This is a genomic window from Variovorax sp. GW460-12-1-14-LB1, from assembly GCF_059423605.1.
The window spans coordinates 1-53568 of the sequence record NZ_JBWKYF010000003.1; the positions used below are offsets into that span (position 1 = coordinate 1).

A 53568-nucleotide genomic window follows, 5' to 3' on the forward strand; every position below is an offset into this window, starting at 1 on the left:
GGCAGCTCGACGCCCGCGCCGAGGCGGTAGCCGACGCCGGCCTCGCCCTCGATCGGCACGCCCTGGTGCTGCAGGTCCGCCCCGTCGTATTCCTCTTCCTGCGACAGCCGCAGCCCCATGGTCGCCTTGAGCACGCCGTACACCACCGCACCGCCGATCAGCGCCCAGACCACGCCGAGCAAGGTGCCGATGAGCTGCGCCCACAGGTTCACGCCGCCGATGCCGCCCAGCGCCTGGGTGCCGAAGATACCGGCCGCGATGCCGCCCCAGGTGCCGCAAAGGCCGTGCAGCGGCCACACGCCGAGCACGTCGTCGATCTTCCATTTGTTCTGGGTGCGCGTGAACATGAAGACGAAGATGGCGCCGGCCACGCCGCCCGCCACGAGCGCGCCCAGCGGGTGCATGAGGTCGGAGCCGGCGCACACGGCCACGAGGCCGGCGAGCGGGCCGTTGTAGACGAAGCCGGGGTCGTTCTTGCCCATGGCCAGCGCCACCAGCGTGCCGCCGACCATGGCCATCAGCGAGTTGACGGCGACGAGGCCCGAGATCTTGTCGATGCTCTGCGCGCTCATCACGTTGAAGCCGAACCAGCCCACGCACAGCACCCACGCGCCCAGCGCCAGGAACGGGATGTTCGACGGCGGGTGTGCGCTGAGCGAGCCGTCGCCGCGGTAGCGGTTGCGGCGCGCGCCCAGCAGCAGCACGGCCGGCAACGCGAGCCAGCCGCCCACGGCGTGCACGACGACCGAACCGGCGAAGTCATGGAACTCGTGGCCGGTGACCGAGGCGATCCAGCCCTGGATGCCGAAGGCCTTGTTCCAGGCGATGCCCTCGTACAGCGGGTAGACGAAACCGACGATCACCGCGGTGGCGATCAATTGCGGCCAGAACTTGGCGCGCTCGGCGATGCCGCCCGAGATGATGGCCGGGATGGCCGCCGCGAAGGTCAGCAGGAAGAAGAACTTCACCAGCTCGTAGCCGCTTCTTGCCGACAGTTCGGTGGCGCTGACGAAGAAATGGGTGCCGTAGGCCACGCCGTAGCCCACCAGGAAGTACACGATGGTCGACACCGAGAAGTCGACCAGGATCTTGACCAGCGCATTGACCTGGTTCTTCTTGCGCACGGTGCCCAGTTCCAGGAAGGCAAAGCCGGCATGCATGGCCAGGACCATGATGGCGCCGAGAAGGATGAACAGCGCGTCAGCGCCCTGTTTGAGTGCGTCCATGAGAGCTTCTTGCAGGTTTTTGGTTTGATTTGGTGCGTCGCACCCGAACGGCTCGGGGCGCCGGCGCAGGAAAGCAAAAATGGTGCCCGAAGGCTCTTTGATGGTGCGAAACGACCCAAGAGTGGGCTGATTTCGCGGGGCACGCACCGGATCGGAACGCGCCGCCGAAGCGTTGCTCGGCCCGCTCAGCCCGCGCCGCCGCGCAGCGCGTCGCGGTACCGCCGGCTGCAGGGCACGCTCGTGCCGTCGTGCATGTGCAGCCGGGCGTCGCCGCCGTCCAGCGGCTCGATCTCCTTGATGCGGCCCAGGTTCACCGCGTGGCTGCGGTGCACGCGCACGAAGGTGGCGGGGTCGAGCTGGGTCAGGAAGTCGGTGAGCGTGGCGCGCAGCAGGTAGTCGTGGCCGTTGACGTGCAGGCCGACGTAGTTGCCCTCGGCCTGCAGCCAGTCGATGTCGGTGGCGGCGATGAGGAATTCGCGGCGCAACTTGCGCACGAGGAAGCGTTCGGGGCGGGCCGGCGGCGGCGCTGCCGGCGTTGGCAGTTCCTGTACCGAGGGCTCGACTCCCTCCCTCTCCTCCAAAGCCTCGGGCACCGGCGCCACGCCCTCTTCCGGCGGATCGAGCACGCGCGCCTCGCCCTGCAGCCGCAGCATGAAGAGCCGGTAGGCCCACACGCCGAAGACCATCGTGGCGTAGACGCGCACGTCCTTCAGGTACTCGTAGCCCCATCGCCCCATGGCGCCGCCGAAGTCGTAGGGCTCGCCGGCCGCCGCGTACACCGCGGCGCGCAGCCCGAACATCGCCGCGACGTGCGCCAGGCTCAGGAGCACGCTGGCCACCAGGTGCCCCGCAAGAAAGCGCACCCAGTGGTCGCGCGCCAGCGGCGACAGCCGGCGCTCCACGGCCACCAGCACCGGCACCAGGGCCAGCAGCGCGATGTGGCTCGACACCTCCCAGGTAATGACCTCCCAGTTCGCGCGCGGCACGGCGCGGCTGCGGGCGTCGATGAGCGCGACCACGGTGCTGATCGCGGCGTGCACCGTCATCAGCACGATCCAGAAGCCGACCTCGACGTACCGCCGGATCGGTTCGTAGCGCTCGTACAGGTTCTTGTGCGGCTCGCTCATGCGGGGATTCTCGCGAACCGGGGGCCGAATTTCGTCCCTGGGGGCCACCGTTCGTCACAAATCCGGGCCGATCCGTCCCGGCGATGGCCCCGGGGGCGGGCGCGGGGGCCACGATGGCCGCCGTTTCCTCGTTCCAGGAGCCCGCCATGCCCTCCGATCCCGTTTCAGCCCTCGCACCGCAGCGCCGCCACGACATCGACGCCCTGCGCGCCCTCGCCTTCCTGCTCGTCATCCTCTACCACGTGGGCATGTACTACGTGGCCGACTGGCCTTGGCACCTCAAGAGCCCGCACGCGGCCGAGTGGCTGCCGTGGCCGATGCGGGTGCTGAACCTGTGGCGCATGGACCTGGTCTTCCTGATCTCGGGCGTGTCGCTCGGCTTCCTGAGCCGGGGCCAAGGCACCTGGGGCCTGTTGCGCAGCCGGGGTCTGCGGCTGATGCTGCCGCTGGCCTTCGGCATGGCGGTGGTCGTGCCCTACCAGGCCTATGCCGAGGGTGTGGCGCGCGGGCTGGTGGCGCCGGGCTTCGGCACCTTCCTGCTGCGCTACCTGTCGATGGGCGCGCCGTGGCCCAAGGGCGCGTTCGCGGGGGCGGAGTTCGGCATCACCTGGAACCACCTCTGGTACCTGCCCTACCTGTTCCTCTACACGGCGCTGGTCGCGCTGACGCTGCCGCTGTGGCGCTCGGCGGCCGGCCAGTGGGTGCGTCACCGCTTCAACGGGCTGCGCGGCTGGCAGCTGCTGGTGCTGCCGGCACTGCCGCTGCTGGCGTGGACGGTGCTGCTGGCGCGGCACTTTCCGGCCACGCACAACCTGGTGTGGGACTTCCACCTGCACAGCATCTACTTCACCGTCTTCCTCTACGGCTACTGGATGGGCGTGGACACGGGTATCTGGCGCGAGCTCGAACGGCTGCGCCGCGTGTCGCTGCTGCTGGCGGTGATGGCGATCGGCGCGCTCATCGTGCTGCGCGTCGGGGCCCTTGTTGCACCCCAGGGCCTGCTGATGGACGTGCTGCGCACGGCCTACCTGTGGCTCGCGGTCGCCACGATCCTGGGCCATGGCCACCGCCACCTGAACCGCCCCTGGCCGTGGCTGCGCTGGGCCAACGAGTCGGTCTACCCCTGGTACATGCTGCACCAGACACTGATCGTCGCCGGGGTGGCGCTGCTGGTGCCGCTGGCGCTGGGCCCGGTGTGGGAGCCCGTGGCGCTGGTCGCCGTGACCATTGCCGGCTGCTGGCTGCTGACCGACAGGCTGATCCGCCGCATCGGCTGGCTGCGCCCGCTGTTCGGGCTGAAGCGCAAGCCCGAGGCCGAGCCTGCGGTGGTGCTTACGCCGCCTGCTTCGGCTTCGGCTTCGGCGTCGTCGACGCCTCGTCCACCGGCACCAGGATGGCGTTCGCCGTCGCCACGAGCTTGAGCTTGTCTTCGCCTTGACCTTCAGGCTGCGCGAACAGCTCGGCCCCGACGAAGACCTGCTTGCGCCCCGCCTTCACCACGCGCCCGCGCGCCACGAAGGCCTCGCCAATGGCGGGCGAGATGCAGTTGATGGAGAAATGCGAGGCCAGCACGCGGCCCGCCACGGTGGCGGCCGCGAAGCCGCTCACGGTGTCGAGCAGCGCGGCAATCATCCCCGCGTGCAGGAAGCCGGTGTACTGGCCCATGTCTTCCTCGCGCCATTTCATGCGCAGTTCGGCCTGCCCGTCGGCGGCCTGTGTGACGTCGAAGCCAGCCCAGCGGTTGAAGGCGGCCGAACGGTTGATGGCCTGGATCGTGTCGAGCATGGGGGTGTCCTTTCAGGGTGAATCAATGGAGGGAAGGCGAGACCCACTCTAGGAAGCGGAGCCGCCGCGCACCGTCTCTTGGGTGACCGGTTCGCCGCCGGCAGATGCCTGCGCGACAGCAACGCGCCCGCGTCACATCGGCGTCATGAAAAAAACTTCGCGACGCCTTAACCCCGTTCGCCCGCCCCGTCCGTAGAAGCGGAGATTCGTCACCGACTTTCTTCCGGAAGGCTTTCCATGCACACACCGTTCTCCGCCCGTCCCCTCCTGCGCGCCACCGCCCTCGCCGCCCTCTGGCTGGCCGCGGGCGCGGGCGCCCATGCACAGCTGCAGGCCGATGCCTCGCGCATCACCCAGGTCAAGGTCTACCCCGGCAGCGCCACGGTGGAGCGCGTGGCGCGCGTCGCGGCGGGCAGCCGCTCGGTCACTTTTGCCTGCCTGCCGGCCGGGCTCGACGTGCAGAGCCTGCAAGTGTCGGCCGGCGCGGCGGTGCGCGTGGGCGAGACCTCGGTGCTCAGCGAGGCGCGCGAGCTCTCCGCCAACTGCGCCACCAGCGCGCTCGACGGCCGCATCCGCGAACTCGAAGACCGCAAGGCCGCACTGCAGGCCGAGACCGACGCGCTGGGCATGGTCACGGGTTATCTCAAGGGGCTTTCGGGCGGCGAGTCGGGCCCCGGCGCACGCGCGCCGATGGACGCGCGCAACCTCGCGGCCATGACCGAGGCGATGCGCCGCTCGGGCCAGGACGCGCTGCTCAAGCAGCACCAGATCCAGCGCCAGCAGACCGACCTCGACCGCCAGCTCAAGCCGCTGCTGGCTGAGCGCGGCCGCACGCAGGGCCAGGGCGCGCAGGTGACGGCCGTCACCGTCACGCTGGCCGCCAGTGCCGACGCCGACGTGAAGCTCAGCTACCAGGTCAACGGCCCCGGCTGGACGCCCAGCTACCGCGCGCTGCTCGACACCACGACGCGCAAGGTGCGCATCGAGCGCCAGGCGCTGGTGGCGCAGGCCACGGGCGAGGACTGGCGCGGCGTGAAGCTGGTGCTGTCCACCGGCCAGCCGCGCCGCGAGACCACGGGGCGCACGCCGGGCGCGTGGCGCATCGGCATCGAGCCGCCGCCGCGCGCGAATGCCGAGGCGGCGTACATGGCCGCGCCGATGGCCGCCGCCCCCTCGCCCATTGCCGCCGACCGCAAGATGGCCATGGAGCGCGCACGCGAGCCGCTGTTCGACGTGAGCGTGTTCGACAACAGCTTCGCCACTGAGTTCGCCGTGCCGCAGAGCATCGACGTGCCCTCCAACGGCCAGCGCGTGACCCTGGCGCTGGGCCAGCATGAAGACACGGCGCAGCTCGCCGCGCGCACCAGCCCGCGCGTGGACCCGAGTGCCTTCCTGGTCGCCGAGATGGCGCAGCCCTCGGGCGTGTGGCCGGCCGGTCCGATGCAGCTGTACCGCGACGGCAACTTCGTCGGCCAGGGCCGCTGGAACGCGCCGAGCGATGCGAAGCTCACGCTCTCGTTCGGTCGTGACGAACTGGTGCGCGTGCAGGTCGAGCCCGAGCGCGACAACCAGGGCTCGGGCGGCTTCGTCGGCTCGCGCGCCGAGCGCCAGGTACAGCGCGCCTACGTGGTCGAAAACCGCCACCGCACGCCGATCGCGGTGCAGGTGCTGGAGGCCGCGCCGGTGTCGGTCGACGAGCAGGTGCGCGTGACCACGCGCTTTGCGCCGCAGCCCGCTGATCAGGCGTGGAACAAGCAGCCGGGGTTGGCGATGTGGCGCTTCGACCTGGACGCGGGGCAGACGGCGCGCGTGTCGGCGGACTACACGATCGGGTATCCGAAGGATGCGCGACTGCAGATGCGCTGAAGCGGGGGTTGTTCAGGGCGTGTGCACAGGCCACCGGGTACTTCCCTCCGCGAATGTCCCCCGGCCTGCGGCCTCCTCCTTGATTTCGCTGCGGGAAGCACCCAGTGCCCTGCGCACAGGGCACGCTGCTGGTTCGCCCCAGCGCACAGGGCTCAGAAGTCGAACTTCGCCGACACCTCGAAGGTCCGCCGCGGCGCCAGCAGCACCTGGCTCGCGGCGCGGCCGGTCCAGGTCGCGTAGAGCCGGTCCGTCAGGTTGCGCACGCGGAAACTCAGCAGCGCATTCTTCAGGCGGTAACTCACGGCCGCATCGACCGTCGTGAAGCCGTTGATGCGGATCTGGTTGGCGTTGTCGGTGTACATCGGCCCCGTGTGGTTCAGCGATGCGAAGTACTCGAACTTCGAGCCGTCGGGCCGGTAGGTGGCGAAGACATTGGCCATGCGCTCGGGCACGTTCGGCGGGGTCTTGCCCACGCGCGAGACGTTGCCGGCTTCGACCAGCGTGTCGAAGCGCGCATCGAGCGCCGCCAGGTTGCCCGCCAGCGTCCATTCGCGCGTGGGCTTCCACACGGCCGACAGCTCGAGGCCGCGCGACGACTGGCGGCCGTTGTTCACGGTGGTGGCGGCGTTGTTCGGGTCGCGCGAGAGCACGTTGTCGAGTTCGATCTTGTACAGCGCCGCGGTCCACTCCAGGTTCGCTGCAGGCAGGCTCTGCTTGAAGCCCACCTCGGCCTGCTTGCCGCGTGACATCGGGAACGCCGCATTCGAGGCCGACAGCAGGAACAGCGATCCCACCGGCAGCGTGGCGTTGGTGTACTGCGCGTACAGGCTCGACTGCGGCGACAGGTCGTACACCGCGCCGAGGCGCCCCGAGGTGGCGCGGTAGCTCGCGCCGAAGCGCGTGACGCTGCCCGCGTTCAGGTCCCAGATGCGGCGGTCGACCTCGGTGCGGTCGTGGCGCAGGCCGCCGACCAGCGTGAGGTCGCGCATCGGCTTGAGCGCGTCTTCCACGAAGACCGACGCGACCTTCACGCGCGAGAAGGTGTCGGCGCGGTTGCCCGCGCCGGTGGTCAGCGCGGGGTTGTCGTCGAAGTAGCCGGTGTACGGGTCGAACACCGGCACGCGCAGCTGCGCGGCGGTGGCGGGGTTGCTGTTCGAAAAACGGCGCTGGCTGCCGAAGCGGGTTTCGCTGTACTCGCCGCCGACGACGAAGCGGTTGTCCAGGCCGGCGATCTTTCCCTTGTGCGTGGCGTCGAAGCGGTCGAGCCAGAAGTCCTGGTCGTGCGTGATGAGCGTCTGGTCGCGCGCGATGCTGGCGGGCGGCACGAAGGTCGCGCTTTCGGAGTTGCGGAACATGCGCTTCGATTGGTTGGCCGAGAACTCGTTGCGCCACGACCAGCCGCCGTCCAGTTGCCCCGTGAGGCGCGCGCGCAGCCAGTAGGTTTCCGACGAATTCTCGTCATCGCGCACGTTGTAGTTGGTGCGCGCCATGCGCCGGTCGATCACGCGGCCATCGGGCGTGCTGACGACGTTCGTCGGCTGCGTGGCGAAGCTGCGCGGCACCAGCGGCGTGCCCCAGTAGGCGTCGTTGTCGTCGCGCAGGTAGTCGAACGAGAGGTCCAGCTTCACCGAGCCGCCCAGGTCCACCAAGAGGCCGCTCGTGAAGTGGTCGATGCGCTCGCCGTTGCGGTCGATGGTGCCCACCTTGGTGTCGTTGCGGCTGTAGTCGAGCCGGTAGGCGCTGGCCTCGCCCAGCGCGCCGCCGAAGCCGAAGGCCGCGCGCGTGGAGCCATAACTGCCGTACGAGAGCAGCGCTTCCTTGTGCGGGTTGCTGCGGTCGGGCCGCTTGGTCACGAAGTTGACGATGCCGCCGATGGCGCCCTCGCCGTCGAGCACCGAGGCCGGGCCCTTGAGCACTTCGATGCGCTCGTAGTTCCAGGTGTCCTGCACGCGGTTGGTGACGCCCGCGCCCGAGCTGCGCACGCCGTCGTAGAGGTACATGAGGCTGGTGAAGCCGCGCAGCGACAGCGTGGTCGGCGACGACGGGGGGCCGCCGCCCGAGAGGCCCGCCATGCCACGCAGCGCCTCGCTGAAGGTGCGCGCGCCCCGCTGCTGGATCGCGTCCTGCGACAGGATCTCGACCGAGGCCGGCGTCTCGCGCACCGACAGGCCCAGGCGCGAGGCCGTGCCGCTCGAATCATCGAGGTGCAGGCTGTTCGCGTCGCGGCTGCCTTCGATGGTGACGGTGCCGAGTTCGGCGTTGTTGCTGCTGTCTTGTGCAGAGGCGACTTGCAAGGCGGTGAAGGCGGCCAGCGCGACGGTGGTGCGGGTGAACGGGGTCATGGTGCGTAGAAGAAATGAAGAAAGCGTCAGGCCACCGAGAAGCGCCGCAGCCGCCAGGCCGCGAGGCCGAACAGCAGCAGGCTCGGCACCAGCAGTTGCAGCACGGCCAGCGCAGCCTGCCCGCGCACGAGCTCGGCGGGCTCCTCGTGCCAGGCGAAGGTGGGCATGCGGTCGAAGTCGGCCGGGGCGAGCGCATCGCGCGCGTCGATGCGCGGGAAGAAGAAGGCCTTCCAGGCTTCGTGGTGCGCCACGGTCTGGGCGTCGAAGCGCGCATGGCGGCGGGCGCCATTGCCGGCCAGCGCGGTCATGCCTTCGTAGGCCACGGCCGCCGGCGACACGGCGCCGAAGCGGCCCACCAGCGCCTGCTGTGTCGCCTGCTGCGCGTCGAAGCGCGCGAGCGCGGGGCGGATCGCTTCGTCGACCTCGCGCTGGATGCGGTAGTTGGCCAGCGAGCGGCCGGCGATCTCGATCTTGCCGTCGCGCGGCACGAGGATGGCGCCCTGCCCCACGTGCTGGTACTCGGTGCCCAGCAGGTCCTGGTAGCGCTTCATCGCCTCGGCCGTGACCACGCGCTGGCGCGTGGCCAGCTCGGTGCGCGACGGCGCGGGCGCGGCATGCGTGACGGCCAGGTTCAGCAGCACCGGCGCCACGAGCACCAGCACCACCCAGGCGATGACGAGCACCATCGCGTTGGTCGCCGACGAGGCGCCGAAGGCATTCACCGCCACCACCAGCGCGAACCAGAACAGCGCGTAGGCACCCACCAGCAACGCCCACCACAGCGTGGCGCTGCCCGCGCCGCCCGCCGTGAGCCCCGCATGGCGCGCGATCCACAGCACCGCCACCGGCAGCAGCACGGCCGGCCCCAGCAGCACGGCCGCGCGCACCGTGAGCTTGCCCGCGAGCAGCGTGCGCAGCCGCAGTGGTTGCGACAGCAGCAGGCGCAAGGTTCCGTTCTCGCGCTCCGCCGACAGCAGGTTGTAGCTGAGTGCGAAGATGAGCAGCGGCAGCAGGTAGACGATGACGAAGGCCAGGTCGAAATGCCCGCTCAGCAGGTGCCACGGGTTCTCGATGTCGCTGGGGTTCATGAACACCACGCGGCTCTGGTTCGTGACCTGGTACTGGCTCGGGAACAGGTCGCTCTGCCCCAGCGCCACCGGGCCCAGCGGCGCGGTCGGCAGCAGCACGTGCTGACCGCCGTAGCCGCTCGCCATGCGCGAGGGGTCAGCCGGGTTCTCGAAGGGCGTGGGCTGCGCGGTGCCGGCCAGGATGGCTTCGAGCAAGGTGCGCTGCGCGGTGCGGGTGTCGCGGTCGGCCTGCGCCACCGCGGCCTGCGCGCGGTCGCGCTGGGCGGTCTGCAGCAGGCCGTTGCCCAGTGCATAGGCCACGAGCAAGAGGAACAGCGCGCCGACGACCCACAGGCCGCGCTCGGCGAGCATCAGGCGCACCTCCTGGCGCATCACGGCCAGCAGACGCCGGCCTTGGGGAGGATGGAGGGACGACATGGGTGGTATCCCCTCTCAGAGCGCGCGCTGACGCAAGGTGGCAAAGGCCGCGAAGGCCGCCGCGAGCAGCAGGCCGACGCACAGCACGAGGAAGCTGCGCGCCTGGTGTCGCAGCGCCCACCCTGCGCCCGGCGGGTGGTAGTCGAAGGGCGGCACGGTGGCCCAGAGCTCGGGCGTGGCCTGGTAGGAGAAGTGGCGGTCGCCGAGCGGATCGGCATGCGCCACGAGGTCCTTGCTCATCAGGTCCTGGATGTTGCGGCGGTGCAGTTCGGCCGCCGTGGTGAAGCGCCGGTGGTGCGAGAAGTCGGTGCCCGCCATGCCCATCGAGAAGCTGCGCACCGCGAGCAGCGGCAGCAGCAGGCCGCTCCACTCCTGCACTTTCTGCTGCTGTTCCCAGGTGTCCCACAGGCGGCCGTAGTGGCGGTCGTACACGGGGTACGAGGCCTGGTCGTCCAGGCGCAGCGCGATGCCCCACTTGCTCAGCGGCACGTCGCGCCCCCAGCGCTCGGTGGTGCCGAAGTTCTGCTGCCAGACCTGGTTCGACACGGCCTTGAGTTCCACGCCCAGCGCCTGGTTGAACTCGAGCCGCGTCGGGCTCGGGAACCAGGTGCGCGAGAGCTCGGAGAGCACGCGCGGCGCCATCACGGCCTGCCCGATCCACAGCGCGAGCAGCACGGTGATCGCCATGCGCGAGGTCGACGACAGCGCCGACACGCCCAGCACCAGGCACACGAAGATGCCGAGGTAGACCGCGTAGCCCAGCGACCACGCGCCCAGCCGCAGCAGCGCATCGATGCGCCCGCCCGGCTCCGCGCCCACCGCCACTGCAATGGCGGCGACAAGGGCTGCAGGCACCAGCAGCACCGCGAGCAGCGCCGACAGCGCGAGCGCCTTGCCGGCCAGCAGCCGCAGCGGCGCCACGCCCAGGCTCAGCGTCTGGCGCAGGATGCCCTGCTCGCGCTCGCCCGCGAAGGCGTTGAAGCCCAGCACGATCACCAGCAGCGGGCCGAGCACCTGCAGGATCCAGCCCACCGACAGGTTGCCGAAGCGCTGCAGGCCGGTCGCGTCCTGCGCGGCGTTGAACTTGACCTCGCTCTGGCGGTGTGCCTGCAGCCACACGGTGCTGCCGATGTAGGGGTTGATGCCCGCGTCGACCATCGACAGCGGCGGCTCGGGCTTGAAGGCATGCATGCCCTGGTGCGCGGCGTCATGCGGATGGCGCTTGTCCTGGTGCAGCCAGTCGCGGTAGTCCATGGCCTGCGCGGCCACCTGCTCGGCATGCGCGCCGCGCTGGTGCGCCCAGCCGACGGCCAGCGCGGTGAAGAGCAGCACGGCCACGAGACCGCCCGCCCAGTACAGGCGGCCGTCGCGCAGGCGTTCGGTGAATTCGCGTCGGGCGATCCAGCGCATCGTCATCGGGTCAGGCCCTCATGTGTTGCAGGTAGAGGGACTGCAGGTCGGTCTGGCCGATCTGCGCGCCGTCGAGGCTTTCGACCAGCCGGCCGCGCTTCATGATCCCGACGCGCGTGGCGGTCTGCTGCGCGTGGAACAAGTCGTGCGTGGTGGTGAGCACGGCCACGCCGCGGTCGGCCGCACGACGCAGCAGGTCGGAGAACTCGGCCGCGGCGTGCGGGTCGAGCCCCGAGGTGGGCTCGTCGAGCAGCAGCGCCTTGGCCTCTTTGGCCAGCGCCACCGCGATCCACACCTTCTGGCGCATGCCCTTCGAATACATGCTGACGCGCTTGTCGGCGGCGGCGTGGTCGAGCCCCACCTCGGTCATCAGCGCGAGCAGGCGCTCGCGCGGCAGTTCGTGGCCCAGCGCCAGGCCGGCGAAGAAGCGCAGGTTTTCCAGGCCCGAGAGCGTGCCGTACAGCGTGACCTGCTCGGGGATGTACGCCACGTCCTGCTTGGTCGCGACCGGGTGGAGCGTGACGTCGGTGCCGTTGATCTGCACCGTGCCGTCGGTCGGCGCGATGAAGTTCAGGAACAGGTTGATGGTGGTCGTCTTCCCCGCGCCGTTGGCGCCCAGCAGGCAGTAGATGTCGCCGCCGCGGATGTCGAGGTCGAGACGGTCGAGCGCGGTGTGCGCGCCGTAGCGTTTGGTGAGGCCGGAGGCTCGGAGCATGGCGGAGGGGTTCCGATGGAAGGAAGAAAGGAAAGACGCGCGCAGGCACGCCCCCGGCGTGGGCACGCCGATGCGGTCATCGAGGGGGAATGAAGGCGACGGCGGCAGAGCCGCCGAATGCTCAGCGCTTGTTCTTGTTTTTCGCGCCGCCTTGCCGCGCCTTGAAGCGCGGGTTGGACTTGCAGATGACGTAGGTGCGGCCGCGCCGCGTCACCACCTGGCAATCGCGGTGACGCTTCTTGGCTTCCTTGAGCGAGGACAGGACTTGCATGTGCGTGGCCGGGGAGTTCGTTCGGACACGCGAATATACGTTATTGCGAATTCATTCTCAATAACTTTGTTAACCTTCCCCGGCATCCGGGGCCCCGCCGTCGTCAGTGTGGCGGGTGCGCCTTCGGCGCTTTCGCGCCGGCGTCGACGCAGGCCGCGCACAGGCCATGCAGCGTGACCTCGTGGTGCGTCACCTGGAAGCCCTTGGGGGCGAGGTCGTGCATCGGCCCCGGGCAGGCGTGCAGCAGGAACACCTGCCCGCAGTGCAAGCAATGAAAGTAGTGATGGTGGTGATGCCCCGCGTCGCCGCCCTCGCCTGCGCCGTGCGAATGGTGGTCGTGCGGGTCGGCCTTACAGGCCACTTCATAGCGCGCCGGCTCTCCCGGCAGCTCGACCTTGGCGATCTCGCCGTCGGCCAGCAGCAGCGCGACCTGGCGGTACACCGTCGACAGGCTGATCTCGGGCACGATGGCCCGTGCGTGCTCGAGGATTTCGGGGGCGGTCAGCACGCGACCGGCGTCGCTGAAGGCGGAGAAAACGGCGTTGCGCTGGCGCGTGAGACGTTGCATGTCTCGATGATAGGGGCGGCCCGCGCGGCGTTCAGCGTGCCGCGCGCAAGACCTTCACTCGTCCGCCGTGCGACTGCCGTCCGCGGGCGCGGCTTCAGGCTTCTGCTTGCCCTTCTTGCCACGCGCCGCCTTCTTCGCGGCACGCTCAGCATCGGCGCGCTGGCCGGCGGCCAGCCACTGCGCGAATTCTTCGGGCGTCTCGAGCGTGATGCGCCCCAGGTTGCCGGCGCGGAACTCGTGCATCACGATCTCGGCGGCCTTCTGCAGGTTGACCTTGCCCTTGCCCAGCAGCGCGCCGCGCTTGCGGCCGATGGTGTCGAGCACGTCCTCGTCCTTCATGCCGGCCAGGGTGGCGGTGTCGAGTTCGGTGAGCTTGAAGCGCGCGACAAGACCGTCGGTGTAGTTCGCCTTGAGGTAGTCGAGCAGCTCCAGCGCCACTTCTTCTTCGTCGAACGCATTGCGCCCCACCGCGCCGCTGGCCGCGAGGTTGTAGCCGCTCTTGGGCACGATGATGCGCGGCCACAGCATGCCGGGCGTGTCCCACAGGTAGAAGTCGTCGGCCAGCGTGATGCGCTGCTCGAGCTTGGTGATGCCGGCCTCGTCGCCGGTCTTGGCCTTGCGCCCGCCGGTGAGCGTGTTGATGAGGGTCGACTTGCCCACGTTGGGAATGCCGCAGATCAGCACGCGCATCGGCTTGGCCATGCCGCCGCGGTTGGGCGACAGCTCGTGGCAGGCGCGCACGATGCGCTGCGCGGGCATGGTCAGGCTGGCATCGAGCGCAATGGCGCGGGTGTCGGGCAGCGCGTTGTAGTGCGCCAGCCAGGCCTCGGTGCGCGCGGGGTCGGCCAGGTCCTGCTTGTTGAGCACCTTGAGCGTGGGCCGCCCGGCCGTGAGCTCGGCCAGCATCGGGTTGGCGCTGGAGCCGGGCAGGCGCGCATCGAGCAGTTCGATCACCACGTCGATGTCCTTCACCCGTTCGGTGATGGCCTTCTGGGTCGAATACATGTGACCGGGGAACCACTGGATCGCCATCGATGGATGCTCTTTCTTTCGCGCTGTCTGGAAGGGGACCGGCCTCGCAGGCCGGGTGCGCATTGTGAACCGGGAAACGGACCGATTTCTCGGTGCTGCGCTTTTGATAGCACCAACTGGCGTATTCACTGGCTTGTTGGCCGCCAGATCACCCCTAGAATCCGCGCGCTGCGCCTGCAGCCGTTTCAAAAAGTCACACCGAGGGAGATCCTTTTCATGGTCCAGCGCCTTGCCGCCGCCGCCCTGCTCGCGGCCACCACCATCCTGTCCGCCACCGCGGTGCATGCCCAGCGCCCGTCGCCGCCGCCCGGCCCGCTGACCGACGGTTTTCTGTGCTGCAACATGCGCACCTACGGCGACTCGATCAGCGACATCAACTACGACGAACAGGGCACGAGCGTCGTCCCCGTGGGCACGCCGGCGCGCATCACGGCCTACGACTTCCGCTTCTTCAACCTCGATCTCGCGGGCAAGCCCCAGCGCATCAAGAACGACTACAGCCGCAACATCACGCTGATCGACTTCGCCAAGCGCTACGTGGTCACCGAAGACCCCAAGCGCAAGATCGCCAGCTTTCCACCCGCGGTGGGCGCCGCCATCCTCGCGGGCAAGGTGATGCCGGGCATGACGCGCGAACAGGTGCTGATGGCGCTGGGCTACCCGGTGGCCAGCGAGAACCCGAGCCTGGACGCGCCGGTGTGGCGCTACTGGCGCGACAGCTGGTCGGAGTTCCAGGTGAACTTCGACGCGCAAGGCCTCGTGAAGGACGTCGCGGGCAATGCCGTGGCGCTGAGCCGCGTGCTCGCCGCCGCGCCCTGAGCACCCTTGATCATCCCCGGGTTCGTGTGCGCGGCATGACACGCGCAACACCCGGGAGGGTTTTGCATCGCGAAGGGCGATTCCGCCCCTATGATTTGTCCGAAGCACGGCGCCGCCACGTGCGTCCGCCGGATCGAAACCCCTGAATGGAGTGCCTGCGATGAAACCCGTCTCCGAACTGCTCAAGCGCCACGATTCCGCCGCCTGGCGTACCTCGCCCGACACCAGCGTGTTCGACGCGCTGGCCACGCTGGCGCATTTCGAAGTGGGCGCGCTCATGGTGATGGACGGCGAAAAGCTCGTGGGCTTTTTGTCCGAGCGCGACTACACCCGCAAGGTGGCGCTGCAGGGCAAGAACTCCAAGGAGATGAAGGTCGCCGAGATCATGACGCCCGACGTGATGACCGTCACCCCGCAGACCCGCACCCGCGCCTGCATGGCGCTCATGAGCCAGCGCAAGTTCCGCCACCTGCCCGTGGTCGACGGCGACAAGGTGGTCGGCATGATCTCGATTCAAGACCTGATGGACGACATCATTTCCGAGCACGAGCAGACCATCACCCAGCTGACCAGTTACATCCAGAGCTGAGCACGCTGCCATGCCCCCGGGAAAAAGGGGCAACACACCTACGCGCAGGGGCACTCTTTCGGGTGCACAGTGAAGGCTCGTTCACCATCCAGCAGGGACATACGCAATGCAGATCCAGGTCAACACGAGCAATGGCATCACCAACAAGGACACGCTGGAGCGCTGGGCAGACACCGAGATCAAGCAGCACCTGAGCCGTTTCGTCGAAGACGTGACGCGCGTCGAGGTGCACCTGAGCGACGAGAACCACGACAAGGCCGGCGGCGGCGACAAGTGCTGCGTGATGGAAGCGCGCCTGGCGCACCACCAGCCGCTCGCGGTGACACAGCATGCCACCAGCCTCGACGAGGCCTTCCGCGGCGCGGCCGACAAGCTCAAGCGCCTGCTCGACAACACGCTGGGCCGCCTCAACAACCACCGCGCCCGCGACTCGATCCGCCGCGACGGCGAGGGCTTCGTCGCCGAGTAGTCGAGTCGAAGCTCAGCGCGCCGGCGTGCGCTTCGGCGCGGGCAGGCGCTGCGGCGTTTCCACCGGAATGAGCGGCGGGCGCCGCCCGTCGGCCATCCAGGCGTCGTAGAAATCGATCTTGCGATCGACCAGCGACAGCGCCTGCTGCCAGTCGGCAATGGTCTGGTGCACGCGCGCGCGGTGCGCCTCGAGCAGGTCGCGCCGCTGGCGCAGCGTGGCCTTGCCCTGCAACGCGAGCGCCGTGTAGTCGCGCATCTCGGCAATCGACATGCCGGTGCGGCGCAGCCGGTCCATCAGGTCGAGCCAGCCCACATGCAGTTCGCCGTACACGCGCCGCCCGCCCGCGTCGCGCGCCACGCCGGGCACGAGGCCCTGCGATTCGTACCAGCGGATGGCGTGCACCGTGCGGCCCGTGCGCGCGGCCAACTCGCCGATGTGGAACGACGGCGTGGCAGCGCTGGCGTCAGCCGGCATGGGCGGTCGGCGCGTCGAGCGCCCGCTCGACCAGCGCGGTGTCGAAGTACTCGGTCAATGTTTTCACCTGGCCTCCTTCGAGTCGGTAGACGTAGCAATAGCGGTTGTTGTAGCGCTTGCCGGCCTTGGTGGGAACGTCGCCGCTGAACAGCACCACCACGCGGTCGCCTTCCGCAATGATGCATTCGGTCTTGCTCACATAGGGCCCGGCGAACTGCCCGAACAGCGGCTTGATCAGCTCTTCGCGGATCGCCTGCTTGCCCTGGTAGGTGCGCGACCAGGGCGTGCTGCCTTCCAGCGTCCAGCTGGCGTCGTCGGCCAGGCTGTCGATGAAGGCCTGGCCGTTGCCCTTGTCCAGCTCCGCGTGGATGCGCTGGACCAGGGCCTTGTTGTCGATCGTGTGCATGGCGTGATTTCCTTGGATGAATGAAGACACCGGACATCCGGTGAATTCATTGGAAATGCTCGAGTGCGCTCGAAGTCAAGCGCCATGCACCGAGTGACGAAAGTTCAGCCCCGGCCGGCGTTCGCCTGGCCCTTGGCGACTTCGTTCGCGCCCTGGGCGGTGCCGCTTTGCGGCACGGCCTCGCCCTCGCGCGCGGTCACTTCCGACAGGCGCGCGGCCAGCTGCTCGGGCGTGTCGGCGGCAATGCCCAGCCAGGCGCCCTGCGTCAGCGTGATGTGCGCGGCCTCGAAGGTGCCGGCGCCGGCACAGAGGATGGTGCGGTTGGGCGCGTCCTGTGCGGCCAGCACCAGCATTGCGGGCACCACGGCCTCGGGGCGGAAGGCCTCGAGCATGTCCTTGGGGAACAGGTCTTCCGTCATGCGCGTGGCGGCGGTGGGCGCCAGGCAGTTCACGCGGATGTCGTTCTTGGCGCCTTCGATGCTCAGCGTTTGCATGAGGCCCACCAGCGCCAGCTTGGCGGCGCCGTAGTTGCTCTGGCCGAAGTTGCCGTACAGGCCCGACGACGAGGTGGTCATCACGATGCGGCCGTACTTCTGCTCGTTCATGAGCGCCCAGACGGCCTTGGTGCAGTTCACGGCGCCCATCAGGTGCACGTCGACCACCAGCTTGAAATCGTCCAGTTCCATCTTGGCGAAGCTCTTGTCGCGCAGGATGCCGGCGTTGTTCACCAGGATGTCGACGCGGCCCCAGGCGTCGACCGCCTGCTTGACCATGGCCTGCACGGCCTCGAAGTCGGTCACCGAGGCGCCGTTGGCAATGGCTTCGCCGCCGGCCGCCTTGATCTCGTCGACCACCGCCTGCGCGGCGCTGACCGAGCCGCCCGAGCCGTCGCGCGCGCCGCCCAGGTCGTTGACCACCACCTTGGCGCCGCGCGCCGCCAAGGCCAGCGCATGCTGGCGGCCCAGGCCGCCGCCGGCGCCGGTCACGATGGCCACGCGGCCCTGGAAGTCGATGGAGGTGCTGTTGCTCATGAGGTCTCTGCTCGCTGTCTGAACTGTGTTGGTAAAGGTTGCCAATTGACAACAACCCAACGTTTTACCTCAGTTCCCCGCCCTGCTTGCCGCCGGGCGCCCCCGGCGGGAGTCACCCATGCGACGGCTGGACGGTGGCGCAGTACGCCACCAACTGGTCGAGTTCGGCCGATTTGTCGAAGAAGGCATCGGCGCCCAATTGCTGCGAGCGCAGGCGCATGTCGGCGGTGGCGTAGTTGCTGAGCACCACCACCTTCTGGTGCGGCGAGCGCTGGCGGCAGGCGTTCAGCACGGCCAGGCCGTTGCCGCGCTGCAGGAACAGGTCGACGATGGCCAGGTCCCAGTCGCTCTTGTGGTCGCGCAGCCATTCGAGCGCTTCGTCGGCGGTGCTGGCCGAGGCGATCACGTGCGCATCGATCACGTCCTCGAGAAAGTCGACCAGGTTCTCGCGGATCACCGGACTGTCCTCGACCAGGTAGGCATGGAGCGTCATGGTGGGTGTCTCGGGTCCGGAACTGGGCAGCGCATGACGCCATCATCCGGGCTGACCGCCGCGCCACGGTGAGCCGGACAGGCCAATGGCTGTAGGCCATCGGCCAGCGGCGCTGTCGGCATGCGCCGGCCGGCGCCGCCGGGGTGACCTTCTCAGGCCGCGACCGGCAGGCGGCCGGGGGCCATGCCCAGGCGCGCCGGCGAGACGTACTGCTCGCGGTAGATCTCGAACGGCATGGTGTCGGCCGCCTCGATGCGCTTTTGCGCCTGGATCGACTCGGCCGTCATCTGCTCGAAACCGGCCTGCTGCGCGGCCGAGAACGGCAGCGCCAGCAGCGCGGCGCGGGTCTGCTCCGACTGGGCGCGCACGAAGCCGACGAAGGAGTTGCCGTGCTGCTGCTCGATGGCCGCGAGCACGCGGGCCGAGGGCAGGCTGTCGGGGTTCTCGAGGCCGGCCTTGGCGGCGCGCACCGCGTCGACGTGCTGCGTGCCGCCCTGCGCCGCGTCGAGCGCGGCGGCAATCGGCAGGCACTGCTCGACCAGCTCCAGGCCCCAGTCGGTGAGCCCGACCTCGCGCCCGTCGCGGCGCAGCTTCAGCCCCGGCTCGCGGCCGCGCGCGGCCGTGAGGTGCTGGTTCTGCGCCAGGTCGGCGATTTCTTGCGGCGTGTCGTCGGGGCTGTCGTTCAGCAGGCAGTGCAGCAGGAACACGTCGATGAAGCGCATGGTCTGCGCATTGATGCCGACGGTCTCGAAGGGGTCGAGGTCCATCAGGCGCACCTCGACGTACTCCACGCCGCGCTCGCGCAGCGCATGCAGCGGGCGCTCGCCGGAGTGAATGACGCGCTTGGGGCGGATCGTGCCGTAGAACTCGTTCTCGATCTGCAGCAGGCTGGTGCCCAGCTGGTTGTAGTCGCCGCCCAGGTTGCGGATGCCGATGGCCTCGTAGGCCGGCCACGGGCGCGTGAGCGCGTCCTGCAGCGAGGCGCCGTAGCCCTCCAGGCTGTTGTAGCTCACGGCCAGCGAGGCCTGCGCCTCGCTCTGGTAGCCCAGGCGGCCCATGCGCAGCGAGGTGCCGTGCGGCATGTACATGCTGCCGTCGCCCAGCGGCTGCAGCTCGTGCGGGCGGCCCGCGACAAAGCTCGAACACAGGGCCGGCGAGGCGCCGAACAGGTACAGCAGCAAAAAGGCCTGGCGGCGGAAGTTGCGGATGAGCGCGAAGTACTCTTCGCTCGACACCTCCGGCAGCGACCAGTTGTAGTGGATGCCCGAAATGGTCTGCATGCGCCGGCCATAGCGGTGGCTCAGGCCCATGCGGTACACGCTCTTGGCGCGGCCCACGTTCGACGAGCCGTAGCGGCCGATCGGAATGGTCTCGTCGGTCGGCAGGCCGCAGGGCATGCTCGACACCCACAGGCGCTCGTCGCCGAGCTGGTCGAGCACGCGGTAGGTGAACTGGTGCACCCGCGTGAGCTCTTCGAGCGCCGACTCCACGCCCGCGTGCACGCCCGTGATGAGCTCGAGCTGCGATTCGCTGAAGTCGGTCGTGATGTGCGGATGCGTGAGCGCCGAGCCCAGCGCCAGCGGATGCGGCGTGAGGGCCAGCTTGCCGTCGGGCAGCGCGCGCAGGCTTTCCTTCTCGATGCCGCGACGCATTCCCTTCAATCGCGCGGCCGGGAGTGCACCCAGCCTCTCCTGCAATCTGTTGCTCATGTTCTTATGACCCATCAATCTTCTGTGGGGCTGGAAGGTAGCACGGGCGGACAGGCACTGCTGAAGCAGGGAATCCCGCATCCGGCTATGCTGTTTTTTGCTACTTTTTTCATAGCTACCCTCTCAAATACCACCGGCCTTGCGGCGCGCAGCGGGGTTCGAAATTCAGGCCTTGGCGCGGCCCGCCGACAGGTCGATCTCTTCCGACTGGTAGACATGGATCGACGGCACGCCGTCGGCCATGGCCGCGAGCGCCTTGCCGAAAGCGCGCGACGCATCGACGCGAAAGTGCGCCTGCAGCGCCGCCATGTCGCTCCAGCGCTCCACGAAGGTGAGCTGCAGCGGGTCTTGCACGTCGGTCGTGACGTCATGCGAGATGCAGCCGGGCTCGGCGCGCGAGCGCAGCACGTGTTCCACGCTGATGGCCAGCATCGCCTGCAGGGTGTCGGCCTTTGCCAGCGCGTGTCCGATGACCAGGATCATGGGGGTCTCCTTCTGTGCGTTCTTTCGGGGTGACAGGATCAGGATGGATGCGCGCGCGGCCCGACGTGACGGGCCTTCAGCCGAACACGCGCAGCAAAAAGCGGTTGAGGTCGGCGATCTCTTCCATGCAGACCGAGTGCGCCATGGGGTATTCGTGCCATTCGACCGGGTGGCCCAGCGCCACCAGCGCGTCGCGCGACTGTTCGGCGCGCGCCAGCGGCACCACCGGGTCCTGCCGGCCGTGCGCGAGGAACACGGGCGTGTCGTGGTTGGCGCCGTGGCGCTCGGCCGCCGTGGTCGCGGCGATCGGCAGGTAGCCCGAAAGGCCGACGATGCCGGCCAGCCGCTCGCCGTGGCGCAGCCCTGTCATCAGCGCCATCGCGCAGCCTTGCGAGAAGCCAGCCACCACGATGCGGTGGGCGGGAATGCCGCGTGCCTTCTCGTTGGCGATGAGGGCCTCGATGCTCGCCTGCGAGCGACGCAGGCCGGCCTCGTCCTCGCGCGCCACCAGGTCGGCCACCGCGATGTCGTACCAGGCGGGCATCTCGTAGCCGCCGTTGATGGTCACGGGAATGACGGGTGCATTGGGGAACACGAAGCGCACCGGGCCCACGGCCGACAGGTCGAGCTCGCCGGCGATCGGCACGAAGTCGTTGCCGTCGGCACCCAGGCCGTGCATCAGGACCACCGAGGCGGTGGGGTTCGGGGCGGTTTCGATTTCGATGGGGGGACGGGACATGGTCAACGAAGGTATTCAGGAATGCGAATGCCCAGACCTTAGCGCATTCGGGCGACCCGGGCCGCGGCGAAACGGCCGGTTGGCTGACTTGCACCTCGCAACATCCGGGCCGTCGGGCCGCCCCGGCGCCCTTGCCGGCACAAGGGAGCGCCGGATGCAACACAATGGCGTTTCGCATGAAGACCACCCCGAACCCGTCCCCGAAGACCTCGTCGCCCGGCCCCGCCTTCGACAGCGAGGCGCTGCTGCGCGGCAGCGGGCTGCGCGTGACGCGCGCCGCCCAGACCGTGCTCGAGCTGCTCGAACACGGCTCGCAGCCGCTGACCCACGAGGAAGTGGCCGCCGCCTACACCGCCGCCACGGGCGAGCCGCCCGACCGCGTCACGCTCTACCGCGTGCTCGACCGGCTGGTCGAGGCCGGCCTGTGCGACCGCCGCGTGGGCGCCGACCGGGTCAACCGCTTCGCGCGGCACGTCGACACCGCCTCGGGCAACACCTTCGAATGCGACCAGTGCCACAAGGTGCTGGCCCTGCCCTCCGACCCCGAACTGCCCAAGGTGATGGGCCGGCTCGGCAAGGCGCTGCGCAAGCAGGGCATCGACACGCGGCACACGGCGCTCACGCTGCACGGCATGTGCGGCGACTGTGCCCGATAGGTCGCCGAGCCGACCAGGCCGCGCGTGTACGTCTCCCGGCACCACCGCCAGCCCGACATCGGCGCGAGCCACGCGCTGATCGACGCGCATCCGCTGGGCGCCTGGGTCGTGCCGGGCGCCGACGGGCTGGTCGCCAACCACCTGCCCTTTCTGCTCGACCGCTCGCGCGGCCCGTTCGGCACGCTGCTCGGCCACGTGTCGCGTGCCAATCCCGTGTGGCGCCAGCTCGATGCGCCGGCCCCGTCGGTCGTGATGTTCCAGGGGCCGCAGGCCTACATCACGCCCGGCTGGTACCCCGGCAAGGCCGAGCACGGCCAGGTGGTGCCGACCTGGAACTACGCCGTCGCCCACGCGCACGCATCGCGCGCGCCATCGACGACGAAGCCTGGCTGCTCGACCTGCTCGCGCGGCTGACCGCGGCGAACGAGGCCGGCCAACCCGTGCCCTGGCAGACCACGGACGCGCCCGAGACCTTCATCCGCAAGCTGGCGCGCGCCGTGGTGGGCATCGAAATTCCCATCGACCGCCTCGAAGGCAAGCTCAAGGCCAGCCAGGACGAAGCCTTGCAGGACCGTCAAGGCACGGTGCAGGGTCTGGCCGCCGTCGGCAGCGAGAACGCGTCGGCCATGGCGCGGCTGGTGCAGCAGGCGATGCAGCCCAACAGCGCCGGCGACTGAACCGCCCGCGCGCTCACACGTTCCACGACGGAAACGGATCGGGCAGGTTCTGCCACCACGAGGGGCCGAAGCGCATCTCGTTGGGCGTGAGCAGGCAGGCATCGAGCCGCGCGCGCAGTGCGGCTTCGTCCATGCCGATGCCGATCAGCACCAGCTCCTGGCGCGCGTCGCCGGTGGCGTCGTCCCAGTTCTTGCGGATGAGTTCGAGCCCGTCGGGGTCGGTCGGCCAGTGTTCGCGCGGCACGGCCGCCCACCACAGGCCCGCCACGCCGTAGCGGCAGGCACCGCCGGCCTGTGACCACGCGCCCGCGCGGGTCGGCCGGCTCGCGAGCCAGAAGAAGCCCTTGGAGCGCACCACGCCCTCCCACTCGCTCTGCACCAGGTCCCAGAAGCGCTGCGGATGGAACGGCAGGCGCGACCGGTAGACGAAGCTGCGGATGCCGTAGGCCTCGCTCTCGGGCACGTGCTCGCCGCGCAGCTCGGCCAGCCAGCCGGGTGCCTGCTCGGCCTGCTCGAAATCGAACAGACCCGTGTCGAGCACGCGGTCGAGCGCGACGCGGCCGAACTCCGATTCCTCGATGCGCGCACGCGGGTTGAGGCTGCGCAGGATCGCCATCAGGCGCTCGCGCTCCTGCGCCGTCACGAGGTCGGTCTTGTTGACCACGAGCACGTCGCAGAACTCGATCTGCTCGATCAGCAGGTCGACCACCGTGCGCGTGTCCTCGTCGCCCAGCGACTGGCCGCGCTGGCCCAGGCTGTCGGGCGAGCCGTAGTCGCGCAGGAAATTGAAGGCATCGACCACCGTGACCATGGTGTCCAGCCGCGCCACGTCGGCCAGGCTCTGGCCGTCCTCGCCCGCGAAGGTGAAGGTCTCGGCCACGGGCAGCGGCTCGGAGATGCCGGTCGACTCGATCACGAGCTGGTCGAAACGCCCTTCCTTGGCGAGCCGCTTCACCTCGATCAGCAGGTCTTCGCGCAGCGTGCAGCAGATGCAGCCGTTGCTCATCTCGACCAGCTTCTCGTCGGTGCGCGACAGCGCGGCGCCGCCTTCGCGCACCAGCGCGGCGTCGATGTTGACCTCGCTCATGTCGTTGACGATCACCGCCACGCGGCGGCCCTCGCGGTTGTGCAGGATGTGGTTGAGCAGCGTGGTCTTGCCGGCGCCCAGGAAGCCGGACAGCACGGTGACGGGAAGACGATCGGCCATGAGGGCAGGCTCCGTAGTTGCAACAGAATTGCATTATATGGATTGACGCAACTCAGTTGCATTTCATGCAAACGTGACCGACAGGCGCGCGCTCGCCTACCATCCAGCGCATGACCGATTTCTCTGCCTTCGTCGCCCCGCCGCCCTCCGACGCGCCGCACGCGACCGTCGTCGCCGCCGCGTCGGCCTGCCTCGACCGTTTCACGGCCGCGTTCAATGCCTCGGACACGCGCGGCATGGACGCCGAGCTGCACTTTCCGCACACGATGCTCTCGGGCGCGCAGCGGCTCGACTGGCCCGCGCCCGGCCAGCACCCGGTGGATTTCTTCGACACGCTCAAGGCCAGCGGCTGGGCCTCCACACAGTACGAGAAGAAGGAGCCGGTGCTCCTGAGCCACGACAAGGTGCACTTCGTCGTGCACTACACGCGGCGCGATGCGGCCGGCGCGGTGCTCAGCACGCACGCCAACCTCTGGATCGTCGTGCAGGCCGAGGGGCGCTGGGGCATCGCCCTGCGCTCGTACTGAATGAACCCGAAAGAAAAAGGACCGCGTCCCATGTCCCCCTCCGCCCTGCAGCTCGTCTGGCCCTCGCCCGAGCACCTGCCCGGCTACATCGCCGCACTGGAACGCGGCTGGTCGCCCAACAACCTGCGGGCCGAAGCCGGCCGGGAAGAACTGGCGCTGATCCGCACCGACCCCGACGGCTTTCTCGCCGGCCTCGTCGACCGCGAAGCCAAGGGCCCACCCATCGCGCTGCCCACCGGTGGCACCGTGCCCCGGCTGCCGGGCTACCGGCGCTGGCTGTGGGACGGCGAGTTCTGCGGCAGCATCCAGCTGCGCTGGCAGCCGGGCACCAACGCCTTGCCTTCGTACTGCCTCGGCCACATCGGCTACGGCGTGGTGCCGTGGAAAAGCGGCCGGGGCTACGCCACCGCCGCGCTGCGCGCGCTGCTGCCCGATGCGCGCGGCATCGGCCTGGACCACGTCGAGATCACGACCAGCCCCGACAACCTCGCCTCGCAGCGCGTGATCCGCGCCAACGGCGGCGTGCTGGTCGAGGAGTTCATCACCGAGCCCGGGCTCGGCGGCGCGCCCGAGCTGCGCTTTCGCATCGACGTGCGCGACCTGCGCTGACGCGCCCTACAGCTCGAACGGCTCGACCTGCCGCCCGTCGATGTCGGTGAAGCCGTAGGCACGCGCCAGATCGGCCACGCGCAGCACCTGGCCGGTCTTGTCGAGCACCTGCGCATCGCCCGCCAGCGCGGCCACGGCGCGGCCCAGGTAGCGCGGCGACTCGGTGCGCGCCAGCGCGGGGCGCTCCTGCCAGTGCGCTTCGTCGGTCTTGTGGCCCGCGAGCACGAACTCGGTGCGCATCCAGCCCGGCGACACCGCCACCGAAGCCACGCCGTGCGGCTGCAGTTCCTGCGCGATGCCGAAGGCCAGCCGCGTCATCGAGGCCTTGGCGAGGTCGTAGAACAGGTTGCCGCGCAGGTAGTGGCCGCGGTCCCAGAAGGTGGTGGTGACGATCAGGCCCTGCTTGCGCGCCACCATGAACGGCGCGGCGCGGCGGCTGGCCACGAGGTGGTTGCGCACGCCGCGGTCGAACATCGAATCCCAGTTGGCGAGCGGGTGCTCCCAGAACGGCGCCTCGAAGACACCGGTGAAGCTCTCGTGGCCGCCCCAGGCGTTGTTCACGAGCAGGTCGAGCCGGCCCTGCTCGCGCTCGACGCGCGCGAACAGCGCCGCCACCTCGTCTTCCTTCGTGTGGTCGCAGGCCACGGCAATGCCGCGCCCGCCGAGTTGCGTGACCTCCTCGGCGGTGTCGTCGATGGTGCCGGGCAAGACGGCCAGCTCGGACAGCGCGAGCAGCTGGCCATAGCTGTCGGCCGGCCGCGCGCGGGTGCTGCGCCCGGTCACGTACACGGTGGCGCCGGCCGCGCCCAGTTCCTGCGCGATGCCACGGCCCGCGCCGCGGCTGGCGCCGGTGACCACGGCCACGCGGCCCGCCAGCGGACGGTGCGCGGCATCAGGGGTGGAGGGGGCTGCTGTCATGTGTCGTTGCTCCTTCGTTCGGTGAGGGTCCTTGGGCAGGACAAGCGGCCACGATAGGCCGGCCTCAGCGCGCCGTCTTGGAAGAAACCGAAACCCGGCGCCCGAGGAACTCGGTGGGCGTCACGCCGCACAGGGCGCGGAACTCGTTGACGAGGTGCGACTGGTCGTAGAACCCGTGGTCCAGCGCCATGTCGGCCCAGGCCGGCGCGCTGTGCAGGCGCAGCGCGCGCAGGCAGGCATGCAGCCGCGCGAGCCGGCCCCAGGCGCGCGGCGACAGCCCGACATGCGCATGAAAGAGCTGCTGCAGCCGGCGCTCGCCCACGCCGACCGCCTGCGCCACCTCGCGCAATGCCTGGCGCCCGTCGGCGGCGGCGATGAGCCGCGCGGCATGCATCGCGGCGGCCGGCGGCGTGCCGTCGCCGGCTTTCTGCAGGCGCTTCACCAGGGCGTGTTGCAGCAGCTGCGCGCGTGCGGCATCGCCGCGCGCTTCGGCCATGCGCGCGAGCAACGTGGTGCCCTCGCCGCCCCAGAGTTCGTCCAGGTGCACCGCGCGGCCCGCGATCTCGCCGGCCGGCACGCCCAGCAGCGCGGCCGCCGCGCCGGGGCGCAGCGCCACCGACAGGCCTTCCACCGTGTCGCGCATCCGCACCACGGCGGGCGCGGCGAAGGCGCCGATGGCTTCGACTGCCTGCCCCGGTGCGTCGTCGGCCGAGGGCGCATCGCCGAAGTTGAAGACCAGCCGGATCGCGCCGTCGGGCAGCACGCGCTCGCGCACCTCGTGGCCGGGCGCGAAGGTCTCGCGGTACATCAGCAGGTGCAAGACATGCGACCGCAGGGCCGGCGCAATCGGCAGCACCTGCAGCGTGCCGTCGGGCACGCCCGACTCCGGCCCGTGCAGCGGGTCGTCGTGAAGCCGGAGGAAAAGACGTTCGCCCATGGCAGCCGATTGTGAGGAAAAACCCGCCGCCGCGCGACCCGGCGGGCACGGGCCGACAATCGGCCGGCTCCCTCTGCTCACCTGTCGTTCGCATGCCCGATTCCGCCCTCCCCGTGCTCTATTCGTTCCGCCGCTGCCCCTATGCGATGCGGGCCCGGCTCGCGCTGGTGGCGAGCGAACAGCGCTGCGAACTGCGCGAGGTCGAGCTGAAGCGCAAGCCCGCCGAGATGCTCGCGGCCTCGCCCAAAGGCACCGTGCCCGTGCTGGTGCTCGACGGCGGCGCGGCGGTGCTGGAACAGAGCCTGGACGTGATGCTGTGGGCGCTGCGCCGCCACGACCCGCTGCGCTGGCTGGCGCCGGAGCGCGGCACGCTCGACGACCTGCTCGCGCTGATCGCCACCTGCGACAACGATTTCAAGCCGCTGATCGACCGCTACAAGTACCCGGCGCGTTACCCCGCATCGGAAGGCTCGGCGCGCGACGAGGGTGCGCGCTTCCTGCAAGGGCTCGAAGACCGGCTCGCGATATCGGCGCAACTGGCCGGCGCGCACGCCACGCTGGCCGACGCGGCGCTCATGCCCTTCGTGCGCCAGTTCGCGATGGTCGATGCGGCCTGGTTCGACGCCCAGCCCTGGCCGCGCCTGCAAGCCTGGCTCGCGGGCTGGACCGCGTCGGACATGTTCGCGCGCACCATGACCAAGTACGCGCCCTGGCAAGCGGGCGAACCGGGCGTGAGCTTTCCGCCCGCTTGATCAGTACACGTCGCGGCGGTAGCGGCCTTCGGCGATGAGCGCGTCCATGCCGCTCTCGCCCAGCACCTCGGTGAGCGCCGCATCCACGCCCGGCGCCATGCCTTCGAGGCTGCCGCACACGAAGACGATCGCGCCCTCTTCGTCCACCCACTGCTTCAGCACCTCGCCAGCCTCGCGCAGGCAGTCCTGCACGTACACGCGCTGCGGCTGGTCGCGCGAGTAGACGAAGTCGGCGCGCGCCACGAGGCCGCCGGCCTGCCATGCCGCGACCTCGTCCGCGCCGAAACCGTCGTGCGCCGCCTGCCGCTCGCCGAACACCAGCCAGTTGCGGCCGTGCCCTCGGCGCGCACGCTCGCGCAGCAGCGCGCGCAGGCCCGCAAAGCCCGAGCCGTTGCCGATGAAGATGCAGGGCCGCGCGTCGTCGGGCAGCGCGAAGCCCGGGTTGGCGACGAGGCGCAGCGCGAGTTCCGTGCCCATGGGCGCGCCGACCGTGAGCCAGCCCGAGGCCACGCCCAGGCCGTTGTCGTGCCGCGCCTGCCGCACCAGCAACTGGACGGCGCCGTCGGACGGAATCGACGCGACCGAGTAGCTGCGCGGCGCGGGCGCCGGGGCGCCGTCGTCGTGCATCTGGCGCGGCACGATCTCGACCAGCGCGCCGGGTGTCCAGTTCATCGTGCCGCCATCGACACGCCGCAGCTCGACTTCGAACAGCGGATCGCCCTGGCTGCCCACATTGAGCAGGCGCCGGCCATCGAGCCGCCAGGCTTCGAAAGCCGGCGCGGTCGACACAGGCCACGCTGCATCGCGCACCCCGAAGGTCTCGCGCAGCGCATAGTGCCAACGCGCGAGCGCTGCCGGGTCTTCGCCGTCCACCTCGATCATCGGGAACAGCGGCTGCGCACCCTGGTTGTGCAGGTCGTGGTCGAGCTTGCGGCCGAAGCCGCAGAAGGTCGCGTAGTGGCGGTCGCCCAGCGCGAGCAAGCCGTAGCGCAAATGGCGCAGACCCGGGCCGCCTTGCCGCGCGAACGCGCGAGCAAAGGCGCGCGCGCTGTCGGGCGGCTCGCCCTCGCCGAAACTGCTCACCACCCACAGCACCTGACGGAAGTGCAGCAAGGCGTCAGCGCTCAGTGCCGACACGGGCCGCACCACCGCCGCGACACCGGCCGCCTGCAACGCACTGGCCGTCTGCAGTGCGAGGCGCTCGGCATGGCCGGTCTGGCTCGCGAAGGCGACCAGCACCTGCCCCGCATCGCCCGCCGTGGCGGGCACGGCGGCCGCATCGAGCCGCGCGCGCTCGGCGCGCACGGCCTTCGCGGTGCGGCGGCGGCCGAGGTACATCATCCAGCCGCTGATCGCGAAGAGCGCGATCCCCAGGCTCGTGAGCATCATCACGATGCGCCCCGGCAGGCCCCAGTAGGTGCCCATGTGCAGCGGGTAGATGCTGTTCACGAAGCGGCCCATGGGCGGCTTGTCGGCATAGCGTTCGTGGCGCAGCGTCTCGCCGGTCGCGGCCTGCAGGTACAGGCGGTTGCGCGCGCGCTCATGCTCGGCATGCGTGCGCAGGTAGACGGCCTCCACCTGCGTGCCGTTGCGCGCGGGCAGCCGCAGCGTCACCTGGGTCCAGTCGCCCCCCGTGGTATCGACGAAGGCCTGCCAGACGCGCGCCAGGTCGAGCGTCACCGGGGCATCGGCCGGCGCGCGTTCGGCACGCACCACACGGCCCTCGCCGACCGCGCCGTCCACCACCTTGCGCAGCCCGTCGAAGGCCCAGTACATGCCGGTGGTGGTCGACACCACGTAGGCCAGCAGCGCGACGGTGCCGACCACCGCATGCAGGTTCCACAGGAAGGCACGGCCGCGCAGCGCGAAGTCGATGCGCAGCCACTGGCGCCACGCGAAGGGCCGGCGCGGCCAGCGCAGGTACAGGCCCGACAGCGCGAGCAGCAGCAACAGGCCGGCCAGCGAGCCGGTGAGGGGCTTGCCGTCGTCGCGCGGCAGCAGCAGCCAGCGGTGCAGCTCTTCGACGAACTCGAAGAAGTGCTCGCCCACCGGATCGGGCAGCAGCGCGCCGGTGGCGGGATCGGCGAAGCGCGTCTCGCCGCGCCGCTCACCGGGTGGCGGCGCGAACCCGACGCGCGCGGCGCGCCCGGGCTCGGTGGAGACGGCGACAGTGGCGATGCGCCGCCCGGGCATCTCGGCCTGCACGCGCGCGACGAGCGCGGGCGGTGCCAATGCGGGTGCGGCCGAGGCCGCGGGGATCGGGTTCAGCAGGTCGGTGATCTCGGCGCGGAACGACAGCGTCGCCCCGCTCAGGCCGATGACGACCAGCACGCTGCCCGCCGTGATGCCGATGAACCAATGGATCTGGAACCAGACGCGACGCAGCAAAGCCATGAAAAACAGAAGAAAACGGGAAACAGGAAGCCCCGCCAAGGCGGGGCGCGCGGGTTCAAAGATCGATCTTGACCAGGGCCTTGATCGTACGCGGCGTGCCGACCGCCAGCCGCGTGCCGGCCGCCGACCAGTAGCGCTTGTCGCCCACGTTGTCGATGTTCAGCTGGAAGGTGGTGCGCTTGCCCATGAGCTGCGCCACGTAGCGCGCGCCCAGGCCGAAGACGGTGGTGCCGCCGATGAAACCCTGGTTCAGGTCGTCGACGGGACGGCGCCCCGTGAAGTACGCGCCGCCGTTGACCGACAGCCCCGGCACCGCCGCGATGTCGTACGACAGGAAGGCGCTCGCCGTGGTGCGCGCCGTGTTCTCGGGCCGCTTGCCGTCGTACTGCGCGTTGATGCGGCGAAACTCCGCATCGAGCCACTGGCCCGAGAGCTGCCACGCCAGCGCGGGCGTGAGCCGCCCCTGCGCCGACACCTCGAGGCCGCGGTAGCGCTGGCGCCCGCTGGCCACGAAGGTGTTGGCGCTGTCGGTGTAGGCGCCGGGCCGTTCGATGTCGAACAGCGCGCCCGACAGCAGCGTGCCGCCGCCGGTCAGCCAGCGCAGGCCGATTTCCTTCTGCCGGCTCACGCCCGGCGGCATGCGCGTGTTCTGGTTGGCGGTGCCGGCCGGCGCCACCTCGCCCTCTTCCACGCCCTGCGAGTACGACACGTAGGCCATGAGGTCGGGCGTGAACTTGTAGCTCAGCGCCGCCAGCGGCGTGGTCTTGCGCACGCCGTAGTCGAGGGCCGGCAGCGTGGCGCTCGCGCCCTGCCAGCTCTGGTAGCGCGTGTGGCGCAGGCCGGCCACCAGCTGCCACTGCGGCGAGAAGGTGATGCGGTCGAGCGCGTACAGGCCCAGCTCCTCGCTGTCCTGCGCGCCCGAGGTGGGCCGCGACGGCATCGCGCTCAGCGCCAGCGCGCCGATGGGCACGGGGTTGTACAGGTTCTGCAGCGTGGTCGCGCCGCCGTAGTTGCGCTGGAACACGGGCGCCTGCGTCTTGTCGCTGCGCGCCGCGCCGAGCGTCAGCTCGTGCTGCAGCGCGCCGGTGGCGAAGGTGCCGAACAGCTCGGCGCGCAGCAGGTCGGAACGCTGCTCGAGGTGCTGCACGTTGCCCGTGAGGCGGCCGATGCCGGTGCGCACGTTGTAGGTGCCGAACTGCGCCAGGCGCCGGTCGCGCTCGGCCTCGGAATGGCCGGCTTCCACGCTGAGCGCCCAGTTGTCGCTCAAGGCGTAGTCGGCGCGCAGTTGCATGTTGGTGACCTCGGCCTCGAACACGGCCCAGGGCGGCGCGATCAGCTGGTGCGGATCGGGCAGCGCCGGCAGCGCGATGACGCCGTTCACGGCCGCAAGCCGCGCGATGCCGGCCTGCTCGGTGATGCGCTTGCGGTAGTGCTCGATGTCGGCCTTCAGCGTGAGCCGCCGGTTCACGCGCCAGTCGAGCGCGGCCGAGACGAAGCTGCGCTTGCCGTCCACGCCGTCGATCGTCGAGCCCAGTGAGCCGCCAGCCGCGTTCAGGCGCAGCCCGAACTGGTCGTTCTCGCCGAACTGGCGGCCGATGTCGACCTGGCCCTGCAGCCCGCCCTGGTTGTCGACGCTCATCCCGAGCGAGGTGACGGGCGTACGGCCTGCGCGCTTGGTGACGAAGTTGATCACCCCGGCCGGCGTGGTGAAGCCGTAGTACAGCGCCGACGCGCCCTTGAGCACCTCGACGCGCTCCTTGTTCTCCATCGGAATTTCCGACACGTTGGGGATCGCGAGCGCGCCGTTGAGGCGGTAGTTGGTGCGGTTCTCCACGGCAATGCCGCGGATGACGAGCTGGTCGAAGGTGTCGCCGCCGTTCTGCTGGCGCGTCACGCCGGCCGTGTTGCGCAGCACGTCGTACACGCCCGCCGCGCCCTGCAGCTCGATCACCTCGCGCGTCACGGTGTTGACCGTGGCCGGCACGTCCATCACGGACGCCCCCCGGAACGTGCCCGCCTCGACCGTCTCGGCCAGGAAGCCGTTGGCGCGCGAGGCCTCGACGTTGACGGTGCTCAGCTCGCTTGCCCGCGATTCGGGAGCAGCGGACGCAGGCACGGATTGCGCCTGCGCCGCCTGCACGGCGGCGAGCGCGAGGCTCACACAAACTCTCTTCATTCAGATCCCTTGGATGTTCTGGCGGCGCGCCTCCCGGCGGCCTGGTGACGCTTCCGGCGCGCGGAAGCGGGAGGGATTATGGATGAGAGGAGTTCTCATTTGACAACAGTTGCCGGACCCTGCCGATAGGATCGGACGCCAGAGCGTTCCATGTCGAAACGCCATCAAGGAGGAATTCATGACTGCCAGTGAAACATCGACCGGACGGGACGCCCTGCGATGAAGACGGCCGGACGCCTGGCGCTCGGCGTGCTCGCCTGGGTCACCGTCGTTCCGCTGCTGGGACTTCTGTGCATGTGGCTGGGCCCGTCGGTCCTTGACTCGCCCGAAGCCTCGCGCGTCACCATGTATGCGGTCCAGGCCATCAACCTCGGCGCGGCCGCGCTGCTCTACTGGTATGCCGTGCCGAGCGTGCCGCACTGGGGCCGACGCGTGGCCTACTTCGTCGCCTTCGTGGTGCTGATGGTGGTCGCCAGCGCCCTCGTGGCCTTCGGCGTCAAACTGCTTTTCGTGGCGCTGGTGCTGTTCTCGCGTTGAGCAAAGGCCCGGCGGGCCGTTACGTCGCCCTCATCGCCGACGCCCGCTGAATGCACTCGATGAAGTGCTGCGCCGCCGGCGTCGACGGCTGCCCGCGCCGGCGCACCACGCACACGTTCAGCACCGGCAGCGTCTCGCACACATCGACGCGCCGGATGCCGTGGCGCTTGAAGCTGAGCCCGGCCAGCGGCTCGACAAAAAGGCCGATCAAGTCCATGTGGCCCACCAGTGCGAGCGCCACGGTGACCGAGTGGCCCTGCAGCACGCGCGTGGGCGGCGGCAAGCCGAGCGGGGTGAACAGCGGCGCCACGGCGTTGGTTCCGCCGTGGTCGTCGCCCGGCAGGACCCATTCGGCGGCATAAAGGTCGTTCAGCGAGCGCGCATTGCGCAGCGGATGGCGCTCGCGCAGGCCGACCACCAGCTGCACCGGGAACAGCTCCAGCGCCTCGAACTGCGGATCGAGCGTGCCGGGCACGATGTGAGCCACCGCGAAGTCGAGATACCCGTCGCGCAGCCGCGCGAGCATCCACGGCAGCACGGCCTCGCTGAACTGCACGTCGACCGCGGGCAGGCGCGTGTGAAAGTCCTTGAAGGCGGCGGGCAGCACGGTGAGCGCGAACGAGGCGCTCACCGCCAGCGAGACCGAGCCGGTGGCGCCGTCGCGGATCTGTGCGATCTCGTCGCGCGCGCGTTCCATGTCGGCCAGCAGCAGCCGCGCACGCGGCGCGAAGGCCAGGCCAAACTGCGTGAGCCGCACGCCTTTCACACTGCGCTCCACCAGCGGGGCGCCGACCTCGCGCTCCAGCTCGCGCACGATCTTGGTCACGGCCGGCTGCGAAATGCCGAGCACGCGCGCGGCGGCGCGGATGCTGAGCTGCTCGACCACGGCCACGAAGGCATGCAACTGATTGGGCTTCATCTTTGGAGTGACAACCAAAAGTTATCGTTGACGCCCAATTATTGTCTTTTCATGACAGCGGCGAGTCTCTAGCATCCGCCGCGGTTCGGGCCCACGCGGCCTGCGCCCCCGATACACACAGGAGACACATGAACACCCCCGCTTCCCAGCCCTCGCCTTCCTCGCCGGCCCGCCGGCGCCAGACCATCGTGGCCACCACCATCGGCAACGGCCTGGAATTCTTCGACTTCACGGTCTACGGCTTTCTCGCGCTGGTGATCGGCAAGCTGTTCTTCCCCACCTTCAGTTCCTACGGCCAGCTGCTGCTGACGGTGGCGAGCTTCGGCGTCGGTTTCATCATGCGGCCGCTGGGCGGCATCGTGATCGGCGCGTACGCCGACCGCGCGGGCCGCAAGAAGGCCATGACGCTCACGATCTTTTTGATGGCGCTGGGCTGCGCGCTGATCGCCTTCACGCCGACCTACGCAAGCATCGGCGTCGCGGCGCCGATCGTGATCGTGCTGGCGCGCCTGATCCAGGGCTTCTCGGCCGGCGGCGAGGTGGGCGCCTCCACCACGCTGCTGGTGGAGCACGCCACGCCGGCCAACCGCGGCTACATGGCGAGCTGGCAGTTCGCGAGCCAGGGCCTGGGCGTGCTGATGGGTGCCGTGGTGGTCGGCGTGCTGACCGTCTCGCTGTCCGCCGAGGCCATGCAGAGTTGGGGCTGGCGCGTGCCGTTCGTGCTCGGCATGCTGATCGCGCCGGTGGGCATGTACATCCGTCGCCACCTCGAGGAATCGCTGCACATCACGCCCGAAGACGCGAAGGCGCCGCGCGAGAGCAGCCTGAAGATCGTCTGCACGCAGCACGGCAGGACGGTGCTGGCCGCCATCCTCGCGCTGGTGGGCGGCACCACGGCGGCCTACGTGGTCACCTTCTACATGCCGACGTATGCCGTGCGCGAGCTCGGCCTCACGCCGTCGGTGGCGCTGTTCGGCGCAGCGCTCACGGGCCTGCTGTCGTTCGCGCTCGCGCCCTTCGTGGGCAAGTGGTCGGACATCGTGGGCCGCAAGACGCTCATCCTGTGGAGCCGCATCGTGATGGCGATCCTGATCTACCCGGGTTTTCTGTGGCTCAACGCCTCGCCCACGCCCGTGGTGCTGTTCACCGTGCTCGGCGTGCTGAGCATCGGCCTGGTGGTGCAGACGGTGCCGGGCATCACGATGCTGCCGGAGATGTTTCCCAAGCGCGTGCGCGCGAGCGGCATGTCGCTGGTCTACAGCGTGGGCGTGGCACTGTTCGGCGGCTTCGCGCCCTTCGTCAGCACCTGGCTGGTCAACGCCACCGGCAGCAAGCTCGCGCCGGCCTGGTACCTGGTGGGGATGACGCTGGTGTCGCTGCTCGGCCTGCTCTGGTTGCGCGACCACACCGGCCGCGACATCGATGCGGCCCACGCCCACGCGCCGGCCTGATACCGTCTTCCTCCTTCCCGCCTTCATGCACAGGAATCTTCCCGCCATGTCCCAGCCTGCCACCGCCGCCACCCGCCATTTCTCGGGCACGTACGTCGAAGCCCGCGCCAAGTTCCTCGAGGCCGCCGCGGCGCGCGGCGCCACCATCGAGTCGTTCGTGCACCCCACGCACCGCGGCGCGCTCGGCGAAGAACTCGCCACCGACGTCGCGCTGATCGGCGCGGCCGACGCGAAAAAGGTGCTGCTCGTCACCTCGGGCACGCACGGCCCCGAGGGCTTCTGCGGCTCGGGCGCGCAGGTGGCCACGCTGAACGACGCCGACCTGCTCGCGCGCCTCGAACGCGCGGGCGTCGCGCTGCTGCTGGTGCATGCGGTGAACCCGCACGGCTTCTCGCACCTGCACCGCACCAACGAAGACAACATCGACCTGAACCGCAACCACATCGACTTCAGCGCGCCGCTGCCGGTGAACGCCGAGTACGCCGACGTGGAGCCGCTGGTGCTGCCCGCCAGCTGGCCGCCGACGCCGGCCGACGACGCGGCCGTGGCCGCCTACATCGCCACGCACGGCATGACCGCCTTCCGCGCGGCCGTCACGCGCGGGCAGTACACCTCGCCCGACGGCCTCTTCTACGGCGGCACCGCGCCGTCGTGGAGCAACCGCACCATCCGCGCGATCCTGCGCGGCTACGCGGCCTCGGCCACGCACCTGGGCTGGATCGACGTGCACACGGGCCTGGGCCCCTACGGCCACGGCGAAAAGATCTACCCGGGCCGCAACACGCCCGAAGACCTCGCGCTGGCCCATGCCTGGTGGGGCGCCGACGTGTTCGCGCCCTTCGCGGGCGACTCGGCCTCGGCCGACGTGTCGGGCCCGGTGATCTCGACCGCCTACGACGAATGCCCGAACGCGCGCGTCGCGCCCATGGGCCTGGAGTTCGGCACGCTGCCCGACCTGGAAGTGCTCGACCGCCTGCGCGCCGACACCTGGCTGCGCCGCCACCCCGAGGCGCCCGAAGCGCAGAAGCGCGAGATCCGCCGCCGCCTGCGCGACGCGTTCTACTGCGACAACGACGAGTGGAAGGGCATGGTGCTGGGGCAGACCCGCGTCGTGCTCCTGCAGACCTTGCAAGGGCTGAGCAAGGCCTGACCCGGCGGAGGTCGGCTCAGCCGAAGTTAGGCGCGCGCTTCTCGCGCAGCGAGGCCACGCCCTCGCGCACGTCGGCGCCCGCGAAGCCCATGAACTCCAGCGCCAGCGAGGCGTCGAAGGTCGGCCCCGCCTGGCGCAGCCAGTTGTTCAGCGCGTACTTGGTGAAGCGGATCGCGCTCTGGCTGCCGGCCGCGAGGCGGTCGGCGATCTCGTAGGCGCGCGGCAACAGGTCGGCCTCGTCCACGGCCAGCGACACCAGGCCGATGCGCTCGGCCTCCTCGCCGCTCACCGGCTCGCACAGCAGCAGGTGGTACTTGGCCTTGGCCATGCCGCACAACAGCGGCCACACGATGGCCGCATGGTCGCCCGCCGCCACGCCCAGGCGCGTGTGGCCGTCGACGATCTTCGCGTTCTTCGTGGCGATGGAGATGTCGGCCAGCAGCCCCGCCACCAGCCCCGCGCCCACGGCCGGGCCGTGCATGGCGCTCACGATGGGCTTGTCGCAGTTGATGAGGTTGTAGACCAGGTCGCGCGCTTCCTTCCACACGCGCTGGCGCACGGTGTCGTCGGTGGTCATGTCCTGCACCATGCCCAGGTCGCCGCCGCCCGAGAAGCCCATGCCCTCGCCGCGCAGCACTGCACAGCGCACCGTGGCGTCGGCCGCCACGTCGCGCCAGATCTCGGCCAGCTCGCGGTGGCCGTCATGGCCGGCCGTGGGCAGCTTGCCGTTGGCGGCGCGCATCTGGATGTCGAGCACCGCGCCGTTCGCGCCGCGGCGCGTGAGGGCGAGGGTCTGGTAGCGGGTGTAGTCCATGCGTGTGTCTCCGCCCCGCACGCACGGCCATGGCGCGAGGACTTCGTTCGGTGAGAGGAAGGACGAAAGGCCGGAGGCCTATTTTTGCGCGGCCAGCTCGCGGCAGCGCTTCACGTTCGCATCGAAACGCGGCGCCAGGCCCGGCTCGCAGGCATCGTCGGCGGGGTTCAGCCTGCACATGCCGACCACCGCGTAGTCCATGACGGCCGCCGTGCACATCGGGTAGGCGGCCAGCTCGGGGTTGGCCTTGGCCTTGAAGCCCCAGCGCTCGGAAAACTGCACCATGCGCGTCATCGCGCCGAGGAAGAAGCTGCGGTCCTTCGCGGCAATGGCCGCCTCCATGCGCGGCAGCTCCTCGTTGAGGTAGCCGACCGAGTCCATCGGAAAACCGGCGGGGTCGGGCTGCGGCTGCGCGAAGGCCGTGGCGGCCATCACGGCCAGCGAGGCGCCCACGCAGGCGCGTCGCAACGGAAGGAAGAAGGCGGAACCGGTGGGCAGGTGGCGGTATGGCATGGCCTGCGATTCTGCAACGTTTGGAAGCATTTTTGCGCGCCGAGCGATGCGCGCACGCGACGTTTTCAGGCTGCTACCGGCCTCTCCACGCGGCGCGGGACAATGGCCGCTTCCGTTTTCCCTTGCAAAGACCCCCATGGCCCGACGCCCCCAACGACAGCTGCGCACCATCGAGCGCGGCATCCTCTGCCTCCTGATCGGCGTCGCCGTGCTGCTGGGGCCGCGCTTCCTGCAGGGCACGCGCTGGTTCGAGATGGTGGCCGGCGCGTACCTCGTCGGCTGGTTCGCGCTCGCGCTGGGGGTGGCGCTGGTCGGCGTCGGCCTGTTCCAGCGCGGCAAGCCGGACCGCTGAGGCCCGGCCGCAAGGTCAGCAGGCGCTCAGTGCGCCGCCGCCTTCTTGCCGCGCAGCTTGCCGACGAGTTCCACCACGGCCAGCACGACGGCACCAGCCACGATGCCGACGACAGCATTGACGCCCATCGAGCCCAGCGTGCCGAACACGCCGCCCGTGGCCTTGGCCCAGTCTTCGACCGCATGGCCGAACGCCGGCACGCCGTGCACCAGGATGCCGCCGCCCACGAGGAACATGGCGGCCGTGCCGGCCACCGACAGGCCCTTCATGAGCCACGGCGCCGCCGCCAGGATGCCGCGGCCCAGGGCGCGCGCCGCCGCGCTGCTGCGCTGGCTCAGGTACAGGCCCGCGTCGTCCAGCTTCACGATGCCGGCCACGAGGCCGTAGACGCCCACCGTCATGATCAGCGCAATGCCGACCAGCACGCTGAGCTGCGTCGTGAACGGCTGGCCCTGCACGGTGCCCAGCGTGATGGCGATGATTTCGGCCGAGAGGATGAAGTCGGTGCGCACCGCGCCCTTGATCTTGTCCTTCTCGACCGCGACCACGTCGACCGTGGTGTCGGCCACGGCCTTCTGGTGGCGCGCGGTGTCGGCCTCGTGCTCCTTCTTGTGCAGGAACTTGTGGACCAGCTTCTCGGCGCCCTCGAAGCACAGGAACGCGCCGCCCACCATGAGCAACGGCGTCACCAGCCAGGGCAGCCAGGTGCCGATGGCCAGTGCGGCCGGCACCAGGATCGCCTTGTTGACGAGGGAGCCCTTGCACACGGCCCACACCACCGGCAGCTCGCGCTCGGTGCGCACGCCGGTGACCTGCTGCGCGTTCAGCGCCAGGTCGTCGCCGAGCACCCCGGCGGTCTTCTTGGCAGCAACTTTGGTGAGGACGGAGACGTCATCGAGCACGGTGGCGATGTCGTCGAGCAGCAGGAGCAGGCTGGTGGCCATGGGCGAAAGTCAGGCTGTGGAAGAAGCGGCGAGCTTATCCGCAGCCGATGGCCGCGCCGGTGAAGACCGTACGCGGCATCCGGGGGTGGATCAGTCCACCGCGCGCTTGAGGCGGATTTCTTCGACGCGGACCGTGCCCAGGGCGGTGGTCTTGGCGGTCTTCATCTCGCGCTTGAAGCCGGCGAGTTCGTGGAAGCGCATGGCGCGGTCGTTGCGCAGCGGCACCCAGATGGTGACCGTGGTGCAGCCTTCTTCGGCCAGGCCTTCGCGGGCGGCGTCCCACAGGGCCACGCCGGCGCCCTTGCCCCAGTGCTCGGGCTTGACGTAGATGGCCCAGATCTCGCCCGTGGTGGGCGGCGTCTTGGGGTCGCGCGAGCGGTCGAAGCCCACGAAGCCGACGATCTCGCTGCCGTGCGTCACCACATGGACCTGGGGTTCGCTGAATTCGATGGCCTCGCGCCACTTGGCCTCGCGCGAGGCGGGGGCCAGCACGCGCAGGTCGTCTTCGGACAGGATGCCTTCGTAGGCGGCCTTGGCAGAGAGGGCATGGACTTCGGCGACGGCCTTGGCGTCGCGCATCGTGGCGGGGCGAACTTCGTAATCGGACATGAAAGCGGAAAAACGTGTGGAACCGGCTATTGTCGCCGCACCGCTAAACTCCTCCGGCATCCGCACGTATCAACTGGAGAAAGCACATGGCCAAGGGTCAGCAACGCACCAACAAGGAAGCGAAGAAACCGAAGAAGGACACCTCGCCGCCGAAGGCCCCCACCGGCGGCATCGAGCCCGTGCGCACCGTCACCACGGCGGTGATTCCGCGCGGCAAGCTCAAGAACAAGTGACCGAGTGACCGACGTCCCCGCGCCCGCCCCCAAGCCGGCGCAGCCGCGCAACCCGTTGCATGGCCTCACGCTGGAGGCCATCGTGACTGCGCTGGCCGACTACTACGGCTGGGAGCAGCTGGGGCACCTGGTGCCGATCCGCTGCTTCATCAGCGAGCCCAGCGTGGGTTCCAGCCTCAAGTTCCTGCGCAAGACGCCCTGGGCGCGCGACAAGGTCGAGAGCCTGTACCTCTTCATGCTGCGCGAGCAACGCCGCGAACAGCAGCAGCAACAGCAAGAACCTCCGACGCGATGAAGGTCCGTCTCGAACCGTCGGGCCTCGAATTCGAGGCCGAGGCGGGCGTCACGCTGCTGCATGCGGCGGAGGAGGCCGGCATCGAACTGCCCAGTTCGTGCCGCAACGGCACCTGTCGCACCTGCATCTGCCAGCGCCTGTCGGGCGAGAGCCGCCACCTCATCGAATGGCCGGGCCTGAGCTTCGACGAAAAGATCGACGGCTGGATTCTTCCGTGCGTGGCCGAGGCGCAGAGCGACCTCACGCTCGACGTGCCGCAGGCGCGCGCCCTCTTCGACTGAGGATCAGGACCGCGCCGACGCCGGTGCCGCGACCACCAGCCGGTCGCGCTGCGCGAGCGACGGAAACAGCCGGAACCACGTCAACGCCACCAGCATCGTTCCCACGCCGCCGAGCACCACCGAGCCGACCGGCCCCAGCAGCGCCGCCGTGGCGCCCGACTCGAACTCGCCGAGCTGGTTGCTCGCGCCGATGAAGATCGAGTTGACCGCGCTCACCCGCCCGCGCATGGCGTCGGGCGTTTCCAGCTGCACCAGCGTCTGGCGGATCACGACGTTGACCATGTCGGCCCCGCCCGACACCGCGAGCGCGACGAGCGAGACGAGAAAGCTCTTCGACAGCCCGAACACCACCATGCACAGCCCGAACGCCCCCACGGCCAGCAGCAGCGTGCGCCCCACGTTGCGCTCGACCGGCCGGCGCGTGAGCGCGATCGACATCACCAGCGCGCCCACCGCCGGCGCGCTGCGCAGCAGGCCCAGGCCCCAGGGGCCGGTGTGCAGGATGTCCTTGGCATAGATCGGCAGCAGCGCCACCGCGCCGCCCAGCAGCACCGCGAACAGGTCGAGCGACACGGCGCCCAGCACCGGCTTGCGCTTCCAGATGAAATTCACGCCCGCGAACACCGTGGCCAGGGTGACCGGCTCGCGCGCGGCCGGCCCGTGGTCGTAGCGCAGCCGCAGCACCAGCACGCAGGCCACCGCGAAGCACAGCACGCTCGCGCCGTACACCACCGCCATGCCCGCCACGAACAGCAGCCCGCCGAGCGCGGGGCCGCCGATGATCGCGCCCTGCATGCCCGCCGAGCTGAACGCCATCGCGCGCGACAGCAGCAGCGGCGGTACCAGGAGCGGCGTGAGCGCCTGCTGCGCCGGCATCTGGAAGGCGCGCACCGCGCCCAGCACCAGCGACAGCCCGAGCAGCAGCCCGCGCGTGTCGTTCTTGTGCAGCACCGCGAACAGCAGCGCCAACGCCACCGTGCCCTGCACCGCGAAGCACACCGCCACGATGCGGGCGCGGTGGTGCCGGTCCACCACGTGGCCGGCCAGCAGCGCGAGCAGCAGCGCGGGCACGAACTGGTAGAGACCGACCAGGCCCAGGTCCCACGCGCTGCCGGTCAGCTCGTACATGTGCCAGCCGATGGCCACGAGCATCATCTGCGAGGCGGCGGTGCCGAAGAGGCGTGCCACCCACAGCTGCATGAAGGGGCGCTCGCGCCTCAGGTCGGTGAACGTGGGAGACAAGGGAGGAGAAGCGGCGCCGGGCATATCGGTCGAGGATAGCCCAGCCTTCTTCCAGCTTTCTGAGCCTCTCTACACTCGCTGTCCCCATGACCGCTTCGCCGCCCGACCTGCTTCCCGTTCACGAAGACGCCCACCTGCTGGTGCTCGACAAGCCCGCCGGCCTGCTGTGCGTGCCCGGGCGCGGCGAGGACAAGCAGGACTGCCTGAGCGCGCGCGCCCAGCGCCAGTGGCCCGACGCGCTCATCGTGCACCGGCTCGACATGGGCACCAGCGGCCTGGTGGTGATGGCGCGCGGCCTGGAAATGCAGCGCGCCCTGAGCGCGGCCTTCGCCGACCGCGAGGTGCACAAGCGCTACGAAGCCGTGGTCGACGGCGTGATGCCGCAGCGCGATGACTGGTCGCTCATCGACGCCCCGCTGATGGCCGACTGGCCGCGCCGGCCGCTGCAGAAGATCGACCCGGCCGGCAAGCCCAGCCTCACGCGCTGGCGCGCGCTGGCCAGCGTGTCGCCGCCCGGCGGCCCTGCGGCCACGCACGTGCTGCTGGAGCCGCTCACCGGCCGCTCACACCAGCTGCGCGTTCACCTGCTGTCGATCGGGCACCCGATTTTGGGCGATGCGCTGTACGGCGACGCCGCGCTGCAGGCACGCGCGCCGCGCCTGCTGCTGCATGCCAGGGAACTGGGGTTCGTGCATCCCGCGACGCGGGAGCCGTTGCACTTCGAACGTGCGGCGGGCTTCGTGCTCAGCGGCCCTTGACGACGAGCACCGGCATGGTGGCGTCCTGCAGCACGCGCTGCGTCACGCTGCCCAGCAGCAGTTTCTCGATGCCGCTGCGCCCGTGCGAGCCCATCACGATCAGGTCGGCCGCGATGGCGATGGCGGTGTCGACGATGCCTTCGTGCACCACGTGGCCGTCGATCACGCGCTGGTCGCTGTGCAGGCCTTCGGCCGCCAGGGCGGCCACGCCGCGTGCCAGCGCCGCGTTGGCGCTGGCAGTGGCCGCCGCGAGGTATTCGTTCTGGCCGAGCGCGTAGTCCGCGCCCACGCCGATGAAGGGGTAGTTGTCGATCACGTGGATCAGCGTGATGCGGCTGCCGAAGGCCAGGGCGAGACCGCTGGCCTTGCTGACCGCGAGCATGGAAGTTTCGGAGCCGTCGATGGGGACCAGGATGTGATTGAACATGGCGGGACCTCGCTTAGCGTTCGCAGACAGACAGACTGACGGACCCGGTTCGCACCGGGTCGGGCCCCGAATTTAACCGCTATGCAGAACCCGCCCTGTAGGACTCCGACCAGCGAAGTCCGCAGGCGTCTCAATCCCCCTGGAAACCCTCGGAACGGCAGGTGACCACCAGCGTGTCGCGCCACCCATCGCCGCCCTCTTCCATCGGCTGGATCGGTGTGGACTCGTGGATCACGCGCGCGTCGTCCAGCAGCAGCAGCGTCCACGGCTCGGTCATGGTGAAACGCTCGCCGCGCCGGCCGTTGGCCTCGAACACGCGCGTCTCGCCGCCCTTGATGCCCTGGCGCCCGATCAGCACCACCGCCACCAGGTCGACACCGTCACGGTGCGCGCCTTCGGGCGTCGGGCGGCCGATGCCGCCGGCGGTGTCGATGCGGAACTGGTGCGCTTCCACGAACCAGCGCTGCGGTGCGCCGCGCATGTCGCTGCTCACCTGGCCCAGCTGCTGCATCAGCCGCTGCCACACGGGCTGCGCCACCGTGGCCTCGAGCATCGGCGCGAACCAGCGCTGCATGCCGCCGTGCAGCGCGTTGTATTCGACCGGCTGCCAGTGCGCGCGGTGCGGCACCTGCGCCAGCGTGGCGTCGGCCTCGACCGTGAAGCAGGCGTGGCGGCGCGTGCGGTAGCGCCCGCCGTCCTTCAGGTACTCGTCGGGCGGCAGGTCGTTCCAGTCGGCGTGCAGCGCCTCGAGCTGCGCCAGCGGCACGCCGAGCCAGTCGCACACGCCCTGCGGGCTGAGCACCGCGTAGCCGTGTTCGCGCAGCGCCCCGGCCAGTTCGGCCGGCGGCGTGAACGGGGGAGCGAAGGCGGCGGTGCTCACTGGGCGCTGACCTTCACGTCCTTCCAGAACGCGACGCGGTCACGGATTTCCTCGGCTTCGGGCTTCGGGTCGGGGTAGTACCAGGCGGCGTCGGCGTGCAGCTCGCCGTTGACCAGCAGCGAGTAGTAGTTCGCCGAGCCCTTCCACGGGCAGGTGGTCTTGTGGTTGCTGAAGGTGACCACGTCGCGGTTGAGCGAACTCATCGGGAAGTAGTGGTTGCCTTCGACGAGCACGGTGTCGTCGCTTTCGGCGATGGTGACGCCGTTCCAGGTTGCTTTCATGGGATCGATCTCCGGGGAGGTGCAAGGTGCCGATGCCGCATTGCGCGCTCGGGACAGCGGCTATTGTGACGCTGGCGCGACGTGCTTTCCTTGCGCCGGGTCATCCCGGCCCGATGCCGGCAGGGTTTCCCCTGCAGCGTCAGCCGCGACCGCGCCCGGTGCGCCCCGATGCGGGCTCGAGAAACAGCTGCCGGAAATAGTTGCGGAACGCGGTCATCGCCGGCGAAAACTCGACGCCCTGTTTCCACCCCAGGCCGATGTTCATGGTCGGCACCGCATCGCGCAGGTTGATGGTCTCGATGCGCTTGCCTTCCAGCGACCACGGGCGGTAGACCATGTCCGACAGCACCGTCACGCCCAGCCCGTTGGCCACCGTGCTGCGCACGGCCTCCACCGAACTCGTGCGCAGCCGGATCTGCGGCTGGTGCGGCGTCTTGCTCCAGTACTTGAGCGCGGTGGCCGCGGCCTCGTCCACGGTGAGCATGATGTAGGGCTCGGCCGCCACGTCGGCCAGCGTCACCTCGGCCTTGTCCAGCAGCGGGTGCTTGGCCGGCACCCACAGCCGGCGCTGCGAGCCGAAAAAAGTTTCGAGCGACAGCTCACGCAGCACCACGTTCGACGTGAGCACCACGCCGATGTCGTAGCGCTGCGTGATCAGGCCCTCTTCGATGGCTTCGCGCGCCACCTCGTGCACCTTCACCGTCACCTGCGGATGCAGCTGTTCGAAGCGCTGCAGGTGGTGCGGCAGGAAGTAGCCCAGCACCGTGTAGCTGGCGGCAATGGTGAGCGAGCCCTCGACGTTCTCGCCCTCGTGCGGCATGCGCACCGCCTCGTCGGCCGCCGACAGCACCGCGTAGGCGTGGCTCAGGAAGCGGCGCCCAGCCTTGGTGAGTTCCACGCCGTGCGGATGCCGCTCGAAGAGCTGCTGCCCCATCAGCTCCTCGAGCTCGCGGATGGCGGTGGTGACGGCCGACTGCGAGATGTTCAGCTGCAGCGCCGCGTGCGAGATGCGCCCCACCTCGGCCACCGCCGAGAAGTACTTGAGCTGGCGAAGGGTCAGGGACATGGCGCCGTCTTCCTAGGGTATTTACGGATACGCGCTGCCCGCCTCGGGCGAAAACCCGATACCGCGCGATCGCTTCCCTCCAGCGTAGCGCCCAATCCGGCCGCTTGCAGCATCTGTTTTTCAGATATCGGGCCGCCTGAAAACAATGCTTTTCGGCCTTTCGACTGCTGGCTAACCTTCGCGCCAACCTGCATCGCCCCCTTGGCGATGCGCACCACACAAAGGCGGGACGACGTGACGAAGACAACGCGGATCGATCTGAATTCCGACATGGGCGAAGGCTTCGGCCCCTGGACCATCGGCGACGGCGTGGACGAGCAGCTCATGCCGCTAATCAGCTCGGCCAACATCGCGACCGGCTTTCATGCCGGCGACCCGAACATCATGCGCAGGATGGTGCTGCTGGCCCGCGAACACGGCGTGGGCATCGGCGCGCACCCGGGCTTTCGCGACCTCGTGGGCTTCGGGCGCCGCCACATCATCGCGCCGGCCGACGAGCTGGTGAACGACATGGTCTACCAGCTCGGCGCGCTGCGCGAGTTCGCGCGCCTGGCCGGCATGACGCTGCAACACATCAAGCCGCACGGCGCGCTGTACATGCATGCGGCGCGCGACGAGGCGCTGTCGCGCGCCCTCGTCACCGCACTGCAGCAGATCGAACCCACGCTGCGCCTGTTCTGCATGGAATCGTCCGTCACCTTCCAGGTGGCGCGCGAGTTGGGCCAGCCGGTGGTGCGAGAGTTCTATGCCGACCGCGACTACGACCTGAGCGGCTCCATCGTCTTCACGCGCCGCGTCGGCGCGCTCGACCCCGAGGCCGTGGCCGCCAAGGTGCTGCGCGCCTGCACCGAGGGCGTGGTGCGCACGGTCGAAGGAGAAGACATTGCGATCGGCTTCGACTCGGTCTGCATCCACAGCGACACGCCCGGCGCGCTCGCGCTGGTGCAGGCCACGCGGCGCGCGCTGGCCGACCACGGCATCGAAGTTGCGGGCCTGGCGGCCTGAGCTTTCTCTTTCTTGTTTCCCCGATCTTGTTCCAGGAGTGTCCCGATGCCCGCTACCCATGAAGTCCTGAGCCCGCTGCCGGGCACCTTCTACCGCCGCTCGGCGCCCGACGCGCCGCCGTTCAAGGCCGAAGACGACACCGTGGCCGTGGGCGACGTGCTCGGCCTGGTCGAGGTGATGAAGCAGTTCAGCGAAGTCACGGCCGACGCGGCCGGGCGCCTGGCCCGCTTCGCCGTCGAGAACGGCGAGCCGGTCGATCCGGGCCAGCTGCTGGCCGTCATCGAAACGGCCTGAGGCAGCTGCCCATGACCGCCGCATTCGACACACTGCTGGTCGCCAACCGGGGCGAGATCGCGGTGCGCATCATCCGCGCCGCGAAAGAGCTGGGGCTGAAGACCGTCGCCGTCTACAGCGACGCCGACGCGCAGAGCCTCGCCGTGCGCATGGCTGACAAGGCCGTGCGCATCGGCCCGGCGCACGCCACCAAGAGCTACCTGAGCATCGACGCGATCCTGCAGGCCGCCGCCGACAGCGGCGCCGGCGCAGTGCATCCGGGCTACGGCTTTCTTTCGGAGAACGCCGCGTTCGCCGAGCGCGTCGAGGCTGCGGGCCTGGTGTTCGTGGGCCCGACGCCGCATGCGATCCGCACCATGGGTGACAAGGCCGCGGCACGTGCCGCCGCCCTGCGCGCCGGCGTGCCCACCGTGCCCGGCAGCGCGGGCGTGGTGACCGACCCGGACACCGCCGTCGAAGTCGCGAAGGACATCGGCTACCCGATCATGATCAAGGCCTCGGCCGGCGGCGGCGGGCGCGGCATCCGCGTGGCGCACGACGAGGCCGAGCTGCGCCAGCAGTTCGCCACCGCCACCGCCGAAGCGCAGGCCGCCTTCGGCAACGGCGAGGTCTACCTCGAACGCTTCATCCGCCAGGCGCGCCACATCGAGGTGCAGATCCTGGGCGACGGCGAGCGCGTGGTGCACTGCTTCGAGCGCGAATGCTCGCTGCAGCGGCGCCGCCAGAAGGTGTGGGAAGAAGCGCCCTCGGCCGCCATCGGCGAGGCCACGCGCGCCGCGCTGTGCGAATCGGCACTGCGGCTCGCACGCGCCGTGGCCTACCGCGGCGCGGGCACGCTCGAATACCTGTACGACGACGACACGCGCGAGTTCTTCTTCATCGAGATGAACACGCGCATCCAGGTCGAGCACCCGATCACCGAGATGGTCACCGGCGTCGACCTCGTGAAGGAAATGCTGCGCATCGCGCTGGGCCAGCCGCTGCGTCTGCAGCAGGACGACATCCGCCTGACCGGCGCGGCCATCGAGGTGCGCATCAACGCCGAGAACGCGGCGAAGAACTTCATGCCGAGCCCCGGCCTCGTGTCGCAGCTCGTGGTGCCGGGCGGCCCGGGCGTGCGCTTCGACACCTTCCTGTTTCCCGGCTACACCGTGCCGGCCTACTACGACTCGCTGCTCGGCAAGCTCATCGTGCACGACACCGACCGCGCCAGCGCGCTGGCCCGCATGCGCCGTGCGCTCGACGAGTTGCAGGTCGAAGGCATCCATACGACGATCCCACTGCACCGCGCGCTGTGCGAGGACGCCGATGTCGCCAAGGCCGAGTTCCACACCGGTTTTCTCGAAACCTGGCTCGCGGCGAATCCACTCGCCGACGCGCCTCCCATGTTGAAGGTGGCCGCATGACCGCTGCAAGCAGCCTCCCCCCGCAAGCCCGCTACAGCTTCGGCGGCGACGAGCACCTGTTCGTCGAGATCAGCGAAGAGATGTCGCTGCCTGCCTTCTTCAAGGGCATGGCCATCTGCAACGAGCTGCGCCGCCGCGCGCTGCCCGGCGTGACCGAGATCTGCCCGGCCAACGCCGCCTACCTCGTGCGCTTCGACCCCGACACGATCGCGCCCGACGCGCTGCTGGCCACGCTGAAGGACATCGAAGCGGGCCTGGGCGACGCCGACCTGCAGATGCAGACGCGCATCGTCGAGATTCCGGTGCTCTACAACGACCCGTGGACGCACGAGACGCTGATGCGTTTTCGCGAGCGCCACCAGGACCCGTCGAGCACCGACATCGAATACGCCGCACGCATCAACGGCCACGCCTCGGTCGAGGCCTTCATCGAGGCGCACTCGTCGGCGCCGTGGTTCGTGTCGATGGTCGGCTTCGTGGCCGGCCTGCCCTTCCTGTTCCAGATGGTCGAGCGCCAGCGCCAGATCCAGGTGCCCAAGTACCTGAGCCCGCGCACCGACACGCCCAAGCTCACGCTGGGCCACGGCGGCTGTTTCAGCTGCATCTACTCGGTGCGCGGCGCGGGCGGCTACCAGATGTTCGGCGTCACGCCCGCGCCGATCTTCGACCCGGCCCAGCGGCTGTCGTACCTCAAGGACCTGATGGTGTTCTTCCAGCCCGGCGACATCGTCAAGTGGAAGCCCATCGACCGCGCCGAGTACGACCGCCAGGTCGCGCAGGTCGAGGCCGGCACTTACGCGCTGCGCATCGCGCCGGTGTCGTTCTCGCTCAACGATTTCCTGGCCGACCCCGACGGCTACAACCAACAACTGCTGAAGGTGCTCCATGGCGATTGACGTGCTCAAGCCCGGCCTCGCGACCAGCGTGCAGGACGCCGGCCGTCCCGGCTACTACCACCTGGGCATTCCGCTGTCGGGCGCGCTCGACCAGCAAAGCCTGGTGCTCGCAAACCTGCTGGTGGGCAACGACGAAGGCGCGGCCGTCATCGAAAGCACGCTGCTCGGGCCCGAGCTGCAGTTCGACGCGCCCGCGCTGGTGGCGGTGACCGGCGCCGACGCGAAGGTCAAGCTCAACGGCAACGAAGCGCCGCGCAACACCTCGTTCGCGGTGCAGGCCGGCGACAAGCTCGCCTTCGACTTCATGAAGCTCGGCGCGCGCATGTGCATTGCCGTGGCCGGCGGCATCGACGTGCCGGTGGTGCTGGGCAGCCGCTCGACCTACGGCCTGGGTGCGTTCGGCGGCTTCAACGGCCGCAAGCTGCTGGCCGGCGACAAGTTGCCCGTGGGCACGCCCGCTGCCGGCGCCCGCGCAGGCCGCACGGTCGATGCCGCGCTGCTGCCGGTGCTCGAGAAGGAAGTGGCCCTGCGCGTGCTGCCGGGCATCTACTTCCACCGCCTGCAGGAGGTGTCGGTGCAGAGCTTCTTCGCCGACACCTGGACCGTCGGCTCCGAGGCCGACCGCATCGGCTACCGCTACAAGCACGGCACGCCGCTGAAGTTCCAGGACCGCACGCCGCCCTTCGGCGCGGGCGACGACCCGTCGAACATCGTCGACGCGGGCTATCCGTACGGCTCCATCCAGGTGCCGGGCGGGCGCGAGCCGATCATCCTGCACCGCGATGCGGTGTCGGGCGGCGGCTACGCGATGGTCGGCACCGTCATCAGCGCCGACATGGACCTCATCGCCCAGATGCAGCCCAACCACAAGGCGCGCTTCGTCGAGGTCGACATGGCGCAAGCGCTCGAAGCCCGCGCCGAACGCCGACGACGGCTCGACCGCCTGCGGGCCGCGCTCGCGGCCTGACGCGCGCCCGTCCTCCCCTTTTTCTTCACCGCTGTCACCCAAGGAGTTCTTCATGAACAGCTCGCCCCTGCGCGTTTCATTGATCGCCGCTTCGCTCGCCACCACCCTGGCGTGGCACGCCCCGGCCTCGGCCGCCGACTGGTTTCCCTACAAGGCCGAGGCCACCGAGCCCGCCTTCTCGGCCGAGGGCACGAAAAAACCCATCGACTACACGCCGCTGGCCAAGGCGTCGAAGAAGTGGGACATCTGCGTGTCGTTCCCGCACATGAAGGACGCCTACTGGCTCGGCGTGGACTACGGCGTGGTCGAGGAAGCGCGCCGCCTGGGCGTGAAGCTGCAGGTGGTCGACGCGGGCGGCTACACCAACCTGGGCAAGCAGGTCTCGCAGATCGAGGACTGCGTGGCGCGCGGCGCCAACGCCGTGGTCATCGGCGCGATCTCGGGCGACGGGCTGAACAACGTCATCAAGGCCACGGCCGCGAAGAAGGTGCCGGTGATCGACCTGGTGAACGGCATCAGCTCGCCCGACCTGTCGGCCAAGTCGCTGGTGTCGTTCTACACGATGGGCCAATCGACCGGCGAGTACCTCGCCAAGAAGCACCCCGCAGGCTCGCCGGCGGTGAAGGTCGGCTGGTTCCCCGGCCCGGCCGGCGCGGGCTGGGTCGAGGCCGCGCACAAGGGCTTCATGGAAGCGATCAAGGGCAGCGCCGTGACGGTGCTCGACCCGAAGTACGGCGACACCGGCAAGGAGGCGCAGGCCAAGCTGGTCGAAGACGTGCTGCAGGGCAACCCCGACCTCGCCTACGTGGCCGGCACCGCCGTGACGGCCGAGGCTGCCACCGGCATCCTGCGCGCACGCAACCTCGACAAGAAGGTGCAGGTGCTCTCGTTCTACATGACGCCGGGCGTGTACGAAGGCATCCAGAAGGGCCGCATCGTGGCCGCGCCCGCCGACTCGATGGTGATCCAGGGCCGCATCGCGGTCGACCAGGCCGTGCGCCTGCTGGAGAACAAGGACGTGGTGAAGCACGTCGGCCCGAAGATCTTCGTGGTCGACAGCGGCAACATCAAGACCGTGAAGCAGGCTGACATCCTGCCGCCGACCGGCTTCAAGCCGGTGTTCGAGGTCAAGTAAGCCGGCCATGGCACCTGTGCTGCTGCAGACCCTCGGCCTGGGCAAACGCTACCCCGGCGTGCTCGCGCTCGATGCGATGGACTTCGAGCTGCGCGCCGGCGAGGTGCACGTGCTGTTCGGCGAGAACGGCGCCGGCAAGTCGACGCTGATCTCGCTGCTGGCCGGCGCCAACGTGCCGACCGCGGGCGAGATCCGCATGCACGGCGCGCCGGTGAAGTTCGCCAACGTGCACGACGCGCGGCGCCACGGCATCAGCGCGGTGTTCCAGGAGTTCTCGCTGATCCCGACGCTGTCGGTGGCGCAGAACCTGAGCCTGGGCGAGGAGCCGTGCCAGGGCGGCCTGCTCGACCGCGCGGCGGTGCGCGAACGCGCCCGCACGATGCTGGCCGACCTGGGCTTCGAGATCGACGTCGACGCGCCCGTGGCGGGCCTCACGCGCGCGCAGCAGCAGATGGTGGAGATCGCCAAGGGCTTGCGCGGCGAGGTGTCGGTGCTGATCCTCGACGAACCCACGGCCTCGCTCACCGACACCGAGACGCAACGCCTGTTCGAACTGGTGGCGCGGCTGAAGGCACGCGGCGTGGGCATCGTCTACATCTCGCACCGCATGCAGGAGATCGCGCAGATCGCCGACCGCATCACGGTGCTGCGCGATGGCCGCAAGGTCACGACGGTGGACGCGCATGCGACCAGCGCCGACCGGCTCATCGAGCTGATGAGCGGGCGCGCCATCGACAACATCTACCCGCGCATCGCCGCCAACCCCGGCGAGGTGGTGCTGCAGGTCGAAGGGCTGGCCTCGCCCAACGGCGTGCGCCATGCCAGCCTCACGGTGCGGCGCGGCGAGGTGGTCGGGCTGGCCGGATTGGTCGGCTGCGGCAAGTCGGAGCTGTTCCGCGCGATCTACGGGCTCGACCCCGTGAGCGAAGGCCGCGTGCTGTTCAAGGGCCGGCCGCGCACCGGCGCGACGGTGCGCCAGCTGCTCGACGACGGCCTCTTCTACCTGCCGCCCGACCGCAAGGGCGAAGGGCTGGTGCTCGGCTTCACGTCGCGCGCCAACATCACGCTGCCGCTGGTGCACGGGCCGCTGCGCGGTCGCGGCGGCTGGCTGCGCAAGCGCCTCGGGCGCCGGCTTTCCACGACGGCCGCCGAGCGCGTCGAGCTCGCGCCGCGCAACCTCGAACGGCCCGTGGGCCTGCTCTCGGGCGGCAACCAGCAGAAGGTGCTGTTCGGCAAGGGCATGACGCGCGACGCCGCGCTCTACGTGTTCGACGAGCCCACGGTCGGCGTCGACGTCGGCACCCGCAGCGCGCTGTACGAGGTGATCCGCAAGCTCTGCGAAGGCGGTGCCGCGGTGGTCGTGATCTCGTCCGACCTGCCCGAGGTGCTGCACCTGAGCCACCGCGTGTACGTGATGTGCCGCGGCGAGATCGCCGGCGAGCTGCACGGCGACGCCATCCAGGAAACCGCCGTGCTCAACCTGTTTTTCGGCCCCAGCGAGAACCCCTCCTCATGACTTCGCCTTCCCTCACCGCCGCACCCGCGGCTCCCACGCCCGGCCTGGCCGGGCGCGCCCTCGGCCTGCTGCGCAGCCTCTTTTTGCGCCTGGGCGTGCTGCCCTTCATGCTGGTGATCGCCTGCGTGGTGTTCGCCACGCTGTCCGACCAGTTCCTCACGGTGCAGAACCTGGTGAACCTGCTGCGCCAGTCGGTCTACCTGATCCTCGTGTCGCTGGGCCAGATGCTGGCGCTGGTCACCGGCGGCTTCGATCTCTCGGTGGGCACGGTGATGGCGATCACCTCGGTGGTCTCCGCGCTCGCCATGCAGGCGCTGGGCGCGGCCTTTCCCGACGCGGCCTGGATGGTGGTGCTCGTGGGCTGCGCCTGCGGGATGCTCGCCGGGCTGGTGGTGGGCCTCATCAACGGCTTCGGCGTGGCGGTGATCGGCGTGTCGCCCTTCATCGTGACGCTGGGCGTGCAGTCGATCGGCTTCGGCTTCGCGCTGTTCCTCACGGGCGGCGTGCCGGTGTCGGGCATGCCGGCGCAGTTCAGCGAGCTGTTCGGCTTCGGCACCGTGCTCGGCGTGCCGGTGCCGATCCTGGTCACGGCCGTGTGCGTGGCCGGCATGGGCCTGCTCATGGGCCGCCTGCCGACCGGCACGCACCTGCTCGCGGTGGGCGGCAACGCCAAGGCCGCGGCGCTGTCGGGCATCGACACGCGCCGCGTGCTGCTCATGGCCTACCTGCTGTGCGCGGGCCTCGCGGCCGTGAGCGGCCTGCTGCTCACGGCGCGCGTGGAAACCGGCGAGGCCAACCTCGGCGGCACCGTGGCGCTCGAATCGATCGCCGCCTGCGTGATCGCCGGCGTGAGCCTGCGCGGTGGCATCGGCCGCGTGCCCAACGTGGTGATGGGCGCCATCTTCATCGGCCTGGTGCAGAACGGCATGAACCTGGCCAGCGTAGGCTCGTACCTGCAGATGGTGGTGCTGGGCGCGCTGCTGATCGTGGCCGTGGTCGCCGACCAGATCCGCCATCGCATGGTGGCACCGGGCAGCCATTGAGCGCCCCCCAATACAAGCAACAAAGGAATCTCTCATGACAACCAAGACCAACGCCGCCATCGACGCGCGCCGCATCGCCGCCACGCCGCGCGGCGTCGGCATCGGCTTTCCCATCTACGCAGAGCGCGCGTTCAACGCCGAGCTGTGGGACGTCGAAGGCCGGCGCTACATCGACTTCGGCTCGGGCATCGCCGTGCTCAACACCGGCCACCGGCATCCGCGCGTGGTGGAGGCGATCCGCACGCAGCTTGATCGCTTCACCCACACGGCCTACCAGGTGGTGCCGTACGAAAGCGTGGTGTCGCTGGCCGAGCGTCTGAACCGCCTCACGCCCGGCACCCACGCCAAGAAGACCGCCTTCTTCACGACCGGCGCCGAGGCGGTCGAGAACGCCATCAAGATCGCGCGCGCCGCCACGCGCCGGCCCGGCGTGATCGCGCTGGGCGGCGGCTTTCACGGCCGCACCTTCATGGGCATGGCGCTCACGGGCAAGGTGGTGCCGTACAAGACCGGCTTCGGGCCCTTTCCCGGCAGCATCTTCCACGTGCCCGCGCCGATCGCGCTGCACGGCGTGTCGGTAGACGATTCGCTGCGCGCCATCGACAAGCTGTTCAAGGCCGACATCGAGCCCGAGCAGGTGGC

General features: G+C 69.7%; 58 protein-coding genes and 1 pseudogene (1 of these 59 only partly in view). 27 read left to right on the forward strand and 32 right to left on the reverse strand.

Annotation, left to right across the window (positions count from 1 at the left end):
* The coding region (locus AC07Y4_RS02175; RefSeq protein WP_495274110.1) for an ammonium transporter at positions 1-1226 on the reverse strand (1226 nt) is incomplete at its 3' end.
* Between the two features lie 185 nt (positions 1227-1411).
* Entirely contained in the window at positions 1412-2353 is a 942-nt protein-coding gene (locus AC07Y4_RS02180; protein ID WP_495274111.1) for a LytTR family DNA-binding domain-containing protein, read from the reverse strand.
* 146 nt (positions 2354-2499) lie between these two features.
* Here AC07Y4_RS02180 and AC07Y4_RS02185 point away from each other — a divergent pair, with 146 nt between their 5' ends.
* Positions 2500-3774 (forward strand): acyltransferase family protein, encoded by a 1275-nt coding sequence (locus AC07Y4_RS02185; protein WP_495274112.1) that lies wholly within the window; start codon positions 2500-2502, stop codon positions 3772-3774.
* On the opposite strand, the gene AC07Y4_RS02190 is transcribed toward AC07Y4_RS02185, so the two are convergent.
* Positions 3686-4138 carry a PaaI family thioesterase gene (locus AC07Y4_RS02190; protein WP_159270928.1) on the reverse strand — a complete coding sequence of 151 codons (453 nt, stop codon included), beginning with the start codon at positions 4136-4138 and terminating at the stop codon, positions 3686-3688. The genes AC07Y4_RS02185 and AC07Y4_RS02190 overlap by 89 nt on opposite strands.
* 237 nt (positions 4139-4375) lie before the next feature.
* On the opposite strand from AC07Y4_RS02190, the gene AC07Y4_RS02195 reads away from it, so the two are divergent.
* On the forward strand, positions 4376-6004 hold the full coding sequence (locus AC07Y4_RS02195) for a DUF4139 domain-containing protein (protein ID WP_495274113.1): 1629 nt from the start codon (positions 4376-4378) through the stop codon (positions 6002-6004).
* Positions 6005-6156: 152 nt separating this feature from the next.
* Here the strand turns inward: AC07Y4_RS02195 and AC07Y4_RS02200 are convergent, their stop codons facing one another.
* The 7 genes from AC07Y4_RS02200 to ylqF form a co-directional block, all read right to left on the reverse strand.
* On the reverse strand, positions 6157-8346 hold the full coding sequence (locus AC07Y4_RS02200) for a TonB-dependent receptor (RefSeq protein ID WP_495274114.1): 2190 nt from the start codon (positions 8344-8346) through the stop codon (positions 6157-6159).
* Between the two features lie 26 nt (positions 8347-8372).
* Positions 8373-9851 carry an ABC transporter permease subunit gene (locus tag AC07Y4_RS02205; RefSeq protein ID WP_495274115.1) on the reverse strand — a complete coding sequence of 493 codons (1479 nt, stop codon included), beginning with the start codon at positions 9849-9851 and terminating at the stop codon, positions 8373-8375.
* Positions 9852-9866: 15 nt separating this feature from the next.
* The gene (locus AC07Y4_RS02210) at positions 9867-11267 is read right to left on the reverse strand and encodes an ABC transporter permease subunit (RefSeq protein WP_495274116.1); all 1401 of its coding nucleotides are present in this window, start codon (positions 11265-11267) and stop codon (positions 9867-9869) included.
* A 4-nt stretch (positions 11268-11271) separates the two neighbouring features.
* On the reverse strand, positions 11272-11976 hold the full coding sequence (locus AC07Y4_RS02215) for an ABC transporter ATP-binding protein (protein ID WP_495274117.1): 705 nt from the start codon (positions 11974-11976) through the stop codon (positions 11272-11274).
* 121 nt (positions 11977-12097) lie between these two features.
* A complete protein-coding gene (gene ykgO / locus AC07Y4_RS02220) occupies positions 12098-12247 on the reverse strand; it encodes a type B 50S ribosomal protein L36 (protein ID WP_013542562.1) in 150 nt (49 codons plus the stop codon).
* A 103-nt stretch (positions 12248-12350) separates the two neighbouring features.
* On the reverse strand, positions 12351-12815 hold the full coding sequence (locus AC07Y4_RS02225) for a Fur family transcriptional regulator (RefSeq protein ID WP_495274118.1): 465 nt from the start codon (positions 12813-12815) through the stop codon (positions 12351-12353).
* 54 nt (positions 12816-12869) lie between these two features.
* Positions 12870-13847, reverse strand: a complete 978-nt coding sequence (gene ylqF / locus AC07Y4_RS02230; protein WP_495274119.1) for a ribosome biogenesis GTPase YlqF — start codon at positions 13845-13847, stop codon at positions 12870-12872.
* A 216-nt stretch (positions 13848-14063) separates the two neighbouring features.
* Between ylqF and bamE the strand changes: the two genes are divergently transcribed.
* The 3 genes from bamE (at position 14064) to AC07Y4_RS02245 (ending at position 15724) form a co-directional block, all read left to right on the forward strand.
* Positions 14064-14666 carry an outer membrane protein assembly factor BamE domain-containing protein gene (bamE, locus tag AC07Y4_RS02235; protein ID WP_139706528.1) on the forward strand — a complete coding sequence of 201 codons (603 nt, stop codon included), beginning with the start codon at positions 14064-14066 and terminating at the stop codon, positions 14664-14666.
* Positions 14667-14826: 160 nt separating this feature from the next.
* Positions 14827-15255, forward strand: coding sequence for a CBS domain-containing protein (locus tag AC07Y4_RS02240; protein ID WP_070062567.1), 429 nt, complete (start codon positions 14827-14829; stop codon positions 15253-15255).
* A gap of 106 nt (positions 15256-15361) precedes the next feature.
* The gene (locus AC07Y4_RS02245; protein WP_062476985.1) at positions 15362-15724 is read left to right on the forward strand and encodes an HPF/RaiA family ribosome-associated protein; all 363 of its coding nucleotides are present in this window, start codon (positions 15362-15364) and stop codon (positions 15722-15724) included.
* A 12-nt stretch (positions 15725-15736) separates the two neighbouring features.
* On the opposite strand, the gene AC07Y4_RS02250 is transcribed toward AC07Y4_RS02245, so the two are convergent.
* From AC07Y4_RS02250 to AC07Y4_RS02280, 7 genes are all read right to left on the reverse strand, one after another.
* Positions 15737-16198: a MerR family transcriptional regulator gene (locus AC07Y4_RS02250; RefSeq protein ID WP_495274120.1), complete on the reverse strand. Its 462-nt coding sequence runs from the start codon at positions 16196-16198 to the stop codon at positions 15737-15739.
* A complete protein-coding gene (locus AC07Y4_RS02255; protein ID WP_095948937.1) occupies positions 16188-16604 on the reverse strand; it encodes a nuclear transport factor 2 family protein in 417 nt (138 codons plus the stop codon). The genes AC07Y4_RS02250 and AC07Y4_RS02255 overlap by 11 nt, the downstream gene beginning before the upstream one ends.
* A gap of 104 nt (positions 16605-16708) precedes the next feature.
* A complete protein-coding gene (locus AC07Y4_RS02260; protein WP_369646326.1) occupies positions 16709-17635 on the reverse strand; it encodes an SDR family NAD(P)-dependent oxidoreductase in 927 nt (308 codons plus the stop codon).
* Between the two features lie 112 nt (positions 17636-17747).
* On the reverse strand, positions 17748-18128 hold the full coding sequence (locus AC07Y4_RS02265; RefSeq protein ID WP_487848285.1) for a response regulator transcription factor: 381 nt from the start codon (positions 18126-18128) through the stop codon (positions 17748-17750).
* A 152-nt stretch (positions 18129-18280) separates the two neighbouring features.
* Positions 18281-19837, reverse strand: coding sequence for a glutamate--cysteine ligase (gene gshA, locus AC07Y4_RS02270; RefSeq protein WP_062477001.1), 1557 nt, complete (start codon positions 19835-19837; stop codon positions 18281-18283).
* 165 nt (positions 19838-20002) lie between these two features.
* Positions 20003-20320: a putative quinol monooxygenase gene (locus tag AC07Y4_RS02275; RefSeq protein WP_159270917.1), complete on the reverse strand. Its 318-nt coding sequence runs from the start codon at positions 20318-20320 to the stop codon at positions 20003-20005.
* Between the two features lie 76 nt (positions 20321-20396).
* Positions 20397-21059 (reverse strand): alpha/beta hydrolase, encoded by a 663-nt coding sequence (locus AC07Y4_RS02280; protein WP_495274121.1) that lies wholly within the window; start codon positions 21057-21059, stop codon positions 20397-20399.
* A gap of 176 nt (positions 21060-21235) precedes the next feature.
* On the opposite strand from AC07Y4_RS02280, the gene AC07Y4_RS02285 reads away from it, so the two are divergent.
* Together AC07Y4_RS02285 and AC07Y4_RS02290 are read left to right on the forward strand one after the other, a co-directional pair.
* Complete coding sequence (locus tag AC07Y4_RS02285) at positions 21236-21715, forward strand: Fur family transcriptional regulator (protein WP_062477006.1); 480 nt, start codon at positions 21236-21238, stop codon at positions 21713-21715.
* Between the two features lie 24 nt (positions 21716-21739).
* Positions 21740-22392, forward strand: a pseudogene (locus AC07Y4_RS02290) (FMN-binding negative transcriptional regulator).
* A 13-nt stretch (positions 22393-22405) separates the two neighbouring features.
* On the opposite strand, the gene zigA reads toward AC07Y4_RS02290, so the two are convergent.
* On the reverse strand, positions 22406-23599 hold the full coding sequence (zigA, locus tag AC07Y4_RS02295) for a zinc metallochaperone GTPase ZigA (RefSeq protein ID WP_369646324.1): 1194 nt from the start codon (positions 23597-23599) through the stop codon (positions 22406-22408).
* Between the two features lie 110 nt (positions 23600-23709).
* On the opposite strand from zigA, the gene AC07Y4_RS02300 reads away from it, so the two are divergent.
* Both AC07Y4_RS02300 and AC07Y4_RS02305 read left to right on the forward strand, forming a co-directional pair.
* Positions 23710-24126 (forward strand): hypothetical protein, encoded by a 417-nt coding sequence (locus AC07Y4_RS02300; protein ID WP_492742397.1) that lies wholly within the window; start codon positions 23710-23712, stop codon positions 24124-24126.
* 30 nt (positions 24127-24156) lie between these two features.
* A complete protein-coding gene (locus AC07Y4_RS02305; RefSeq protein WP_495274122.1) occupies positions 24157-24735 on the forward strand; it encodes a GNAT family N-acetyltransferase in 579 nt (192 codons plus the stop codon).
* A 6-nt stretch (positions 24736-24741) separates the two neighbouring features.
* On the opposite strand, the gene AC07Y4_RS02310 is transcribed toward AC07Y4_RS02305, so the two are convergent.
* Positions 24742-25653, reverse strand: a complete 912-nt coding sequence (locus tag AC07Y4_RS02310; protein ID WP_495274123.1) for an SDR family oxidoreductase — start codon at positions 25651-25653, stop codon at positions 24742-24744.
* 64 nt (positions 25654-25717) lie between these two features.
* Positions 25718-26590, reverse strand: coding sequence for a helix-turn-helix transcriptional regulator (locus AC07Y4_RS02315; protein WP_495274124.1), 873 nt, complete (start codon positions 26588-26590; stop codon positions 25718-25720).
* Positions 26591-26682: 92 nt separating this feature from the next.
* On the opposite strand from AC07Y4_RS02315, the gene AC07Y4_RS02320 reads away from it, so the two are divergent.
* Positions 26683-27342: a glutathione S-transferase gene (locus AC07Y4_RS02320; protein ID WP_495274125.1), complete on the forward strand. Its 660-nt coding sequence runs from the start codon at positions 26683-26685 to the stop codon at positions 27340-27342.
* On the opposite strand, the gene AC07Y4_RS02325 is transcribed toward AC07Y4_RS02320, so the two are convergent.
* Together AC07Y4_RS02325 and AC07Y4_RS02330 are read right to left on the reverse strand one after the other, a co-directional pair.
* Complete coding sequence (locus tag AC07Y4_RS02325; RefSeq protein ID WP_495274126.1) at positions 27343-29736, reverse strand: PepSY domain-containing protein; 2394 nt, start codon at positions 29734-29736, stop codon at positions 27343-27345.
* A gap of 55 nt (positions 29737-29791) precedes the next feature.
* Complete coding sequence (locus tag AC07Y4_RS02330; protein ID WP_495274127.1) at positions 29792-31912, reverse strand: TonB-dependent siderophore receptor; 2121 nt, start codon at positions 31910-31912, stop codon at positions 29792-29794.
* A 219-nt stretch (positions 31913-32131) separates the two neighbouring features.
* Between AC07Y4_RS02330 and AC07Y4_RS02335 the strand changes: the two genes are divergently transcribed.
* Complete coding sequence (locus AC07Y4_RS02335; protein WP_492727876.1) at positions 32132-32449, forward strand: hypothetical protein; 318 nt, start codon at positions 32132-32134, stop codon at positions 32447-32449.
* A gap of 19 nt (positions 32450-32468) precedes the next feature.
* On the opposite strand, the gene AC07Y4_RS02340 is transcribed toward AC07Y4_RS02335, so the two are convergent.
* On the reverse strand, positions 32469-33368 hold the full coding sequence (locus AC07Y4_RS02340) for a LysR substrate-binding domain-containing protein (protein ID WP_495274128.1): 900 nt from the start codon (positions 33366-33368) through the stop codon (positions 32469-32471).
* A gap of 128 nt (positions 33369-33496) precedes the next feature.
* On the opposite strand from AC07Y4_RS02340, the gene AC07Y4_RS02345 reads away from it, so the two are divergent.
* Complete coding sequence (locus tag AC07Y4_RS02345; RefSeq protein WP_495274129.1) at positions 33497-34819, forward strand: MFS transporter; 1323 nt, start codon at positions 33497-33499, stop codon at positions 34817-34819.
* Between the two features lie 46 nt (positions 34820-34865).
* A complete protein-coding gene (locus AC07Y4_RS02350) occupies positions 34866-35969 on the forward strand; it encodes a M14 family metallopeptidase (RefSeq protein ID WP_307696133.1) in 1104 nt (367 codons plus the stop codon).
* Between the two features lie 16 nt (positions 35970-35985).
* Here AC07Y4_RS02350 and AC07Y4_RS02355 read toward each other — a convergent pair whose 3' ends face one another.
* Entirely contained in the window at positions 35986-36783 is a 798-nt protein-coding gene (locus tag AC07Y4_RS02355; RefSeq protein WP_495274130.1) for an enoyl-CoA hydratase/isomerase family protein, read from the reverse strand.
* 78 nt (positions 36784-36861) lie between these two features.
* Positions 36862-37296: a hypothetical protein gene (locus AC07Y4_RS02360; RefSeq protein WP_235926431.1), complete on the reverse strand. Its 435-nt coding sequence runs from the start codon at positions 37294-37296 to the stop codon at positions 36862-36864.
* 136 nt (positions 37297-37432) lie between these two features.
* Here AC07Y4_RS02360 and AC07Y4_RS02365 point away from each other — a divergent pair, with 136 nt between their 5' ends.
* Positions 37433-37648: a hypothetical protein gene (locus tag AC07Y4_RS02365; protein WP_062477590.1), complete on the forward strand. Its 216-nt coding sequence runs from the start codon at positions 37433-37435 to the stop codon at positions 37646-37648.
* 26 nt (positions 37649-37674) lie between these two features.
* Here AC07Y4_RS02365 and AC07Y4_RS02370 read toward each other — a convergent pair whose 3' ends face one another.
* Together AC07Y4_RS02370 and AC07Y4_RS02375 are read right to left on the reverse strand one after the other, a co-directional pair.
* Positions 37675-38592 carry a DUF808 domain-containing protein gene (locus AC07Y4_RS02370; RefSeq protein ID WP_095746193.1) on the reverse strand — a complete coding sequence of 306 codons (918 nt, stop codon included), beginning with the start codon at positions 38590-38592 and terminating at the stop codon, positions 37675-37677.
* A 90-nt stretch (positions 38593-38682) separates the two neighbouring features.
* Positions 38683-39201, reverse strand: coding sequence for a GNAT family N-acetyltransferase (locus AC07Y4_RS02375; protein ID WP_062477596.1), 519 nt, complete (start codon positions 39199-39201; stop codon positions 38683-38685).
* An 86-nt stretch (positions 39202-39287) separates the two neighbouring features.
* Here AC07Y4_RS02375 and AC07Y4_RS02380 point away from each other — a divergent pair, with 86 nt between their 5' ends.
* Genes AC07Y4_RS02380 through AC07Y4_RS02390 form a run of 3 tightly spaced genes read left to right on the forward strand, consistent with a single transcriptional unit; the run spans position 39288 to position 40010 of the window.
* Positions 39288-39434, forward strand: a complete 147-nt coding sequence (locus tag AC07Y4_RS02380) for a hypothetical protein (RefSeq protein ID WP_167395057.1) — start codon at positions 39288-39290, stop codon at positions 39432-39434.
* Positions 39435-39438: 4 nt separating this feature from the next.
* The gene (locus AC07Y4_RS02385) at positions 39439-39729 is read left to right on the forward strand and encodes a VF530 family protein (RefSeq protein ID WP_095746194.1); all 291 of its coding nucleotides are present in this window, start codon (positions 39439-39441) and stop codon (positions 39727-39729) included.
* On the forward strand, positions 39726-40010 hold the full coding sequence (locus AC07Y4_RS02390; protein WP_495274131.1) for a 2Fe-2S iron-sulfur cluster-binding protein: 285 nt from the start codon (positions 39726-39728) through the stop codon (positions 40008-40010). Before AC07Y4_RS02385 ends, AC07Y4_RS02390 begins: the two co-directional genes overlap by 4 nt.
* A gap of 3 nt (positions 40011-40013) precedes the next feature.
* Here AC07Y4_RS02390 and AC07Y4_RS02395 read toward each other — a convergent pair whose 3' ends face one another.
* Positions 40014-41210: an MFS transporter gene (locus AC07Y4_RS02395; RefSeq protein WP_495274183.1), complete on the reverse strand. Its 1197-nt coding sequence runs from the start codon at positions 41208-41210 to the stop codon at positions 40014-40016.
* Positions 41211-41338: 128 nt separating this feature from the next.
* On the opposite strand from AC07Y4_RS02395, the gene AC07Y4_RS02400 reads away from it, so the two are divergent.
* A complete protein-coding gene (locus tag AC07Y4_RS02400) occupies positions 41339-42010 on the forward strand; it encodes an RluA family pseudouridine synthase (RefSeq protein ID WP_369629604.1) in 672 nt (223 codons plus the stop codon).
* Here AC07Y4_RS02400 and AC07Y4_RS02405 read toward each other — a convergent pair.
* The 4 genes from AC07Y4_RS02405 to AC07Y4_RS02420 form a co-directional block, all read right to left on the reverse strand.
* A complete protein-coding gene (locus AC07Y4_RS02405; protein ID WP_056579296.1) occupies positions 41997-42437 on the reverse strand; it encodes a universal stress protein in 441 nt (146 codons plus the stop codon). The genes AC07Y4_RS02400 and AC07Y4_RS02405 overlap by 14 nt on opposite strands.
* Before the next feature lie 130 nt (positions 42438-42567).
* The gene (locus tag AC07Y4_RS02410; RefSeq protein WP_159275963.1) at positions 42568-43317 is read right to left on the reverse strand and encodes a 2OG-Fe dioxygenase family protein; all 750 of its coding nucleotides are present in this window, start codon (positions 43315-43317) and stop codon (positions 42568-42570) included.
* Positions 43314-43598, reverse strand: coding sequence for a DUF427 domain-containing protein (locus tag AC07Y4_RS02415; RefSeq protein WP_056579293.1), 285 nt, complete (start codon positions 43596-43598; stop codon positions 43314-43316). The genes AC07Y4_RS02410 and AC07Y4_RS02415 overlap by 4 nt, the downstream gene beginning before the upstream one ends.
* A 139-nt stretch (positions 43599-43737) precedes the next feature.
* Positions 43738-44664, reverse strand: a complete 927-nt coding sequence (locus AC07Y4_RS02420; RefSeq protein WP_070062541.1) for a LysR family transcriptional regulator — start codon at positions 44662-44664, stop codon at positions 43738-43740.
* 234 nt (positions 44665-44898) lie between these two features.
* Here AC07Y4_RS02420 and AC07Y4_RS02425 point away from each other — a divergent pair, with 234 nt between their 5' ends.
* The 9 genes in view from AC07Y4_RS02425 to gabT are tightly spaced (at most 52 nt apart) and all read left to right on the forward strand, a layout consistent with a single transcriptional unit that may run on beyond the window.
* Positions 44899-45669: a 5-oxoprolinase subunit PxpA gene (locus AC07Y4_RS02425; protein ID WP_495274132.1), complete on the forward strand. Its 771-nt coding sequence runs from the start codon at positions 44899-44901 to the stop codon at positions 45667-45669.
* A gap of 45 nt (positions 45670-45714) precedes the next feature.
* Complete coding sequence (locus AC07Y4_RS02430; RefSeq protein WP_495274133.1) at positions 45715-45963, forward strand: acetyl-CoA carboxylase; 249 nt, start codon at positions 45715-45717, stop codon at positions 45961-45963.
* 11 nt (positions 45964-45974) lie between these two features.
* Complete coding sequence (locus AC07Y4_RS02435; protein ID WP_495274134.1) at positions 45975-47369, forward strand: acetyl-CoA carboxylase biotin carboxylase subunit; 1395 nt, start codon at positions 45975-45977, stop codon at positions 47367-47369.
* On the forward strand, positions 47366-48265 hold the full coding sequence (locus AC07Y4_RS02440; RefSeq protein WP_495274135.1) for a 5-oxoprolinase subunit B family protein: 900 nt from the start codon (positions 47366-47368) through the stop codon (positions 48263-48265). Before AC07Y4_RS02435 ends, AC07Y4_RS02440 begins: the two co-directional genes overlap by 4 nt.
* Positions 48255-49232, forward strand: a complete 978-nt coding sequence (locus AC07Y4_RS02445) for a 5-oxoprolinase subunit C family protein (protein WP_495274136.1) — start codon at positions 48255-48257, stop codon at positions 49230-49232. Before AC07Y4_RS02440 ends, AC07Y4_RS02445 begins: the two co-directional genes overlap by 11 nt.
* A 52-nt stretch (positions 49233-49284) precedes the next feature.
* A complete protein-coding gene (gene torT, locus AC07Y4_RS02450; protein ID WP_495274137.1) occupies positions 49285-50367 on the forward strand; it encodes a TMAO reductase system periplasmic protein TorT in 1083 nt (360 codons plus the stop codon).
* 7 nt (positions 50368-50374) lie between these two features.
* The gene (locus tag AC07Y4_RS02455) at positions 50375-51883 is read left to right on the forward strand and encodes a sugar ABC transporter ATP-binding protein (RefSeq protein ID WP_495274138.1); all 1509 of its coding nucleotides are present in this window, start codon (positions 50375-50377) and stop codon (positions 51881-51883) included.
* Positions 51880-52926, forward strand: coding sequence for an ABC transporter permease (locus AC07Y4_RS02460; RefSeq protein ID WP_354343694.1), 1047 nt, complete (start codon positions 51880-51882; stop codon positions 52924-52926). Before AC07Y4_RS02455 ends, AC07Y4_RS02460 begins: the two co-directional genes overlap by 4 nt.
* A 34-nt stretch (positions 52927-52960) precedes the next feature.
* On the forward strand, positions 52961-53568 hold the 5' end (the start) of the coding sequence (gabT, locus tag AC07Y4_RS02465) for a 4-aminobutyrate--2-oxoglutarate transaminase (RefSeq protein ID WP_495274139.1). It continues 664 nt past the right edge of the window; the window shows 608 of its 1272 coding nt (coding positions 1-608); it begins with the start codon at positions 52961-52963; the stop codon falls past the right edge of the window.

Bases quoted from the DNA above. Each gene is read 5' to 3' on its own strand.
- AC07Y4_RS02180 (WP_495274111.1), bottom strand. From the start codon at position 2,353: ATGAGCGAGCCGCACAAGAACCTGTACGAGCGCTACGAACCGATCCGG.
- AC07Y4_RS02185 (WP_495274112.1), top strand. From the start codon at position 2,500: ATGCCCTCCGATCCCGTTTCAGCCCTCGCACCGCAGCGCCGCCACGAC.
- AC07Y4_RS02190 (WP_159270928.1), bottom strand. From the start codon at position 4,138: ATGCTCGACACGATCCAGGCCATCAACCGTTCGGCCGCCTTCAACCGC.
- AC07Y4_RS02195 (WP_495274113.1), top strand. From the start codon at position 4,376: ATGCACACACCGTTCTCCGCCCGTCCCCTCCTGCGCGCCACCGCCCTC.
- AC07Y4_RS02200 (WP_495274114.1), bottom strand. From the start codon at position 8,346: ATGACCCCGTTCACCCGCACCACCGTCGCGCTGGCCGCCTTCACCGCC.
- AC07Y4_RS02205 (WP_495274115.1), bottom strand. From the start codon at position 9,851: ATGTCGTCCCTCCATCCTCCCCAAGGCCGGCGTCTGCTGGCCGTGATG.
- AC07Y4_RS02210 (WP_495274116.1), bottom strand. From the start codon at position 11,267: ATGACGATGCGCTGGATCGCCCGACGCGAATTCACCGAACGCCTGCGC.
- AC07Y4_RS02215 (WP_495274117.1), bottom strand. From the start codon at position 11,976: ATGCTCCGAGCCTCCGGCCTCACCAAACGCTACGGCGCGCACACCGCG.
- ykgO (WP_013542562.1), bottom strand. From the start codon at position 12,247: ATGCAAGTCCTGTCCTCGCTCAAGGAAGCCAAGAAGCGTCACCGCGAT.
- AC07Y4_RS02225 (WP_495274118.1), bottom strand. From the start codon at position 12,815: ATGCAACGTCTCACGCGCCAGCGCAACGCCGTTTTCTCCGCCTTCAGC.
- ylqF (WP_495274119.1), bottom strand. From the start codon at position 13,847: ATGGCGATCCAGTGGTTCCCCGGTCACATGTATTCGACCCAGAAGGCC.
- bamE (WP_139706528.1), top strand. From the start codon at position 14,064: ATGGTCCAGCGCCTTGCCGCCGCCGCCCTGCTCGCGGCCACCACCATC.
- AC07Y4_RS02240 (WP_070062567.1), top strand. From the start codon at position 14,827: ATGAAACCCGTCTCCGAACTGCTCAAGCGCCACGATTCCGCCGCCTGG.
- AC07Y4_RS02245 (WP_062476985.1), top strand. From the start codon at position 15,362: ATGCAGATCCAGGTCAACACGAGCAATGGCATCACCAACAAGGACACG.
- AC07Y4_RS02250 (WP_495274120.1), bottom strand. From the start codon at position 16,198: ATGCCGGCTGACGCCAGCGCTGCCACGCCGTCGTTCCACATCGGCGAG.
- AC07Y4_RS02255 (WP_095948937.1), bottom strand. From the start codon at position 16,604: ATGCACACGATCGACAACAAGGCCCTGGTCCAGCGCATCCACGCGGAG.
- AC07Y4_RS02260 (WP_369646326.1), bottom strand. From the start codon at position 17,635: ATGAGCAACAGCACCTCCATCGACTTCCAGGGCCGCGTGGCCATCGTG.
- AC07Y4_RS02265 (WP_487848285.1), bottom strand. From the start codon at position 18,128: ATGACGCTCCATGCCTACCTGGTCGAGGACAGTCCGGTGATCCGCGAG.
- gshA (WP_062477001.1), bottom strand. From the start codon at position 19,837: ATGAGCAACAGATTGCAGGAGAGGCTGGGTGCACTCCCGGCCGCGCGA.
- AC07Y4_RS02275 (WP_159270917.1), bottom strand. From the start codon at position 20,320: ATGATCCTGGTCATCGGACACGCGCTGGCAAAGGCCGACACCCTGCAG.
- AC07Y4_RS02280 (WP_495274121.1), bottom strand. From the start codon at position 21,059: ATGTCCCGTCCCCCCATCGAAATCGAAACCGCCCCGAACCCCACCGCC.
- AC07Y4_RS02285 (WP_062477006.1), top strand. From the start codon at position 21,236: ATGAAGACCACCCCGAACCCGTCCCCGAAGACCTCGTCGCCCGGCCCC.
- zigA (WP_369646324.1), bottom strand. From the start codon at position 23,599: ATGGCCGATCGTCTTCCCGTCACCGTGCTGTCCGGCTTCCTGGGCGCC.
- AC07Y4_RS02300 (WP_492742397.1), top strand. From the start codon at position 23,710: ATGACCGATTTCTCTGCCTTCGTCGCCCCGCCGCCCTCCGACGCGCCG.
- AC07Y4_RS02305 (WP_495274122.1), top strand. From the start codon at position 24,157: ATGTCCCCCTCCGCCCTGCAGCTCGTCTGGCCCTCGCCCGAGCACCTG.
- AC07Y4_RS02310 (WP_495274123.1), bottom strand. From the start codon at position 25,653: ATGACAGCAGCCCCCTCCACCCCTGATGCCGCGCACCGTCCGCTGGCG.
- AC07Y4_RS02315 (WP_495274124.1), bottom strand. From the start codon at position 26,590: ATGGGCGAACGTCTTTTCCTCCGGCTTCACGACGACCCGCTGCACGGG.
- AC07Y4_RS02320 (WP_495274125.1), top strand. From the start codon at position 26,683: ATGCCCGATTCCGCCCTCCCCGTGCTCTATTCGTTCCGCCGCTGCCCC.
- AC07Y4_RS02325 (WP_495274126.1), bottom strand. From the start codon at position 29,736: ATGGCTTTGCTGCGTCGCGTCTGGTTCCAGATCCATTGGTTCATCGGC.
- AC07Y4_RS02330 (WP_495274127.1), bottom strand. From the start codon at position 31,912: ATGAAGAGAGTTTGTGTGAGCCTCGCGCTCGCCGCCGTGCAGGCGGCG.
- AC07Y4_RS02335 (WP_492727876.1), top strand. From the start codon at position 32,132: ATGAAGACGGCCGGACGCCTGGCGCTCGGCGTGCTCGCCTGGGTCACC.
- AC07Y4_RS02340 (WP_495274128.1), bottom strand. From the start codon at position 33,368: ATGAAGCCCAATCAGTTGCATGCCTTCGTGGCCGTGGTCGAGCAGCTC.
- AC07Y4_RS02345 (WP_495274129.1), top strand. From the start codon at position 33,497: ATGAACACCCCCGCTTCCCAGCCCTCGCCTTCCTCGCCGGCCCGCCGG.
- AC07Y4_RS02350 (WP_307696133.1), top strand. From the start codon at position 34,866: ATGTCCCAGCCTGCCACCGCCGCCACCCGCCATTTCTCGGGCACGTAC.
- AC07Y4_RS02355 (WP_495274130.1), bottom strand. From the start codon at position 36,783: ATGGACTACACCCGCTACCAGACCCTCGCCCTCACGCGCCGCGGCGCG.
- AC07Y4_RS02360 (WP_235926431.1), bottom strand. From the start codon at position 37,296: ATGCCATACCGCCACCTGCCCACCGGTTCCGCCTTCTTCCTTCCGTTG.
- AC07Y4_RS02365 (WP_062477590.1), top strand. From the start codon at position 37,433: ATGGCCCGACGCCCCCAACGACAGCTGCGCACCATCGAGCGCGGCATC.
- AC07Y4_RS02370 (WP_095746193.1), bottom strand. From the start codon at position 38,592: ATGGCCACCAGCCTGCTCCTGCTGCTCGACGACATCGCCACCGTGCTC.
- AC07Y4_RS02375 (WP_062477596.1), bottom strand. From the start codon at position 39,201: ATGTCCGATTACGAAGTTCGCCCCGCCACGATGCGCGACGCCAAGGCC.
- AC07Y4_RS02380 (WP_167395057.1), top strand. From the start codon at position 39,288: ATGGCCAAGGGTCAGCAACGCACCAACAAGGAAGCGAAGAAACCGAAG.
- AC07Y4_RS02390 (WP_495274131.1), top strand. From the start codon at position 39,726: ATGAAGGTCCGTCTCGAACCGTCGGGCCTCGAATTCGAGGCCGAGGCG.
- AC07Y4_RS02395 (WP_495274183.1), bottom strand. From the start codon at position 41,210: ATGCAGCTGTGGGTGGCACGCCTCTTCGGCACCGCCGCCTCGCAGATG.
- AC07Y4_RS02400 (WP_369629604.1), top strand. From the start codon at position 41,339: ATGACCGCTTCGCCGCCCGACCTGCTTCCCGTTCACGAAGACGCCCAC.
- AC07Y4_RS02405 (WP_056579296.1), bottom strand. From the start codon at position 42,437: ATGTTCAATCACATCCTGGTCCCCATCGACGGCTCCGAAACTTCCATG.
- AC07Y4_RS02415 (WP_056579293.1), bottom strand. From the start codon at position 43,598: ATGAAAGCAACCTGGAACGGCGTCACCATCGCCGAAAGCGACGACACC.
- AC07Y4_RS02420 (WP_070062541.1), bottom strand. From the start codon at position 44,664: ATGTCCCTGACCCTTCGCCAGCTCAAGTACTTCTCGGCGGTGGCCGAG.
- AC07Y4_RS02430 (WP_495274133.1), top strand. From the start codon at position 45,715: ATGCCCGCTACCCATGAAGTCCTGAGCCCGCTGCCGGGCACCTTCTAC.
- AC07Y4_RS02435 (WP_495274134.1), top strand. From the start codon at position 45,975: ATGACCGCCGCATTCGACACACTGCTGGTCGCCAACCGGGGCGAGATC.
- AC07Y4_RS02440 (WP_495274135.1), top strand. From the start codon at position 47,366: ATGACCGCTGCAAGCAGCCTCCCCCCGCAAGCCCGCTACAGCTTCGGC.
- AC07Y4_RS02445 (WP_495274136.1), top strand. From the start codon at position 48,255: ATGGCGATTGACGTGCTCAAGCCCGGCCTCGCGACCAGCGTGCAGGAC.
- torT (WP_495274137.1), top strand. From the start codon at position 49,285: ATGAACAGCTCGCCCCTGCGCGTTTCATTGATCGCCGCTTCGCTCGCC.
- AC07Y4_RS02455 (WP_495274138.1), top strand. From the start codon at position 50,375: ATGGCACCTGTGCTGCTGCAGACCCTCGGCCTGGGCAAACGCTACCCC.
- AC07Y4_RS02460 (WP_354343694.1), top strand. From the start codon at position 51,880: ATGACTTCGCCTTCCCTCACCGCCGCACCCGCGGCTCCCACGCCCGGC.